This is a genomic window from Mesorhizobium sp. M0062 (assembly GCF_040323125.1).
GTDB lineage: Bacteria > Pseudomonadota > Alphaproteobacteria > Rhizobiales > Rhizobiaceae > Mesorhizobium.
In genome coordinates, this window is record NZ_JAMYUO010000002.1 from 56,834 (window position 1) to 111,290 (window position 54,457).

Consider the following 54,457-nt stretch of genomic DNA (forward strand, 5'->3'; position numbering starts at 1 on the left):
AAAGACGCTTCAGAAAAGACATGGGGCTTCCTCCAACGGCAATCATCCTGCACCACGTCTCGCGGTGCAGGATGATTTTCAGTACCGTTCCTCAGTCGAACGGGCAAGCGTTCTCGCCAGGGGTCAACCGCGCGATAGCGCTTCCAGGGCTTCAGCGGCGGCTTCCAGGACTGCAATCGCCTCGGCCTGCTTTTCAGCCGGCGCGTCGACGAGATCGCCGAGCGCGGCACGCAGCCGGTGGCGCACGGCGCGGAACTCCTCGCGGGCATCCGAGCGACCCCGTCCACCACGCCGTCCGCCTTCCTCGCCGTCGTCGTTCCAGCCGAACCAGTCCCGCGCTTTCGCCATCTTGCGGCCGAAGCGCTCGAGATGCTCCAGCACGCCGTCGATCATCTCGCGGTTCTCGGCGAGATGCGCCTGGCCCGCCTCGGTGATCGAAAACACCTTCTTGTTGCCGTCGGCGGCTGAAGCCGCATAGCCGGCCTCTTCCAGGAAGGTCAGCGTCGGATAGACGACGCCCGGGCTCGGGCTGTAGATGCCGCTGGTGCGCTCTTCCAGCGCCTTGATGATGTCGTAGCCGTGGCGAGGCGCCTCGGCCAGCAGCGACAGCGTGATCAGCTTGAGATCGCCGTCGGCCAGCATGCGCCCGGCGCGAAACATGTCGCCCGGGCCGCCGCGTCCACCGCCACGTCCGCCGTGGCCGAACGGACCAAAGCCGCTGCCCCCTCTTCCACCAAATTTGCCTGCCATGTGCAGGAATGCGCGCTCGGCGCGCTCGCCAAAGGGATGATGTCTGTGCATGAATTGCTCCTTGAGTTATATCTTACGATACATCTTAATTAGGCTTGCCCCGCCGACGAGTCAAGATATATCTTACGATGTATCTAAAGGCGGCGCCAGAAGGATGATTTCGCCGCCGCCGGCAGCTAGAAAGCGCGTGAGGGCCAAAACCTCTCCGTAAGCGTCTGACGTAAAGCAACGCATCCACCCCGGTCTTTCCGGGCAGTTCCGCCGGAAACCCGGCGCAATGGATGCCAAATGCGACGGACCGGATGTTTCAGGAAAATCCAAAAATGACCACGACCCGTAAGCGCGGCAAGCTGCCGGCGCGCTATGCCGCGATCGTCAGTCCGCTGGTGCTGTCGCTGCTGATGACCTTCATAGTCTCGTTCATATCGACGCTGAAAACCCTTGGACTGCAACCTGATTTGCCGGCTGTCTGGCTCACTGCCTGGGGCCTGTCCTGGCTGGTAGCGTTCCCAACGTTGCTCATGGTGCTGCCGGCGGTGCGCCGCATTGTCGGCTGGCTTTGCGAGCCGGCGTCCCGGTAACGCCCATGACGGTAAGGCCCGCAGATTCTTCGGGCCTTGCCTCGCTACCAGCGGCCCTTGCGCCGGTTCCAGACATAGAGAAGGTCGGCGAAACGATCATAGGCCAAGCGCGTCAGCGGCAGCGCGACCGGATTGCCGAAGAGCGTCGCCAGCCAGCCGTCGCCCGGCGTCGCCCGCCAGACGGCAACCGCGACATCGGCGCCGACCAGCAGCCTGCCTTCGGCATCGGTGGCATGCAGCCGGCGGCGTATGTCCTCCAGCGAGGCGCTGTAGCCAGAGAGCGCCGCCGGTTCGAGGTTGATGTCGCGGAATTCGATCCGCCCGGCCTTGATCGCCTCGATCAGCCGCCGTTTCTGCCGGGTGATGCCGCCATCGCAAACCGGGCAGCGTGTGTTGTACCAGACGGTCAGCGCAGGCTTGGACATGGCGCGACTATCACCCTGACGGCACGGCCCCGCAATATGACGCCGAGCCGCACGGACCCGCGCTCAGCGCTATCCAAGCGAAGTGACGATCTCGCGATAGGCAAATTCCGGGAAAGCCTTGAGCGTTCGCGTCTTGACGCTGCCACCCGTTGCCAGCATCAGGGCGAAACGAGCAAGCACAGCATCGTCGGGCGCCTCGATAATCGCCACCATGTCGTATTCGCCCATAGTCAGGTAAAACGCCTTGAACGAGCCGCCCATGTCGGCCAGTTGCTTCTTGGCGGCATCGAGCCGCTTCGGCGACTCTCGGATATTTCTGGCGCCCTGTTCCGTCCAGTTCATCAGCAGGATGTAGGTTGTCATCACACACCTCCCTCCGGCGCCACGGAGCACGGCTGAGGACATCAGCCGGGGCGGACATCCGGTTTTTCGCCCAGAACATGCATCCGACCAGGCAAGTATCCTCCCGACGGAGATGGGCGACAAGAGCCTTCACCCGGCAACAAAAAGGGCGCCATCGGCGCCCTTTTCGAATGCTGGTCTGTTGCCGGTATCAACTGTCGAGGAAGCTCCTCAGCTTGCGGCTCCGGCTCGGGTGCTTGAGCTTGCGCAGCGCCTTGGCTTCGATCTGGCGGATACGCTCGCGCGTGACCGAAAACTGCTGGCCGACTTCTTCCAGCGTGTGGTCGGTGTTCATGCCGATGCCGAAGCGCATACGCAGCACCCGCTCCTCGCGCGGCGTCAGCGAGGCGAGCACCCGCGTGGTGGTCTCGCGCAGATTGGCCTGGATCGCCGCATCGATCGGCAGGATCGCCATCTTGTCCTCGATGAAATCGCCCAGATGCGAATCCTCTTCGTCACCCACAGGGGTTTCGAGCGAGATCGGCTCCTTGGCGATCTTCAAGACCTTGCGCACTTTTTCGAGCGGCATTGCGAGCTTTTCTGCCAGTTCCTCCGGCGTCGGCTCGCGGCCGATTTCATGCAGCATCTGGCGCGACGTGCGCACGATCTTGTTGATCGTTTCGATCATGTGCACCGGGATGCGGATGGTGCGCGCCTGGTCGGCGATCGAACGCGTGATCGCCTGCCGGATCCACCATGTCGCGTAGGTCGAGAACTTGTAGCCGCGGCGGTATTCGAATTTGTCGACCGCCTTCATCAAGCCGATATTGCCCTCCTGGATCAGGTCGAGGAACTGCAGGCCGCGATTGGTATATTTCTTGGCGATGGAGATGACGAGGCGCAGATTGGCCTCGACCATTTCCTTCTTGGCGATCGCGGCTTCGCGCTCGCCCTTCTGCACCTGGTTGACGATCTTGCGGAATTCCAGGATTGAGATCGCCGTCTCGGTTGCGAGGTTCTGGATTTCCGAACGCAGATCCTTGATCGCGTCTTTCTCGTTCTTGGTGAATTCCTTCCAACCGCGCGAGGTCAGGTTGCCGATCGAGCGCGTCCAGTTCGGGTCGAGCTCGGAGCCCTGATATTCCTTGAGGAACTCCTCGCGGCGCACGCCATAGCTTTCGGCCAGGCGCAGCAGCTTGCCTTCGTTCTGCACCAGCCGCTTGTTGATGTCGTAGAGCTGCTCGACCAGCGCCTCGATGCGCGCCGTGTTGAGCGACAGCGACTTCACCGCCTTGATCAGCTGGTCCTTCAGCTCCTTCAGGCGGCGGTCCTGGCTTGGCGACAGCGTGCCGGTCGCGGCCAGACGGTTCTCGACCTGCTGGTCCTGCAGCTTGCGCAGCTTCTTGTAGGTGTCGGCGATGACGTCGAGCGTCTCCATCACCTGCGGGCGCAGCTCCGCTTCCATCGCCGCCAGCGACAGGCTCGCCTCGTCCTCGTCTTCCTCGTCGTCATCGACCAGGCCGCGCGTGTCGGCGCCGACATTGGTGATGTCGTCTTCCTCGTCGCGTCCACGCCTCGGCTTGTCCTCGGCCTTGGGCGCCTCCTCGATGCGCTCGACCACCGGCGCCTGCTTGGCTTCGGGGCCGGCATAGGTGGCTTCGAGGTCGATGATCTCGCGCAGCAGGATCTTGGATTCGTTGAGCTCGTCACGCCAGATGATGATGGCCTGGAAGGTCAGCGGGCTTTCGCAGAGGCCCGCAATCATCGTCTCGCGGCCGGCCTCGATGCGCTTGGCGATCGCGATTTCGCCCTCGCGCGACAGGAGCTCGACCGAGCCCATCTCGCGCAGATACATGCGCACCGGGTCATCGGTGCGGTCGGTCGGCTCTTTCTTGGTGGTCGTGGCGGCGACGGCGGTGCCGGTCTGCTCGGCCAGCTCGTTGGCGTCTTCCTCGGCGTCGGCATTGCTGTCGGCGGCCTCGGGCTCCTCGCTCTGATCGTCGTCCTCGACCACGTTGATGCCCATGTCGGACAGCATCGCATTGATGTCTTCGATGCGATCCGGATCGGTCTCTTCCGACGGCAGCACCGCGTTCAGTTCGTCGAGAGTCACATAGCCGCGCTTCTTGGCGGCCTTGATCATCTTCTTGACAGCATCATCGGAAAGGTCGAGCAGAGGCCCATCGGTGGCGCCTTCACGTTCGGTCTCGACCTCTTCCTTTTCCTTTGTCGGCATAGTCTTTATCTTCTCCTAGCGGCCGAGCATCGAAGCCGCGTAGCTGCCGCACCGGTCAAACTACATGCGCTGGTGGCGCTTAACCGGGCCGGTAACCGAATCAACTCTTTTGTTTGTTCATATCGTGCCCCCAAAACCGGTTTTCACTTTTGGGCGATATGCATTAAGTCCAGATTAACCCTGATATCTGTGGCAGGCTGACAGCCTGTCCAGTGATCAGCACCTCGCGTCAGTGCATTTCCATCGACGCCGGCGCGGGCTAAGGTTTCGAATCGTCCTGATTCCGTCATTCTGCCAGAAGGTCAAGCGCCTCTCGCATGATTCGCATCAAAAAAGCGAATCAATTACCCGACTTAGAGGCGTCGATTCGACGCGCAGCACGTACAACATTCATTCTTGCGCAGGTTTCGACCTAGACGCGCCCACCCCTGCCCGAGGATACACCGAACCCTTCGATCAGCGCTTCCGTTGCTTGTACATCACGGAATTGCGCCTGAATCTCGATGAGGTGCCGGTAGTTTTCGTCAGTGGGATCGCTGGCGAGCGCTGCTTCCGCCTGTTTCAGCTCCTTATGTAAGGTGCGCGCGCTGCGCTGCAAGTGCAGCGCCTGGTTGAAGGCGTCGCGGGCATCGTCAAGCGCTGCGGTTTCCAGCGCGGGCCATTGCCTGGCCCGTTGGATGAGCGCCACGGCGCGCCCCCAGATATCGCTGCAGCCGGCACGTTCGATGGTGGCGATCACCGCGCTACGGTCATTGGCCATGTCGTGCGCCATCGCATCGAGGATGGCGGCGTGCAGCCGCTGCAGATCGGTGTTGGCGAGATCGAGGAACTCGACATGGGCGAAGTTCTCGTCGATCAGCGCCGGATGGTTGACGAGGGCTACGATGATCGTCGCCTCGCGCACCGACATCATCTCGCCACCGCGTTTGACCATGGCGGAGCGGCCGAGGCTTTCGGTGATCGCGGCGCGCGCGCCTGCCCCGCTGCCTTTGGCGAACTGTCCGCCGGGTGCGGGCGTTTTGCCCTGCCCAGGTTTCCAGTCCTGGCGACCTTGCCGCACTTCGCGCTGGGCGCTGAAGAAGGTCAGCTCCCGCTCGCGCATCCACTGCTGGTAGTGGTAGCGCTGGCTCTCATCGCGGATGCGGCTGGTCAGTTCGCGCAGCGTCTTTGTCAGCCCCGCCCGCCGCTCCGGCGTGTCGAAGACGCCACCGGATGTCTCACGCATCCACAACAAATCAGCGAGAGGCCGCGCTTCCGCCAGCACGGCACGAAACGCGTCCGGCCCTTCTGCCTTGACCAGATCGTCGGGATCCTTGCCCTCCGGCAACAGTGCAAAGCGCACCGACCGCCCGGCCTGCACCGACGGCAGCGCGAGATCCGCGGCCCGCCACGCCGCCTTCAGCCCGGCCTGGTCGCCGTCGAAGCACAGCATCGGCTCAGGCGCCATGCGCCACAGAAGTTCGAGCTGGTTTTCGGTGAGCGCGGTGCCGAGCGGCGCCACGGCATTCTCGAAGCCGGCCTGCGCCAGCGCAATCACGTCCATATAGCCTTCGACGGCAATCACCGTGCCGCCTTTCGCCAGCGCTTTGCGGGCTCGGGCGAAATTGTAGAGCACGTTGCCCTTGTGGAAGAGCTCTGTGTCGGGCGAATTCATGTATTTGGCCAGCGCATCGGGCGCCAGTGCGCGGCCGCCAAAGGCGATGATCTTGCCGCGCGAATCCGGGATCGGGAACATGATGCGATCGCGGAACCAGTCATAGGAGACCGGGATGTCGTCGCCATGACGCACCAGCCCGCAGGCCTCGATGTCGGCCTTGGGCACACCCTTGGCGGCAAGATGTTCCTTCAGCGCATTGCGGCTGTCGGGCGCAAAGCCCAGCCGGAACGATTGCTGCGTCGCCGGCGTCAGCCCGCGATCCCTGAGATAGGCGCGGGCTTTTGCACCCTCCGGTCCTTGCAGCCGCTCCTGGAAGAAGGCAGTCGCCATCTCCATGACATCGGTCAGGCTGGCGCGTTCCTTCTCACGCTGTTCTTCCCGCTCGTCGCGCACCGGCATCGGCACGCCGGCCATGTCGGCGATCTTCTCGACCGCTTCGGGAAAGCTTAATCCGTCGAGCTCGGTCAGGAACTTGAAATGATCGCCCGACACCGAACAGCCGAAACAGTGATAGCGGCCCTTCTTGTCCTCGCAGTGGAAGGAGGGGCTCTTTTCGCCATGGAACGGACAACAGGCCCAATAGTCGCCGCGCGAGGCGTTGGTCTTCTTCCTGTCCCATGCGACGCGCTGGCCGATGACCGATGAAATCGGCACACGGTCGCGTATCTCATCGAGAAAGGCGGGCGGAAAGCGCATTGGGGAACTCGTTTGTCCCTCATATAATCATGCTCGCGGAATCCGACGACCCTTATTGCGGACCATACCCGGTTTCCACAGCCAAAAAGCCCGGTTTCTACAGCCAAAAGAAAGGCGGCCCTTTCGGGCCGCCTCCTTTCAAGTCTCTGCATTGCGCCGGCGAGGCCGGGCTTAATGCGCGGCAATGGCGCCGAAGATGATGCCGGACAGGACGCTGACCAGCACATAGTCGTTGCCGACGCGGATCCATTCCTGGCCGCGGCCGGGGCGATGCAGGCCATAGCGGCCATAATCGCGGATCGGCTGGTGCCGCTTCCAGCTGGAATATTTCTGGCCATTGCGCCAATGGCTGCGCTTGACGACCACCGTCTTCTTCACGACGCGCTTCCTGATATCGACATGCTTGCCGGGCCTCTGCCAGTCGACCTGCGTGTAATTCGACTGCGGTGCGACCGGTGCGTTCACCGGTGCGGCCTGGCCGGTAAGCGAAGTGGCGGCCAGCATCGAGAAAGCGAGGGCGGAAAGAACAATACGTTTCATAGCGGGGCTCCTTGGTTGTCGATGCCTAGGGAATAGCGCCCGAAGGATGAACCGAAACTGAACACTAGCATTACATTTACGTAATGAAATCCGGTGCTTATCCTGGATATTTGAACATCATCGCAAAGGCGATTGCCGGGAGTCCGGCAAACCGGGACGATCCGCTGCCATCACCAGGGATCCGCCATGCAACCATTTGCGCATCCGTCCATTTTCCGACACGCCCTGTCGCGCCGCGACGGCTCTTGAAATCGACAAGATTTTATTACCCGGCTAAAATATTCCGGATATTGTTCAAGACTGTCATGACCATGATTCGCAGCCCCGTTTTCCTCCCTGCACTGCGCGCCCTCCGCGTCGCGGTAGCTGTCTGCGTGCGGGTTTCGAAATGAGCGGCTCCGTCGTCCTGCTGCATCTGGCGGGCGCGGTGGCGCTGATGCTGTTTGCCACCCGCATGGTCAAGACAGGCGTCGAGCGCGCCTATGGCGACGTGCTGCGTCACCGGCTGCGCTCCACCATGCGCAATCCGATCATGGCGGTGCTGGCTGGCTGCGGCCTGTCGATCGCACTGCAGAGCTCGACCGCCGTCACGCTTCTCGTCGGCTCCTTCGCCGGCGCCGGCATCGTCTCGGGCATGTCGGGCCAATTGGCGGTGCGCGGCGCCGAGATCGGCTCGGCGCTGGTGGTCAAGCTCTTGACCTTCGATCTGACGCTGCTGGTGCCGATCTGCCTCGTCGCCGGCACGGTCATGTTCATGGCCACCGAGCGGCGCGACTGGCGCCAGTTCGGCCGCATCCTGGTCGGCATCGGCCTTTTGGTACTGTCGCTGGAGATGATCGGTCAGGCCTCGGAGCCTCTGCGGCAGAGCACGCTGATGCCGCTCATCATCGAATATTTCTCCAGCGACTACGTCACCGCCTATCTGCTCGCCGCGCTTGTCACCTGGTTGTTCCATTCCTCGATCGCCGCCGTTCTTTTGATGGTGACGCTGGCCGGCCGCGGCTTCATCCCGCCCGAACTCGGCATCGTGCTGGTGCTCGGCGTCAATCTCGGCTCGTCGATCATCGCGCCGCTGCTCACCCGAAGTGCCGAACCTGGCGTGCGCGTCGTGCCGATCGGCAATCTGTTGATGCGCGGCATGGGCTCGCTGGTGATGCTGATCCTGTTCATGACGCTGAAGCCGCCGGTCGCCTTCCTCGGCGCCACCGTGCCCGACCAGATCGTCAACGCCCACATACTGTTCAATGTGCTGATCCTGCTCGCCGGCCTGCCGCTTGCCAGCCTGATCTATCGTGCCTCTGAGAAGATCGTCGCAATGGGCACCAAGCCAGGGCCGGCTACAGAGCTCGATGTGGTCGAACTCTCCGCCCTCAACGACGGCGCGCTCGACGTTCCGAGCCAGGCGCTGGCCAACGCCACCCGCGAGGTGGTGCGCGTCTGCGAGACGGTCGAGATCATGCTCAAGCGCATCATCGAGCTGTATGAAAGCGCCGACGGCGACAAGATCAAGGCGCTGGCCGCCCTTGACGACCGCGTCGACAGGAAGCACGCGGCGATCAAGCTCTATCTGGCCAAATTGACCAGGAACTCGCTCACAGAGGACGAGGCGCTGCGCTGCCAGGAGCTGATAGGCGCCTGCGTCAAGCTTGAGCAGGTCGGCGACATCATCGTGCGCAACATGCTGGTGCATGTGAAGAAGAAGTTCGAGCGCGGGCTGGAGTTCACGCCCGAGGGCTGGAGCGAGCTGCTCGCCTTTCACACCTCGGTGCTGGCCAATGCCAGGCTTGCCTTCAACGTGCTGGTGTCGCGCGACCCTGAGACTGCCCGCCAGCTGGTGCTGGAAAAGGACCGGCTGCGCGACCGCGAAAAGGAAACCAGCGCCAGCCATTTCGTGCGCCTGCGCGACGGCACCGCCAAGAGCGTCGAGACCAGCTCCATCCACCTCGACACCATCCGCGACCTGAAGCAGATCAACTCGCTGCTGGCGTCGATGGCCTACCCGGTGCTGGAAGAGCGCGGCCTGCTCGGCGGCTCCAGGTTGAAGGCGAGCTGATCAAGAAAACCTAAACCGGCCGCAAAAATTTCTGCATTGCCGGCAAGCGCCATCCATGATTTGAGGCCAACTCGTTCAAGGATCGCTTCCGCGCCATGCTTCCGCTCATTGCCCTGTTCATCGCCGCCTTCGCTTTCGGCACCACCGAATTCGTCATTGCCGGCGTGCTGCCGCAAGTGGCCGACGGCCTTGGCGTTTCGATCCCGACCTCCGGCTACCTCGTCTCCGGCTATGCCGGCGGCATCGCGGTTGGCGGCCCATTGCTGGCGCTCGCCACCAAGGGCATTTCCCGCAAGACGCTGCTGCTTTGCCTGACCGTCGCCTTCACCATCGGCCAGGCCGCTTGCGCGCTGGCGCCCGATTTTACCTCGATGCTGCTCTTGCGCATTGCGGTCGCCGTCGCACACGGCGCCTATTTCGGCGTCGCCATGGTGGTGGCGGTCGGCCTCGTGCCCGAGGACAAGCGCGGCATGGCCGTGGCTGTGATCCTCTCCGGCCTCACAGTATCCAATGTCATCGGCGTGCCGGCCGGCACCGCAATCGGCAATCTCTGGGGCTGGCGCGCCACCTTCTGGGTGATGTGCGCGCTGGGCGTGGTGGCGTTTGCCGCCATGGCCGCCCTCCTGCCGCGCAAAACGGGCGCATCGAGCCCATCCACCAGCCTTGGCAGCGAGGTTCGCGTGCTGGCGCGCCAGCAAGTCTGGACCTCGCTGATCCTGATGCTGACGTTGATGATCGGCCAGTTCGGCCTGTTCACCTACATCACCCCGACACTGCTTGAGGTGACCCATCTCGACGAGAGCCTGATCCCCTGGGTGCTGCTGCTCAACGGCGTCGGCGCCACCGTCGGCGTCTTTCTCGGCGGCAAGCTTTCCGACTGGAAGCTGATGCCGTCGCTGATCACCATGCTTGCGCTGCACGCGGTGATGTTGGGCGTGATCTATGCCGTCAGCCCCTACCCCGTGCCGATGGTCATCGCCATCGTCGTCTGGGGTGGCCTCAACTTCGCCATCGGCACGCCGATCCAGACCCGCATCCTGGCCTGGACGGCGGACGCCTCCAACCTCGCCTCCTCGCTCATCCCCTCCGGCTTCAATGTCGGCATCGCGCTCGCCGCGTCGCTGGGCGCTGCCATGCTCAATGCCGGCTACGGCTATCGCAGCCTGCCGGTTGTGGGCGCTGCCGCCATGCTGGTGGCGGTGGTGGTGGCACTTGCCTCCTACATCTGGGAGGGGCGCAGCCGGGCAGCGCCGCCGCTGCCGGCACCGGCCGAATAGCGTCGGACTACAAATCGATCCGGAACAACAAACTCTCGGCGCCGCCATACGCGGCGTCCTTGATGAACGGACCGACCACACGGCCACCATTGGCCAGCACCACCTTCTGCGAGGCCGGATTGTCGAGGTCAGTGGTGAGCTCGACATATGGCAAACCAACAGCCCTCGCCTCGTCCAGCATCAGCCGCAGCGCCTCGGTCGCATAGCCTCGTCCGCGCTTCCACGGCGCCACGGCATAGCCGATATGGCCGAGCACATGCGACGGCAGTGCGGCCGTACCGGGCTGCCAGCGAAAGCCGATCGAGCCGGCGGCCTCGCCGTCCCAGATCCAGCGCCGGAAGCCGGGCAGCCGCGGCACTTTCGTGCCATTAGGCAAGGTAATCGGGCCTCCTTTGGCCTCGGGATCGTCGAGGCTGGCAAGGAACGCCGCAGGATCCTCGTCGATCGCCGCAAGTTGCTCGCGCGTCGCTTCCATCAGCCGGACATTGTCCGGCGACCAGCCACGCTCGAGCGCCGCCTTGTAGGAGGGCAGATGTTCGAGCGTGGGTTTGACGATCTCGATCATGGTGGGTCTCTCCGGCAGGTCAAGGCTTGGCTCGCTTAAGCCGGTGCGGACCGTTTCTTGCCCAGAGGTGATGTCCCGCCCCCTGCTCTCCTTCGCCACTGAAGCGGTGTCGGCTCTTACTGCAGCAGGCCTTTGACGATGCCGCTGGCCTTGCCGAAATCCATCTGGCCGGCATATTTCTGCTTCAGCGCGGCGATCACCTTGCCCATGTCCTTTTGGCTGGCGGCACCGGTCGCAGCGATCGCCTCGCGCGCCGCAACTGTTACGGCGGCGTCATCCAGCTGCGTCGGCAGGAAGCCGCGGATGATCTCCATCTCGCCACGCTCCTGTGCGGCCAGATCCGGGCGCTTGCCGTCCTCGAACGCCTTGGCCGATTCCTCGCGCTGCTTCACCATCTTGGCCAGGATCTGCAGGATCTCCTCGTCGCTGGCGGGGTCCTTGGTCGAGCCGCGATTGGCGATGTCGCGGTCGTGGATGGCGGCCTGGATCAGCCTGAGCGTCGGCAGCCGGTGCTTGTCCTGCGCCTTCATCGCGCTTTTCAGGGATTCGGCGATTTTTGCGCGCATGATGCTTTCTCCTTCGAACGGCGCGGACAATAACCGCGGCCCATCCGCAAAGCAAACGCGCCAAAGCCCTGATATCGTTCGGCGAAACAAATGCTCGCCGTTTTTGGCACGGGCATCATTGACCGCTCTGGCGCCTTCCCCTATGTACTCGGCCTTGCACAAGACAAAGAATTGATGCGCGCAGGCTCGAGAGATCGGCCGCGCCGTTTGCTGCGCAGATGGCCCGCCATCGAAGCGCGCAGCGTGACAGGAGCGTCGCCATGGCCGAGATGACCCCCGAACTGACCCCGCCTTGGGCAACCGAAAAGCCGACCGCCGTCCTGGTGCTGGCCGACGGCACCGTCATCGAGGGTCGCGGCCTCGGCGCCACCGGTTCCGCCGTTGCCGAAGTCTGCTTCAACACCGCGCTCACCGGCTACCAGGAAATTCTCACCGACCCATCCTATGCCGGCCAGATCGTCACCTTCACCTTCCCGCATATCGGCAACATCGGCACCAATGACGAGGACATCGAGGACTTGAACCCGGTCGCCCGTGCCGGCGCCGTTGGCGCGGTGTTCAAGGCCGATGTCACCAACCCGTCCAACTACCGCGCCGGCACCGGGCTGGACCAGTGGCTGAAGAAGCGCGGCATCGTCGCGCTGTCGGGCATCGACACCCGGGCGCTGACCGCGCTGATCCGCGAAAAGGGCATGCCCAATGCCGTCATTGCGCACGCGCCCGACGGCATCTTCGACCTCGACGATTTGAAGCGGCGGGCCGCCGCCTGGTCGGGCCTGATCGGGCTTGACCTCGCCAAGGAAGTCACCTCCGGCCAGTCCTCGGTCTGGCGTGAAACTCCCTGGGTGTGGAACGAAGGCTTTGGCGAACAGGCCGAGCCGTCGATGCACGTCGTCGCCATCGACTACGGCGTCAAGCGTAACATCCTTCGCCTGCTTTCCGGCCTCGGCGCCAAGGTCACCGTGGTTCCGGCCGGCACCGGCTCGGAAGAGATCCTGGCCATGCAGCCCGACGGCATCTTCCTCTCCAACGGCCCCGGCGACCCGGAAGCCACCGGCGACTACGCGGTGCCGGTCATCCAGGACCTGCTCAAGACCGATATTCCGGTGTTCGGCATCTGCCTCGGCCACCAGATGCTGGCCCTGGCGCTCGGCGGCAAGACCGCCAAGATGCACCAGGGTCATCACGGCGCCAACCACCCGGTCAAGGATCATACCACCGGCAAGGTCGAGATCGTCTCGATGAACCACGGCTTTGCCGTCGATGCCGACTCCTTGCCCGAGGGCGTCGAGGAAACCCATGTCTCGCTGTTCGACGGCTCCAACTGCGGCATCGCGCTGACCGGACGTCCGGTGTTCTCGGTCCAGCACCACCCCGAGGCTTCGCCCGGCCCGCAGGATTCGCACTATCTGTTCCGCCGCTTCGTCAACCTGATCCGCGAAAAGCGCGGCGAGGAACTGCTGGCCGAACGGGTTTGATTTTACAGGTCTTCGTCTAGCCGTTGCCCAGATCGTGATGCTCCGAATAGCCGGAGTTACAAACGCGGCGCGATTGCCCTTGTCTTGGGTCAATGGAATAAACCGGTCAACCGGTCTGTTTGTGACGGCGCGAAGCGACGAAGGCTTCGAGAGCGCCGACGGCATCCCCTGAGCCCAAGCCCCCCTCATCGCTTCGCTTGCGCGCCGCATTAACGGACGAAGCACACACCTATGGCGGGTTCGAAGTTCGCGCCTGGGTAACCTTATGCCACCGGCCGGCCTTCGCTGGCTTCCAAAATGGCGAACCATTGCTGGCGGTCGAGCGCGATATCGAGTGCCTTGACCATGGCGGCCAGCCGCTCGGGCTTCATCGTGCCCAGCACCGGCACCAGCCGGGCCGGATGGCGCAGCAACCAGGCGATGGCGACGGCGGCGAGATCGCCGGCGCCGATCTCGGCAGCCACCGCCGCGATTGCCGCCCTGACCCGCGCCTCGCGCCCTTCCTTGCCGGTGAACAGCAAGCCGCCGCCGAGCGGCGACCAGATCATCGGCGCATAGCCGAGGCGTTGCGCGTGATCGAGGCTGCCATCCATCAGCGCATTGGTCTTCAGCACCGACATCTCGATCTGGTTGGTGGCCAAGGCAAACGGCAGCCGCGAAGCCAGAAGGTCGAACTGCGACGGCGTGAAATTGGAGACCCCGACCGCTCTCACCTTGCCCGACTTGGCCAGCCCGGCAAGGGCCGCCGCCGTCTCGTCGGCATCCATCAGCGGATCCGGCCGGTGCAGCAGCAACAGGTCGAGATAGTCGGTGCCGAGATTGGCGAGCGAACGGTCGACTGAGGCGGCAATGTGGGCCGCACTGGTGTCGTAATGCTTCAGCCGGTTCTGAGGCCGGTTGGCCGATGCCAGCATGATGTCGCATTTCGAGATCAGCTCGATGCTGTCGCGTTTGCCCTTCCAGCGCGACAAGCCGGCGCCAAAGGCAGCTTCCACCTGGTAATGCCCGTAAATATCGGCATGGTCGAAGCTGGTCAGGCCGAGATCGACCGCAGTGCCGATCAGCCGCGCGATCTGGTCGGCGTCCGGGCGCGCGGCGTTGTCGAGCAGGCGCCAGGCGCCGAACACCAGCCGCGACAGCGACACTCCGTCCTTGGTCAGCTCTATGCGGCTGTCATGGCTCATATCTGGGCTCCGTCTTCCGCAGCGCCGGTGGCAACGCTTCTCACCGCCGTCGGCCTCGCAACTTTCGTCACAAAGACAATGACCGCAAGCGTCAGGAAGCACGCGCCAACCAGATAGGGCGCGCCGCCGAACACCACGGGCGCATTCGGTCCGGTGAACCAGGAAAAGATCGCGGTGTAGAGCAGCGGCGTGATGATCGAGGTGATCGAGAAGATCGACGTCATCGCGCCCTGCAATTCGCCTTGCGCCGACGGCGGCACCTTGGCGGCGGCAAGGCTTCTCAGCGGCGGATCGGCCAGTGCTTCCAGGCAGCCGACGACGATCACCGCATAAATCATCCAGCCTTGCGAGGCGAAGGCGTAGCCGAAGGCGCTGGCCGCCGTGAATGTCAGGCCGATGACCGCCGTCCTCCATTCGCCAAGTTTGGGGATCACGCGCGGCAGCACCGTCGCCATGACGATCGCCCCACACAGGCCGAAGGCGCCGAGCGAGAAGCCGATCTGCTGCTCGCTCCAGCCATAACGATAATTGGACACGAACGACCACACCGCCGGATACATCATGTGGCCGAGCGTCATTAGGAAGAAGGCGAGCCCGATCCAGCCGATGCCCTGATATTGGCGCATCTGCAGCAGCGTGCCGACCGGGTTGGCGCGTTTCCACTCGAAGCGGCGGCGGTGCTTTTCATCGAGCGTTTCAGGCAGGAAGAACATGGCGATGAGGAAGTTCACGAAGGCAAGCCCGGCGGCAAAGTAAAACGGCACTCGCGGCCCGAACGTGCCGAGCAGCCCGCCCAGCACCGGCCCAATGACGAAGCCGACGCCGAAGGCGATGCCGAGCAGACCGAAATTCTTCGCCCGGTTGTCATCGTTCGAGATGTCGGCAATGAAGGCCGACGTCGTCGAATAGCTGGCGCCCGAAATGCCGGCCAGCACGCGGCCGATGAACAGCATCGGATAGGACCAGGCGATGGCGCAGATCAGATTGTCGATCGAGAATGTAAGCACCGAGGCAAGCAGGATCGGCCGCCGCCCGAAGCGGTCGCTCAATCCACCCATGATTGGCGCGAAGAAGAACTGCATCGCCGCATAGACGAAGAACAGCCAGCCGCCTTCGATCGCCGCTTCGCTGATGCCGACGCCGGAAAGCTCCCTGAGAAAGGCCGGCAACACCGGCATGATCATGCCGAAGCCGATAATGTCGAGCAGCAGCGTGGTGAAGACGAGCGCAAGGCCCCGCCTGGCGGTTTTGGGGTTGATCATGATGGCGTCTGCTCCCTGAGACCGCCCTTGGGCGGGCGCCCGTTATAGGCGAGGCGCCACTTTGGAACAATAGGAGAACGCCTCAGGCGTTCTCCTCCTGACATCTGTTGCCGGTGGTGAATCGGCCCGCCGACGGATGCGCTTTGGACCGCGGTCGGCTGGAACTTGCGAGCGCCTCAAACCGGACCGGTCAGCGTGTTGCAATCCGACAGCTTGCCGCTCTTGTAGCCGCGCGCCAGCCAGCTCTGCCTTTGCTGCGACGTCCCGTGGTTGAAGCTTTCCGGAACGACATAGCCCTGCATCTTCTTCTGCAGCGTATCGTCGCCGATCTGCTTGGCGGCGTTGAGCGCCTCTTCGATGTCGCCCTGTTCCAGAATGCCCTTCTGCGCGGTGAAATGCGCCCAAACGCCGGCGAAGCAGTCGGCCTGCAGCTCGATGCGCACCGACATCTGGTTGGCTTCCGCCTCACCCATCGACTGCCGCATCTGGTTGAACTTGGGCAGGATGCCGGTGAGGTTCTGCACATGGTGACCGACTTCATGGGCGATCACATATGCCTGGGCGAAATCCCCCGAGGCGCCGAACTGCTGGTCGAGCTGCTGGAAGAAGGTGGTGTCGAGGTAGACCTTGTGGTCGCCGGGACAATAGAACGGTCCGGCTGCCGTCGAGGCGGAGCCGCAGGCCGAGCGGATCTGGCCGCTGAACAGCACAAGCTTCGGGTCCTCGTATTTCAGGCCCTGCGACTGGAAGATGCCGGTCCAGGTCTCTTCGGTCTCGGCCAGCACGGTCGCCACGAACTGCTTCATCTCGTCGGAAGCAGGCGTGCCGGCGCCGTCGTCCTGGCCGCCGCTGTTGTCGGTAATCTGGCCACCGCCACCCGGCAGCACGCCGCCGCCGTCGCCGCTGCCCAGGATCTGCGACGGGTCGAAGCCGAAATACCATCCGGCCAGCACCACGAGGACGACCAGCAATATGCTGCCGCCGCCGCCGGTGCGGCCGCCGATCGGGATGCGGAACTGGCCAGGGCTGCCGCCGCCCAAACCACCACCGCCGCCGCTGTCGCTGCGCTCGTCCTCGACATTGTCACTCTGACGGCGGCCCTTCCAGAGCATGGCAACTCCCCGTATGCAAATTTTCGGCTGGCCTGGCCGATGTCGTGGCCCAGTCCGACCCAACAGACAATTATCGCAATGGTTGCGCCAAGTCACAGTATTTTTCGTGGCAGCGGCATCGCGTTCGCACTCTGGTCGAGGCGGCATGCGCGCTGTAGCATCCGGTTCGAACGGGGGTGTCGGGACTTGCGGACGATCGGTCGATTTCTGCTGCTGGCGGTGGTGCTATGCCTCGGCCCGTTGCCGGCGCGCGCCGTGACGCTCGATTCCAGCGTCGCCGTGACCGATCCCGAGACATTGCAGGCGCTTGAGCGTGGCGGCCTCTCGATCAGCCGCCTGCTCGGCCCGGCGCTGGGTCTCACGCGCGAGGTCGACAATCGCGGCCTGTTTTCGGTGCGCGCGCTGACCCCGGTGCGCAACGCCGTCAAGCAGGAGATCGCCGATGAGCCTACCAATAGCCCCGATCCCTATGTCGCCGCGCTGGCGAAGACGAGGGACCCCAGCCAGAAATTCAACCCGAAATACATCGACGATGACGGTTCGACGCTCGACCTGACCGGCGTCGTCAACCGCATGGACCGCGGCTATCTCGGCCACACCGAATGCGGCGAGATCAGGCTGATCTACCGCTTCCACTATTCGGTCGCGGAAAAGCCGGCGAATGGAAAGACAGCGCAACGCATCTCGTCGCGGCTGCCGCTGACCATGAGTCTGGTCTTCAACGCCAGGCCCGGTGAGGCTCACGCCCGCGCTTCGAGAGACCGTCCAAGCGCCACCGCCGTTTCCTGTGCCGAAATCGCCAAGCGCTGGCTCGCCGCCGGCCAGAAGAACCTTGCGCCCGAGCAACTGGCAGCCTGGCTGCGCTCCGACGAAGGGCCGCTCTCCAACGCCATGCTGAATTCGTCGCAGATCATGCGACTTGAGCTGAACATGCAGGTTCTCCGGCTGTCGGCCTCGAGCCGCCGCGACTTCGGTGGCCACGCCGAATATCTCCTCAAGATTTTCAAATGGGACCCAACGACGTCCACCTTCCAGGAATCGAAGATGGAGAACCAGATCGACCGGAAAGTGGTTCTGGCCGACCGGCCGGCCTTCGCCAAATGGCTGCTCACCGACCGCAACCTCTACGACCTCGATCGCGGCCGGCTGGTCATCGACGACAAATTCCTGGCGACCAGCGCCGTCTCGGTCGCACCCGGCGGCATGGCCAGGTCGCAAAACAATATCGCCTATGGGCTGCTCGATGATGCCGACATCGACAAGGCACTGCAGGACTATGTCGCCAAGGGCAACGAGCTGCGCAGCGTGAAATCGGTGGCCGGCTTCAATCTGCGTCTCAACGAAATGACCTGCACCGGCTGCCACCAGACGCACGGCATTGCCGGCTTCCATTACACCGGCGCCGATCCGGCCAGCGAGCCGCGCCGCAACGCCGTCTTCGTCCCCGGCTCGGCGGTGTTCTTCGCCGACCTGCCGCGCCGCCGCGCCATCGTCGAGGACTTCGCCGCCGGCGGCCATCCGGATTTCTCACGCGGCTTCGCCGCCCGTCCGGACGCCAAACTCGCCGAAGCGCTGAAAGGCACCGATCTCTACAATGGCTGGGGCTCGATCTGCTACAGCGGCAAGGATGCCAGCTTCAAGGACTGGAACTGCGGCGAAAGCCTGCGCTGCGCCGGCGTCCATGAAAGCGACATCCATCCGGGCTTCGGCACCTGCGTCAGCGAGGCGGCCACCGCAGTCGGCGACCCCGTCGAGTTCGGCGAGATCAAGATGTCGAGCTGGGGCAGCGACAAATATTGCCGCCTGTCGCCGGCCACCGCAAAAGCCTGCGCCATCGATCCGGCGCGCGACAAGAAACCGGTAATCAAGCTCGCCGGCTATGGCGCGGCGCGCCAACGCTATGACAACCCCGAGCAGAAGACCGGTGGCTTTCCCGGGGGCATGCTGCGCAAGGCAAGCTGCGACAAGCTTCCCGACGAGGCGACTTGCGGCCGCCTGGCCAAGACCGGTTTCAACGACTGCATCGCGTCGGGCAAGGACCACAAATTCTGCACCAAGGAATTCACCAAGACCGCCGGCCTGCGCGCCTGCGACAAGGCGCATCCCTGCCGCGAGGACTATATCTGCACCGCCGGCTACGACGATCTGGCCGCAGCCAAGCCTGGCAAGGGCTCCTGCATTCCGCCCTATTTCATATTCCAGTTCCGCGTCGACGGCCATCCGCGCAGTTGGGTGCAGGACACCGAGGAATGAGCGGCAGGTTGCCGCTTGCGAACAGAATCAGATCTTCTGCTTGGTGCCGGCGCTTTTGCCGTCCGAGCTTTTGGAGCGTTCCTCGAAACGCGCGGCGCCCTTTTTCAGCGCATGGCCGGTTTCGACCTCGGTCTTGCGTTCGTCCTTTGCCGCTGCCTGCCTCAAACCCTCGGCCGCCTGCTTGCCCTTCGCGGTCGGTGCCTGTTCGACGCCCATGTTTTCCTCCTTGGCGCGCAACAATCACGCGCAACGTCAGGAGCAACGAGCCTGACGTGCGGAGGTTCCAGTGGTGCGGCCCCGGCACCCCTCAGCGCGGCGCGATCATCGCCTTGCGAAAGGCTTCCAGCGTCTCGGCGCTGACATGATGCTCGATGCCCTCGGCATCGATGCGCGCCGTCTCGGCGCTGACACCGAGCGAACGCAAAAACGCTTCTACCGTCTGGTGGCGGATGCGGCTCTCTTCCGCCACCTTGCGCCCGGCGTCGGTCAGGAACACACCGCGATAGGGTTTTCTGGAAACGAGCCCGTCGGCGCACAGCCTGGTCAGCATCTTGGCCACCGTCGGCTGGGCGACACCCAGCCGCGCAGCAATATCGACCTGACGCGCCTCATTGCCGTCCTCGATCAGGTCGGCGATCAGCTCGACATAATCCTCGACCAGCGCGCCGCGGCGCGCTTCGCGCTGCTGCCGGAACCCTTTCGAATGAATCTCGGCGTCCGGCAGCGGCTCCTCGCGTCCAACCGGTCTGTGCTTCAGCGCCAACACGCGCTCCTTCCTATCTTTTGACAAGAATCGGCTTTGGGCAAAGCAATCGCCCTTTGCCATTCATAGCACGGGCTTAACTGTTCCAGCCGTTTATTTCCATTCCATGGCAGGCGCAACCGGCGTTTGCGATCCCCTGCCGGCCTGCCGGTCGGCGCAACAGGAAGCACATACAATGAAATATAGCCTATTGCATAATGTTGAGCCCTGGCATAGATAGGATGACGTCAACCGATCCACCCAGTGGAAAGCCCTCCATGTCCGAAGCTGACGCTACCTTGGGATCATCCTGGCGATTTGACAGACCGGAGGACAATCCTCCCAGCCTGCGCGAGGTGAACTCCACGATCGCGGTGCCGCAGTCCGGCGTCTGGTTCCGTCGCCTGTTCGCCTTCATGGGACCGGGCTACATGGTCTCGGTCGGCTATATGGATCCGGGCAACTGGGCCACCGACCTCGCCGGCGGCGCCCAGTTCGGCTACACGCTATTGTTCATCATCATGCTGTCCAACCTGATGGCGATCCTGCTGCAGGCGCTTGCCGCCCGGCTTGGCATCGCCACCGGCCGCGACCTCGCCCAGGCCTGCCGCGCCTATTATCCGCGTCCCGTCAGTTTCGTGCTGTGGATCGCCTGCGAACTCGCCATCATCGCCTGCGACCTCGCCGAGGTGATCGGCACGGCGATCGCGCTGCAGCTTCTGTTCGGCATTCCGCTGATCGGCGGCGCGTTGCTGACGGCGCTCGACGCCTTCATCGTGCTGCTCTTGATGAACAAGGGTTTCCGCTATCTCGAAGCCTTCGTCATCGCGCTTCTGATCATCATCTTCGGCTGTTTCGCCATCCAGATCTTTGCCGCTGCCCCTCCGGTCGGCTCGATCCTGCATTCGATGTTCGTGCCGTCGACGGAGATCGTCACCAATCCGGCGATGCTCTACATCGCCATCGGCATCATCGGCGCCACGGTGATGCCGCACAATCTCTACCTGCACTCCTCGATCGTACAGACACGCGCCTATGAACGGACCGAAAAAGGCAAGCGCGACGCCATCAAATGGGCGACGACCGACTCGACCATCGCGCTCGTCCTGGCGCTGTTCGTCAACGCCTCGATCCTGATCGTCTCGGCGGTGGCCTTCCATGGCACCGGCCATCAGGATGTCGCCGAGATCGGCCAAGCCTTCGAGCTCTTGTCTCCGCTGCTTGGCCTCGGCATCGCCTCGATCCTGTTTGCGGTGGCGCTGCTGGCCTCCGGCCTCAACTCGACGGTTACGGCAACGCTTGCCGGCCAGATCGTCATGGAAGGCTTTTTGCGCCTGCGCATTCCGCAATGGGCGCGCCGGCTGCTGACGCGCGGCATCGCCATCGTCCCGGTGGTGGTCGTCACCGCGCTCTATGGCGAAAAGGGCACCGGCCAGTTGCTGGTCTTCAGCCAGGTGGTACTGTCGATGCAGCTGCCCTTCGCAGTCATCCCGCTGGTGCAGTTCGTCTCCGACAAGAAGAAGATGGGCAACCTTGCCATTCCCCGCGGCGTGGCGGTCCTCGCCTGGGTCGTCGCGGCGGTCATCCTGGTGCTCAACTTCAAGCTGCTCTACGACACCGTCTTCGGCGTCGGCTGAGTTTCTTCTTGAGCAGTTCGCCGTTTCGCCGAAACGGCGAACTGCTCTATCTCTTGTTTTGACGCAATTCCGGGCGGAAAGCCGCCTCACACTTTTCCTGGAATTGCTCAAGACGGCGACAAACCGGCGGCTTGCGCTATCTTACCGGCCATCATGACAAGTGTCGAAGACGCCAGGAAATTTTACGCGCAGCTGATGGCGGCCAATGCCGGCTCGGCCGATCCGCGCCTCGAAGAGGCGTTCGCCACCGTTCCGCGCGAGGCCTTTCTCGGTCCCGGACCCTGGGCGGTAGTCGCCGGCAGGGCGCTCACCACCGGCAACGGCAAGATCATGACGCCGAGCGCCGATCCTGTTCACATCTATCAGGACGTGCTGGTGGCGCTCGATGCCGACAAGGGCATCAACAATGGCGAACCCTCCCTGCACGCCATGTGGATCGGCAGGATCGCCCCCAGACCGGATGAGGCCGTCACCCATATCGGCGCCGGCACAGGCTACTACACCGCCTTGCTGGCGCGGCTGGTTGCGCCCGGCCCGGTGACCGCCTTCGAAATAGAGGCAGATCTTGCTGCCAGAGCAACAAAGAATCTCGAGACCTACGGCAATGTAAGCGTCGTCCACGGCGATGCCGTCACCGGCGATCTGCCGCCGTCCGACATCATCTATGTCAATGCCGGTGTCGTCGCACCGCCGTGTCCTTGGCTTCGGGCGCTGAAAGCGGGCGGCCGCATGATCTTTCCCTGGCGTCCGTCCCAGGGCGTCGGCCTGGCCGTGGTGGTAACCCGCAACGACAAGGGCTTTGCCTGCGACCCCTTCATGCGCTCGTGGTTCATCCCCTGCGTCGGCGCCTCGGCGGCCGGTTCGGCGGCCAAAATCCCCGACCTCCAGAAGGCGGCGCGCAGCCGTTCGATCTGGCTGACATCAGACAGGGCGCCGGACCGGACCGCCACCGCCATCATCGGCGATGTCTGGTTTTCGTCGCACGCGCTTGGCGGCGGGCGACGGCGGTAGGTACCCTTGTCGGCCGGCAGCGTTTTTTTGCCAACGCCTGTCGGGCGGCCGCCGGCCTGTCCGTCCTTAGATCGAAATCCGGCCCTGACGGCGCGGATCCTGGAAAAGGAAAATCCAATGCGAAAGATCATCGCTTCCACCTTCGTCAGCCTCGACGGCGTCATGCAGGCGCCAGGCGGCCCGGAAGAAGACCCGGTTGGCGGCTTCGAATTCGGCGGCTGGACGTTCCACTACTTCGACGAGGTGGCGGGGGTGGCCATGGAGGAATTGTTCTCCAAACCCTTCGCCCTGCTGCTCGGCCGCAGAACCTACGACATCTTCGCCGCTTACTGGCCGTATCAGAAAGATGCCATCGGAGATGCCTTCAACCCTGCGACTAAATATGTGGCGACGCATCGGCCGGATTCGCTCACCTGGGAAAATACGCAATGGCTTGGAGAAGATATCGTCGCGGCGTTGCGCCGCCTCAAGAAGGAAGATGGGCCTGACCTGCTCATCCAGGGTTCGAGCGAGCTGATCCAGACTTTGCTGGCCAACGGGCTGATCGACGAGATCCGGTTGATGATCTTCCCGCTGCTGCTGGGCAAGGGCAAGCGGCTGTTCGATGGTGGTGCGATGCCCGCCGCTTTCAAGCTGGTCAAGTCGCAGGCCACTACCACAGGCGTCATCATGGCGACCTACGAACGCGGGGGTGAGGTCAAGGTCGGGTCGTTCGCTACGCAGAAGCCGTCAGAGGCCGAGCTCGAGCGGCGTAAGAACTGGAAGTAACAGGGACAGGCTTGGCACCTTCCTCTCCCCCGATCGACGGGGGAGAGGAAATGCAAGTTCTGTCAAGCCGCCACAGCCCGCCGTTCCAGCCCATCCCGGATATACCGCGCGAACTCCTGCGCGGCAGGCGCCGCGCCAAACCTCGGCAAATGCAGATTGATGGAAAAATTCGGCAGCGGCGGCAGCCCGGCATCAAAAGCCAGGATGTCAAGATCGGCAGGCACGGTGGAGGCCAGCCAGGCGGTGACGGCAAGGTCGGAGCGCACTGTCGCGGTCGTCGCGTCGATGTTGCCGTTCTCGAACACGGTGCGCCATTCCAGCCCGTGCTCGTTCAGCGCCGACAGCACCACCGGGCGGAAGGCGCAGGTGTCGGCGACGATCGACACCGGCAGCGGCCGCTTGGCGCGGGCGACGCCGCCCTTGGCCCCGACCCAGACCAGCCGGTCAATGGCCAGGCACTCACCGGCGGACGGGCCGACCCGCTCCTCGATAACGGCAAGATCGATGGTGCCGGCCGCAAGGGCAGCAGCAAGGTCCGGCGAAGCTGCACAGAGCAGTGAAATCTCGACCTGCGGATAGGTCTCGGCATAGGCCTTCAGCACCGGCGCCAGCAAGGTGCCGACAAGGTCATAGGGAACACCGAGCCGCACCTGGCCGGCGACCTCGGTGCCCGCCATCTCGGCCCAGATCTCGTCATTGAGGCCAAGCAACCGCTTTGCCTTGCCGAACAGCCGCTCGCCGAGCCGCGTCAGCCGCAAGCCACGCCGGTCGCGCTCGAACAGGCTGCAGCCCAGCGCCTCCTCCAGCCTTTTGATCTGCTGGCTGACGGCGCCTTGCGTCAGATGCAGCGCGTTCGCCGCCGCCGTCATGCTGGCCTTGTCGGCGACAGTGACGAAGGTGCGGATCAGCGCTGTGTCGAGGTTACGGATCATGGCTGGCATTATATCTGCTAATGCCAACCATCGCAAACATTGCATTTACTGAAGTATGCAGAAGTCTACCGTAGGGCCTTCGATGGAGGACGCCTCATGTTGCAGCCCATCTTTCCGCTCATCCTGTTTGCCTTCGTGGCCACCGTCACGCCCGGCATCGCCACCACCCTGTCGACTGCCTCAGGTGCACAGTTCGGTTTTCGCCGTTCCGTTCCCCTATTGGTCGGCAGCGCCGCCGGTCTCGCCACCGTGACCGCTGCTGCCGCCGCCGGGCTCGCCGGTCTGCTGCTGGCCATGCCTTCGCTGCAACTGGCGATGAAAATCATCGGCTCGCTCTATCTCATCTGGCTGGCAATCAAGATCGGCCGCGCCGGGCCGCCCAATCTCGATGTGGCGATGGCAAAACCCAACAGCTTCTTCGGCGGCGCCGGCATTCAATGGATGAACCCGAAGGGCTGGGCGATGGGACTGGGGGCGGCGGCCTCGTTCGCAGCCCTTGCCGACGGGCCGGGACAACTCGCGCTGCTGCTCGGCTCGACGTTCGGCCTCACTGCAGCCGTCTCGCTGTCGATCTGGTGCGTCGCGGGCATGGTGCTGGCACGGCTGCTCAAGACCGAATGGCAATGGCGCGCGCTCAACATCGTGCTGGCGCTGGTGCTGGCTGCGTCGATCATTCCGATGTGGCGGGGAGCGTAAACGCAGAGGTCGGCGCCAGTACCCCCACCCGGACCTGCGGTCCGACCTCCCCACAAGGGGGAGGTAGGGGAGCGCGCACTTTACCCTCCCCCTGGTGGGGAGGGTCGCGAAGGTAGTGAGCGGGGTGGGGTCCTGGTCCGCGAAGCGAACCAGCTCTCTCCTCAGGCCGCGTAGCGGGCAGCCGGCTTGTCGGCGTGCAGGTTGCCGTAGAAGACTTGCCTTGCCCCGAGGAACGTGTCCAGCTTGGCTGTGTCGGCAAGTGCCGGCACGGTGACGGCTTCGCCCCTGGATAGGCCCACAAGCGCGGCATCGACCATATCGTCGGCGGACATGATGATCTCCTTCGGCAGATTGTCGATGTCGCCGCCGGCAAGCTCCCAGAAATCGGTGCGGGTCGCGCCCGGCAGCACCGCCTGCACCTTCACATTGGTGCCGGCGACTTCGCGGTGCAGCGCCTCGGTGAAGTTGACGACGTAGGCCTTGGTGCCGCTGTAGATGCCGCCGAACGAGGTATCATAGGCGAGCACGGAGGCGATGTTGACGATGGCGCCGCGGTTGCGCGCAAGAAGCCCCGGCAGAACGGCGCGGGTCAGGCGGGTCAAGGCGATGACGTTGACCTTGATCATGCGCTCGGCCTCGTCGGCGTCGGCCGTTGCCACCACGGCCTGGCCACCAATGCCGGCATTGTTGACCAGCAGCGTGACGCTGTCGTCGGCTGCGATCGCCTGCTCGACGCGGCGCACATCATTGTCGTCGGCAAGATCGGCTGATATCACGCTGACCTTGCGCTTGTAGGCATAACGCAGCTTTTCAGCCAGTTCCTCCAGCCGGTCGGCGCGCCGCGCCACCAGCACCAGATCGTAGCCCTGCCCGGCCAGCCGGTCGGCATAGACCGCGCCGATGCCGGCCGATGCGCCGGTGACGACTGCGGTACCCTTGTTGTCCTGTCCACTCATTGTCCTGTTCCTTTTTTGCCCGGCGAGACAGGTCGATGAACTCGCCTCGCCCTGATTTCCAATTAGTGGCATGTACCACTTTCCGGAAGTAGGCATATACCACCATCTTGTCAACGGAGGCGGCAGAAACTATTTCTGCGACAGGCCGGCAGCGGTTTTGCCGGCAAGGAGTCGTGATGAGCAAGACCGCGCTGCCGGGATTTAGCCTTTGCAACAACGCCACGCTGCGGCGCGCCGCGCGCAAGCTCGGCCGCTTCTATGACGATGTAATCTCGCTTTCGGGTCTGAAGGGCACGCAGTACGGTCTGCTCTATCAGATCCATGTCAGCAACGAGCCGGCGATGGGCACGATAGCCGAAGCGATGGTCATGGATCTCTCGGCGCTCGGCCATACGCTGAAGCCGCTGATCCGCGACGGCTATGTCGACACCTTCGCCGACAAGGACGACCGCCGCGTCAAGCGGGTGCGGCTGACGCCGCAAGGCCAGGCCAAGCTCGAGGAGACGACGAAATTGTGGACCATTGCCCAGCAGCGCTTCGAGGCGCTGGTCGGCCAGCAGCGAGCGGCAGATCTGCGCGCTATGCTGGATGAAGTCGCGGCGCTGGAGTACGACGTGCCGGCGGCCGCCCCTTCAAGCTGAAAGAGCGGCCGCCGGTCCTTTGCAAAGATCTATTCGGCCGGCATGGCGACCGGCCGGGCCGCCCAGCGGCCGGCCAGCACCACGCCAAGCCCGATCAGCGGGAAGATGGCGGCGACCAGGCCGAGATCGGCCGGCACGCCGTAGCGCAGCACGGCGCCGCCGACCACAGCACCCAGCGCCACGCCGAGATAGAGGGCCGAAGCGTTGAGCGACAGCACGATCGGGGCGGCGTCGGGCGCCAGCTTGATGATGCGGCTGGCCTGCGCCGGCGGAAATGCCCAGCCGACCATGCCCCACGGCACCATCATGGCCATCAATGCCGGCCCGGCGAGATGCTGCGGCAGGAAGGTCGGGATGACCGAGAGCATCACCAGCATGACGGCGCTCAGCGCCAGAGACCAGCCGACGGTGCGCGTCGCACCAAAACGGTCGGCCGCCTGGCCGCCGGCTATGTTGCCGATGACGGCGCCGACACCGAAGGCGAGCAGCATGCCGGGCAGCGCAATCGGGCTGAGGCCGCCGCTCTGGATGGCCAGCGGCGCGATATAGGAAAACACCGAGAAGGCGCCGATCAGGGCAAGAGCGGTGGTCAGCAGGATCGGCATGACGCCGGGGCGCAGCGCCGCAGCCAGCCGCCGCCTGAGCGGCAGCTTGGTGCCGACAATTCCGCGCGGCAGCCGGTACCACAGGATGGCGCCGACCAGCGCGCCGAGCCCGGCAATGGCAAAGAAGGTCCCGCGCCAGCCGGCTATCGTGGCAACCAGCGCGCCGAGCGGTGCACCCAGCGCAACCGCCACCGTGGTTCCGCCGACGACGACTGCAATGGCCCGCGCCCGGTGGTGGTCATCGACCAGCGCCACCGCCGTGCCTTGAGCGGTCGCGGCAAACAGGCCTGACGACAGCGCCATGATGATGCGGGCAATGAGCAGCAGCTCGAAGGACGAGCTCAGCGCCGCCACCACATTGCCGATGACGAAGAACGCCAGCGTCCACAAGATGACGCGGCGCCGGTCCCATTCGCCGGTCAGCGTTGCCAGGATCGGCGTGCCGATGGCGTAAGCCAGCGCGAAGGCGGTGATCAGCGTGCCGGCGAGCGGAATGGAAATGCGGGCGTCGGTGGCGATGTCAGGCAGCAGGCTGGAGATGACGAAGCCTTCGGTCGAGATCGTGAACGATCCGAGCGCAAGCCAGAAGAGGCGCTTGTCCATAGGGCGTGTCCTTAGTTCAAAACTTATTGAACAATTGGACATAACAGAGCGTGATGTCAATGAAGCCAGACGAAAATAGCTGAAGCCTGCTGACAGCCCTGTGTCAGGACAGCCATTGGGCCAATCGCGAAGCGGACTGTGCATGCCCGCGAAACATGGACGCGTTGAAATCGCCACCGACTGTGCTTAGTTTCGGGCCATGACTTTGCCGCACCCCAATACAGACCAGATCAGCCTGCCGGTTGTGCTCGGCGTGCTTGGCGACCCGACCCGGCTCGCCATCGTGCGCTATCTCGCCAGCAAGGAAGGCGTGCCGCTGAACTGCAGCCGGTTCCTCGACCTCGGCTCCAAGACCAATCTCAGCTATCACCTGGCCAAACTGCGCGAGGCCGGCGTCACCCGCGCCGAAGTGGCTGGCACCAACCGGATGATCACGCTGCGCCGCGCCGACCTCGACGCCCGCTTCCCCGGCCTGCTCGATAGCGTGATTGCGGCGGCCGGAGATGATCCGGCACTGCCCATCGTCGGTGGCCACGACATCGAAATGCCGGCCTAACCGGTTTAGAAGTCAAGGTCCTAGCGCTCCCAAAAACCGATATGCGGGGCGAGGAGCTCCTCGTCCATCTCGGGGAAAGGGCCGTGGACATCGACCGGCTTCTGCCCGGAGCCGAGGACTGTGCGCGACGAGAGGTTCATCGTCGGATTCTCGGCGTGGTTGCCAGTCAGCGCGAGAAGCTTGGTCTCCTCGAAGCCGTAGACCAGCCGGCCGATATTGGCCCAGTACAGCGTTCCCGTGCACATCGCACAGGGCTCGCCGGTTGTGACCAGCGTGCAGGACCAGAGGAATTCCGGCGGATAGGCGTCCGCGGCACGCCGGGAGAGCTCGGTTTCGGCGTGGCGCACGGTGTTGATGTTTCCTTGCCGCATCAGGATGCGATCGTCGGGGCCGACGAGCACGCAGCCGAAAGGATGGTGCCCATGCGCGGCAGTCTCGCGCGCGACGTCATTGGCGGCGCGGAGGTGGGCAACCATCTGGTCGCGGGTCATCGCCTGGTCCCTCCCCAGATGAACTCTGGAACGGCGTGGACGCTAGCAGATGGAGTGCTTCCGCGATAGCCAGCTCCCGGCTGTCTCGAACGATCTCAAAGGCTTGATAATGAAGGCAGCGCCTTGATAGGAAGACGGGCCGCAAGCCTCCAACGGGGCTGCACCAAGGAGCCCGCCGCATGCGCATTGCCGTTCTCGCCGACATCCATGGCAATGTGCTGGCGCTGGATGCCGTGCTCGCCGATCTGGCGCGGCGCGGCGGCGCCGATCTAACCGTCAACCTGGGCGACTGCGTCTCCGGTCCGCTCTGGCCGCGCGAGACGTTCGAGCGGCTCGAAGCGCTCGACCTGCCGACTGTGCGCGGCAACCATGACCGCCGCGTCGCCGTCGATCCGGCCGACGATACGATGTGGGCTTCTGACCGGTACGCCCAGGAGCGGCTGACGGAGACGCAGCGCGAGGCGCTGTTCGCCCTGCCTTTCACGCTGGAGATTGTTCCCGGCGTGGTCGCTTTCCATGCGCGGCCCGACCATGACGAGAAATACCTGCTCGACGCGATCGTCGATGGCCAACTGGTGCGCGCGCCGCTTGCCGCTATTCAGCGGCGGTTGCAGGCGCTGGACCCGGCCTGCCGCATCGTGCTGTGCGGCCACAGCCACCGCGCGGAACTGGTCCGTATCCCCGGCGGCCCCTTGCTCTTCAATCCCGGCAGCGTCGGCGCCCCCGCCTATGAAGATGACACGCCCCCGGCGCATGTTTCGGAGCAAGGCAGCCCGCATGCGCGCTACGGCATCCTCACCTTGGATGGCGATGGTCCAGACCGTTTCGAGACCATCGCCGTCGACTACGACCACGAAGCGGCGGCGAGACAGGCCGCACAGGCGGGCCGACCGGAATGGGCGCATGCGCTGAGGACCGGCTTCATGCCGAAACCCTCTTGGCAAGGCTCCGCTTGACCGCATGGCTGCGCCCTGCTTCCGCCTCGCGGCACCAAACATCGGACGCATTTTCAGACTTACATGGCCGCGTATCGTCCCTTATAAAACCGCCTTGGCATACGGCAGGACTGCTGCCGCAAGGGTAATCGGCGCACGGCCAAATGATGAGGCGCACAATCCGAACCATTTTGCATCGACTGACTGGCGCTCCGCTCCTGCGGGCAGCCCGGTTGTTGGCGGGTCCGTTGGTGGTGGGCCCGTTGTTGGTGAGCTTGCCGGCCAATGCCGAGGACGCGCCTGCTGACATCGTTTCCATCGTGACCGAGCTCGGCCCAGGCGATCTCCTCAACATCCGCGCCACGCCGTCGCCGGTCGGCAGAACCCAGGCGCGTCTGCCGATCGGCTCGAGCGTCAGGAATTTCGGCTGCAACGAAGTGGACGGCCACCGCTGGTGCAAGGTCGAGGAGATTGACAATCCACTGGTCAAAGGCTGGGCGCCCGCGCGCTATCTTATCCCCGACAATCCGACCGTGGTCGAAGTAGACGCCGCGCCGCCCCAGGTGACCGCCAGCGCTGAAGCCGGCGGCCCGACGCTCGCGCCCGACATGTCGACGCAGCCGGCCGACGTGGCCGCAGCGCCCCGGACGACTGCACCCGCCGCCTCTGCCGCTCCGGCTGCACCCACTCAGGCTCCACCCACCCCGGCTGCACCCGCGCCGGCTCCACTCGACCTGACGGAGCGCCTTGGCGGCACGAATCCAGGCGCGCCGAAGTCCGCCGCCGAGATCGGCAGGACCGCCATGCAGGATGCTTACGGCCTTGCCTTCGCAGCGAATGAAAGTCCGCCGACGGATGAAATCCCCGCCACAGAGGCTCCGGCAACGGAGGCCACAGGGACGCCGGAACTCGCCGCCGCCGCGTCTGCGGGAGCAGCGCCGGATACAGCGTCCGCGCCGGGGGTACCATCCCCGACGCCACGGCCAGACCAGGCCAAAGCTGCGACCGCTACGCAAACCGTTGCACGGCTGGAACCCCCGCCCGCCCTCGGCGCCACCGCCGACATCCCCTGCGCTCGTTATGTCGGCCAGCCGATGACCCGCTGCGCCGTCAACATCGTCCACAATGGCGCCGACAAGGCAGACATCACCGTGACCTGGCCCGACGGCGGCACCCGCGTCATCTCCTTCTCTGCCGGGATGCCGGCCAACTCGGATTCGCCCAGCGAGTTCCGCTTCACAAGGGAAGGCGCCCTCAACATGATCCGCGTCGGGGTATCAGAGCGGTTTGAGATTACGGATCAGCTCGCGCTGGGGGATTAGGTGTCAGGCAGTAGGGAATGGGCAATAGGCGCCTTAACCTCGCTCCTGCCTAATCCCCACTGCCTGATCCCTACTGCCTAATCCCTACTGCCTAGCCTCATTTTCGGGGTTACATCTCCCAAAACTCTTCCCTATAAGGCCCTCCTAGCCTGATACCAGAATCGCAAGCACAACCGGCCGGGTCTTCCCGTCCCGGTTTTTCGTGCAAGCCGCTCGCCGAACGGAACTCACAACGATGCCAAGACGCACCGACATCAAGTCGATCCTGATCATCGGGGCCGGCCCCATCGTCATCGGCCAGGCCTGCGAGTTCGATTATTCCGGCACACAGGCCTGCAAGGCGCTGAAGGAGGAGGGCTTTCGCGTCATCCTGGTCAATTCCAACCCGGCCACCATCATGACCGACCCGGAACTGGCCGACGCCACCTATATCGAGCCGATCACGCCTGAAGTCGTCGCCAAGATCATCGCCAAGGAGCGGCCCGACGCGCTGCTGCCGACCATGGGCGGCCAGACCGCGCTCAATACTGCTCTGTCGCTGCGCCGCATGGGCGTGCTCGAACGCTACAATGTCGAGATGATCGGCGCCGACGCCACGGCGATCGACAAGGCTGAGGACCGGGCGCTGTTTCGCGAGGCGATGAAGAAGATCGGCCTGGAAACGCCGAAGTCGATGCTTGCCAATGCCACCGATGTCAAGAACGCCGACCGCAAGACGCACGAGGCCGAGCGCGCCGCCGTCAAGGCCGAGGCGCCTGCCGACCTCGATGCCGCGCTCGACGCGCTGGAAACCCGCTGGAACCTCGGCGAAGGCGACCGCAAGCAGCGCTACATCAGCCATGGCATGGCGATTGCCGCCCAGGCGCTCGACCATGTCGGCCTGCCCGCCATCATCCGCCCGTCCTTCACCATGGGCGGCACAGGCGGCGGCATCGCCTACAACCGCGCCGAATTCTACGACATCGTCCAGTCCGGGCTCGACGCCTCGCCGACCACCGAAGTGCTGATCGAGGAAAGCGTGCTCGGCTGGAAGGAGTATGAGATGGAGGTCGTCCGCGACAAGGCGGACAATTGCATCATCGTCTGCTCGATCGAGAACATCGACCCGATGGGCGTACACACCGGTGACTCGATCACCGTCGCCCCCGCGCTGACCTTGACCGACAAGGAATACCAGATGATGCGCAACGCCTCGATCGCGGTGCTGCGCGAGATCGGCGTCGAGACCGGCGGCTCCAATGTGCAGTTCGCCGTCAACCCGGCCGATGGCCGCCTCGTCGTCATCGAGATGAACCCGCGAGTCTCGCGCTCGTCGGCGCTGGCGTCCAAGGCGACCGGGTTCCCCATCGCCAAGATCGCGGCCAAGCTCGCTGTCGGCTACACGCTGGACGAGCTGGAGAACGACATCACCGGCGGCGCCACGCCCGCCTCCTTCGAGCCAAGCATCGATTACGTCGTCACAAAAATCCCGCGCTTTGCCTTCGAGAAATTTCCCGGCGCAGAGCCGGTGCTGACCACCGCCATGAAGTCGGTCGGCGAAGTCATGGCCATCGGCCGCACCTTCCAGGAGTCCCTGCAGAAGGCTTTGCGTGGACTGGAAACCGGCCTGACCGGCCTCGACGAGATCGAAATCCCCGGCCTCGGCCACGGTGCCGTAGCTGCCAACCACGCCGACGACCGCAACGCCATCCGCGCCGCGCTCGGCACGCCGACGCCCGACCGGCTGCGCATGGTGGCGCAGGCGATCCGCATGGGCACCTCGCTGGAAGACGTGCACGCAATGTGCAAGATCGACCCGTGGTTCCTCGAACAGATCGCCGGCATCGTTTCCATGGAAGCCCGCATCCGCGAGCACGGCATCCCACAGGACGCCGTCAACCTGCGCATGCTGAAGGCGATGGGCTTCTCCGACGCCCGCCTCGCGTCGCTGACGAAGACCGACGCCGAAGTGATTCAAAGGATTCGCGAAAAGCTCGACGTTCATCCGGTTTATAAGCGCATCGACACTTGCGCGGCCGAGTTCGCCTCGCCCACCGCCTACATGTACTCGACCTATGAAGTGCCCTTCGCCGGCGCGCTCGCCAACGAGGCGCAGGTGTCATCGCGAAAAAAAGTCGTCATCCTCGGCGGCGGTCCGAACCGCATCGGCCAGGGCATCGAGTTCGACTATTGTTGCTGCCATGCCGCCTTCGCGCTGCGCGACGCCGGCTATGAAGCGATCATGATCAACTGCAATCCGGAAACGGTCTCGACCGACTACGACACTTCCGACCGGCTCTACTTCGAACCGCTGACGGCGGAGGACGTGTTGGAGATCCTGCGCGCCGAACAGGCCTCGGGCGAGCTGGTCGGCGTCATCGTCCAGTTCGGCGGCCAGACGCCGCTGAAGCTGGCCGATGCGCTGGAGAAGGCCGGCATCCCGATCCTGGGCACGTCACCCGACATGATCGATCTCGCCGAGGACCGCGACCGTTTCCAGAAGCTGCTGCACAAGCTCAACCTCAGCCAGCCGAAGAACGGCATCGCCTATTCTGTCGAGCAGGCCCGCCTCGTCGCGGGCGAACTCGGCTTCCCCTTGGTAGTGCGCCCTTCCTATGTGCTGGGCGGCCGCGCCATGCAGATCATCCATGACGAAAGCATGCTGCAATCCTATCTGCTCGACACCGTGCCCGGCCTGGTGCCGGAAGACATCAAGCAGAAATACCCCAACGACAAGACCGGCCAGATCAACACGCTCTTGGGCAAGAACCCGCTTTTGTTCGACACCTATCTCTCCGGCGCCATCGAGGTCGATGTCGACTGCCTCTGCGACGGCACGTCGACCTTTGTGTCGGGCATTCTCGAACACATCGAGGAGGCCGGCATCCACTCCGGCGACAGTGCCTGCTCGCTCCCCGTTCACTCGCTGCCTTCCGAACTGGTCGACGAGCTGGAGCGCCAGACGGCGGCGCTTGCCCGCGCGCTCAACGTCGGCGGCCTGATGAACGTGCAGTATGCGATCAAGGACGGCACGGTCTATGTGCTGGAGGTCAACCCGCGGGCATCGCGCACCGTGCCCTTCGTCGCCAAGACCATCGGCCGGCCCATTGCGAAAATCGCTGCCCGCATCATGGCCGGCGAGAAACTGGAAGACGCCTTCGCCCATTACGGCGCCATGCCCGATCCCCGCAACCCCGGCCACATCGCGGTCAAGGAAGCCGTCTTCCCCTTCGCCCGCTTCCCCGGCGTCGACATCCTGCTCGGCCCGGAAATGCGCTCGACCGGCGAGGTCATGGGCCTCGACCGCGACTTTGCGCTCGCCTTCGCCAAGAGCCAGCTCGGCGCGGGTGTTGATCTCCCCCGCTCCGGCACGCTGTTCGTCTCGGTGCGCGACGAAGACAAGAAAGGCATATTGCCGGCGGTGAAGCGCCTCGCCGGCCTCGGCTTCAAGGTGCTGGCGACCTCGGGCACGCAGCGCTTCCTCGCCGAAAACGGCGTCGACGCCCAGAAGATCAACAAGGTACTTGAGGGACGCCCCCACATCGAAGACGCCATCCGCAACCGCCAGGTCCAGATCGTCTTCAACACGACGGACGGGCAGAAGGCGGTGTCGGATTCGAAATCGCTGCGCAGGGCAACGCTGATGCAGAAGGTGCCGTATTACACGACGCTGTCGGGCGCTGCGGCTGTGGCGGAAGCGATTGCGGCGCTGAAGGCGGGGAGCCTGGAGGTCAGGCCGCTGCAGGAGTATTTTGCCTAGGCGATTAGCCAATCTCCCTCCTTGTGGGGGAGATGGCCGGCAGGCCAGAGGGGGGCGCTGTCCCGCCGACGCCAAACACAAACCCACCCTTATCAGCAGATGTACTAGGGGAGTGTGCCGCGCTGACCAACGTCAGTGCAGAGTACCGGAGCCTCGGCTCGGCTTGCAGCTACTTGAAGTATTCCTATTGTGCTCGACACGCCCAAGATCCGCCAGTAACAATGCCCTAAAATGGCGGCCTGCAATCTTAGCTCCCTGGAGTCTGAGACGCAGTGCTCGGGGGAAGAATTATGTCGTCGCAGATTGATCAAAACGCTTCAATGCAGAGCGAAAATTTTTCCAAATTCTTAGAGCAATTTTCTCCACTCGAAGCACCTCACATCCTGCTGATCACTGACCATAGGACTGGGGCTCATTATTGCGAGTGTCATGTCAAAGCCAACAAGATCATTGCGCTAAGTACGACCGATGTTCCTCTCGATCCAGAAGAACAGGCGGAGTATCGTGCGAACCGCGAAATTGTTGAAAACGCTCCTGCTTACGCCAGAATGATGGAAGATGCAAAGCAACGTCGTAGCTTTAGCAACATAGTTGGCGAGTTTACGCTTGAATTCGATAAACCTCATCCGCTCAAAATTATCGGCGGGCAGCATCGATTCGAAGCGATACGGGCAGCTTTGGCACATGGAATAGATGAATATCACGGCGTTAAAGTATATTTCGACCTAAAGATGGATCAAAGATTAGATGTTCAGCTAATATCTAACACTAACATAGCCATATCCGGAGATCTCTTTGATCGAATGCATGAGACAGCGATGGGACCGCAGTTGCGCGACTGGTTCCAATCGGTTGGAATGCTCAATTCTGGTCAGGATTTCGCAGATCGGCGCTCGCGCGGCGGCCCCATATCAGTTCAGTTGGCAAGAACATTTATCTTAAACTATTTTCAAGGCGCGGGAGTTGACGCCAAAAAATTCGATCTTACTGAAACCACTCCAGAACTCTGCGCTACAGGAGTGGCTGATCCGGAGTGGGAAGCTCTCAGAGATTCGAAGAAAGATAATCTTTGGAGCGATCCAGGGTTGATATTCGCCGGCAAAGAGTTCGCTGCGCTAACTAAAGCACAGCGAGCAGCGTTCGTTAAAGGCTCGAAGAAATTTCCACCTGACTATCCGGAAAAGGCGATCAACCCAGCGGTCGTTGCGGCCTGGGCCTTTATCGCTGGCATGCTTCGTAACAACGAGGTGCGACTGAAGCGGCACTACGACCTGGCGGGTTCTAGTGGACATGATCCGCTGAATGTCGCCGCTTTGGTAAAAGGAAGACACAAAACGGATACAGAGCAATATCGCGGACTCGGGTATCGAACTGACCCAAAAGAACGAGGTCGATTTGCTGAATTATTTTTCCTTCAGTCCGAAAACGGAGAAGGAATTTCAAAATCAAATATTGACGTCGCAATAGCAAAGTATCACGCAAAGGTAGCCACATTAGAAGTCGAAAAACTGAAAGCCAAAGCGGCCAATGGCTGAGATCGATATATTCGCTACTCTTCTTTTAGAAGAGGCAAAGAGGTTTCTCGAGAACGCGAACTCGACCGATGACGCAGTCCGACGAGACGCCTGCTTACACGCAGCCTTAATGCTCGGGTTTTCCTCTCTTGAGGCGCATGTGAACGCTATATGCGAGGAACTCGCAATCCGACCCGAATTTTCGGTACATGAACGCGCGTTTCTGCTTGAGCAAGAGGCTCGACTTGAAAACGGCCAATTCAAGCTTAACGGCTTGAAGATGACTCGGCTTGAAGATCGGATAACGTTTTTACATAGACACTTCTCTGGCCAGCCTCTCGACAAGCAGGCAAACTGGTGGAGTGCGTTGGGAACCTCGATCAAGCTCCGAAATAAGCTAACACATCCAAAGGGCATCCCGCAGATTACGACAGCCAGTGTAAAAAGCGCGATTAGTTCAATTGTCGACGCGATTGACTCGCTCTACCAGACTATTTACAAAAAACCATTTCCTGCAGCCAGTCGAGCACTGCATTCGAAACTTTCATTTTAGATAATACTCCAAAGCCAAGCGCTTGGCTTTTCGTCCGCAGCGCGGACCGCTTATCACCCTTCACGCCACCGCCACACACTCGATCTCGATATCGAACTCCATCGGCCACGACGCCACCGGCACGAAGCTGCGCGCCGGCGGGTTGACGCTGAAGTACCGGGCATAGACCCGGTTGATGGCGTTGTAGAAGCCGGAATTGACGGCGTAGATGCGCACCATCACCACATTGTCCAGCGAGGTGCCTGCCGCCTCCAGGCAGTGTCTCAGCGCCTTCAGCGACGCCTCGGTCTGTGTCTCGATGTCGCCGCGCACCATCTCGCCGGTCGCCATGTCCACCGGCGGCGTTGCCGAGATGAACACGAAGCCATTGGCCCTGACCGCGGTCGAGCAGGGCAGCCCGAGCGCCCGCACCTTGGCCGACATGACAGGCACTTCGATGACTTCTTTTTTCACTGGGTCCTCCCTGGGTTTGCCGGGAGCTTATCCTGCCGGTTGCCGGATGCCAGCGCCGAACCATAGTCCAGCCCTCACCCCTGGGCCGGATAGGGCATGCCGTCCTTGTGCAGGAACCTGCCATCCGAACTCGGGCTCATCATGTCGATGTCGGAGCAAGTGATGAGATCATCCGGATTGCGCGAGCCGACTTCGAGATAGCGCGCCGTTGTGGACGAGCGGTTGATCATGTGGTGGCCGTTGCCGCTGTTCTTGGCAAAGGTCGCGCAGTCGCCGGCCTTGAGCAGCGTCTCGCCGCCATCCTCGACCAGCACCAGTTCGCCTTCCAGCACATAGACGAGCTCGTCCTCATGGCTGTGCCAGTGGCGCTGGCTGGACCAGCCGCCTGATGGCAATGTCATCAGGTTGACGCCGAAATCGGTGAGGCCGCCGGCATCGCCGAGGCGGTGGCGTGTGCGCTCGGCGCAAGGGGCGTCGAAGGGCGCGGGGTAGCCGGAGCCCTTGCGGACAGGCACGGTGGACAGGTCGATCTTGGGCATGGGAGCTCCATTGAATTGGTGGCGGCAGTGTATGTCACTGCCGGCGCAGCCACAGAGCCACTTTGCCGCAATGCCTTGCCAACGGCAGGCATCGGCCGTCGCACTCTACGGCGCCCCCCTCTGTCCTGCCGGACATCTCCCCCACAAGAAGGGAGATTGGCTGTCGCCTCAGCCTTCGCCAATTTTCACCGTCGCAAGAAAAGCACGGCGCCGACGCTGCTGATCTCCCCACTCGTGGGGGAGATGTCCGGCAGGACAGAGGGGGGCGCCGTAGAATGCTATTGCTGGCCAGTCACCCGTCCTCAACCCTGATGCGCGGCCGCGAGTTCCTTCACGTGCTTCTCGTGCATCTGCAGCGTCGGCAGCGTCTTCTTGGCGAATTCCTTCATCGCCGGGTCGTCGCCCGAGTTGGCATAGCTGCTGAACAGGGCTACGGCCTCCTTGTGCGCGTCCGTCTGCATCTGGATGTACTTGGCGTCAAAATCCTTGCCGCTTGCGCTCTTCAACTCGTCGAGCATTGCCTGCTCCTTCGGCTGCAGGGCCGGCCCCGCGGCTTTGGTCGAACCGGTGGTCTGGCCCTGGCTCAGCGCCGCCTTGAACTCCTTGCCGGCTTTGGTGTGGTCCTTGACCATCTGCTTGGCGAATTTCCTGACGTCAGCCGCCTTGGATTTTTCCTCGGCGAGCTTGCTCGACTGGATTTCGAATTCGTTGGAGCTAGGCACCGTCTTGACGAAGGTTGGGGTATCGACCTTGCTGGCGGCCATGGCAGGCGCGACCGCAGTCGAGTTGGCCGCAAAGGCGGCAGGGGCACCGGCGAACAAGGCGACGGCGGCAATGGTGAGAAGCGTTTTCATCTGAGTTCTCCGATTTGAAAATTTCCCTCGGCTAATCAAACGCGGCATTGGCGGCAGGGTTGCGTCCGGAGAACTATTCGTCAGCGACCATCTGCCGAAGAGCCGTCCCGAGCCCCTGGCGGACAAACCTCAGGACAGCACGCCTCGCCATATTGCAGCTGTTCGGTCCAGTTCGGCCGACCTCAGGCGTGACATCCATAAGGTTCCACAGGATCTCGCACGCGCCGATGGCGCGCGGATCCTGGTCCTGATGGACGGCGCGGCATTGGGAACCGGTTGCTTTTCCCGCATTGGGTCCGCAGGCTAGGCTTCCGGAGCTGGGGAGACACATGCAAGAGGATGAAGAGATCGATCTGCGCTGCCCGCAAGTGGTGGCCGACAATGCCGCCAAGGGGTTGAGGCTGCGCAAGCAGTTCGGCCGTGGCGGCACCGAGATCGGCGTCGCGCGGGCGACGGAACTCAAGAACCGCGAAAAGCTGGCGCCATCCACCATCCGCCGCATGGTCAGCTACTTCGCCCGCCACGAGGTCGACAAGCGCGGCAAGAATTACGGCAATGAAGACAATCCTTCGGCCGGCCATATCGCCTGGCTGTTGTGGGGCGGCGACGAGGGCCGCGCCTGGGCGATTGAGCTCAAAAAGAAGATCGGCAATGCGCCCGATATCTGAGGGCGACCGTAAAACGACTGGCGGGCCCCAAACCCCCGCCTGGGACCCGCCAAGGAGCGGCTGAACACATGCCGGTGCAGCCCCTCCACATCTGCCAGTCGTCGATCCGCCATCGGTCGAAAGGCATGGATGGTGAGGTAGCATCCGGTTGCGGCGGCCAATGTGAAGCAGTTCACAATCCGGAGGTTTTCAACAGCGCTCGAGCAATTCCAGGAAAGGTGGGAACCGGTTTTCCCGGGAAAAGCGCGTAGCGTTTTCCCCAGGGAATTGCGGCAAGAAAAAAGCCCTTACCCTTCCCAGGCGACAGGCATCATTCCCAGCCGCTCGTAGAGCCGGAGCGCGGCGGCGTTCTCGACCGTGTTGGTCTTGAGGTCGACATGGGCCGCGCCTCGATCGCGAAAGGCGTTGAAGGCCTGCCACATCAGCGCTTCGCCAATTCCTTTGCCGCGCGCTCCGGGATGGACCGCGAGGTCCTTGACGAAGGCCCTCGTCCAGCACAGCGCTGCCGCCGCCAGCCGTCCCTTGGCGTCGATGACCAGGAAACACAGCGCCGGGTCGAATTCGGCATCGCTGGATATGCGCGGCCACCATTCGTCGAACGGGCCGTCGGTGCCGTCGTCGAACACCTCGGTCAAAAGCGCGTGCAGGGGCTGCGCGTCACCATGTTCGAAGCAGCGCATGGCAAAGCCGTCCGGCCAGTGCGGCGCAACGAGCGTCTCGTCGAGGATCTTGCGCAGCCGGATGTCGTTTGGAGCCGGCGGGCGCGGTTCAGGCATCGCGCTCAGGCGTCGGGCTGCAGCCGGCGGCGCTTGCGGTCGACACCGAGGCCGGTGGCCTCGAGCAGGCCTTTGCGCTTGGCGTCGAAATAATAGCCGGTCTGGTAGAGCCAATCGGCCTTCTTGGCGTTGCCACCCGCCACCAGCCAGGCGCCACGCAGATATTTGACCGCGTATTTCAGATTGGTTTCGGCGTCGAACAAGCCCTTGGCCGGCCCGTCATAGCCCATGCCGCGCGCCGTCGCGTGCTTGATCTGCATCAGGCCCCAATGGCCGTTATTGTAAGCCTTCGGATTGTAGGTGCTTTCGCGGTTGACGACGTGGCGCACCAGATCGACCGGCACCTCGTAGAGAGCGGCGTATTTCTGGATCAGCCGGTCGACGTCGCCGCGCATGCCGGTCGCATGCTCTTCTTCCGGGAGACCGAGCGGCGCGGCGGGGAACAGGCCCAGGGAAGCCGGGTTCTGCGGCACGACATAGGCTACCTGCTGCACGCCGGGCATGGCGTTCTGGCCGCCCTTGGCGGTCGCCGGCATGACAAGGCTGGCGGTCGTATATTGCGCCGCGACCGGCTGTCCGGCGTTGGCGGGCGCAGGCGCCTGCCAGGCATTGGCGGCCATCACCGCAGGCACGGCCGGGGCCGTGGGCGTCGCGCCGGCAAAGGCCGCGGTCGCGGCAACCGGCTGCGCAGCGGCATCGAGCGCTGGCGTGGCCGGCGCCGCTTCGGCCGCCTGGACGGGTGTTATGCCCGAGGATTGCGGCAGCACCGAAACCGTATCGGGCAGCGGCACGGTAAAGCCGGCATCGCTGCCGGCAGCGGTCGCGGTTTCGGTCAGCGCAGGCGTGGCCTTCATCTGCGAGGTCGATTGGCAGCCGCTGAGGGCAGCTGCGCCGACGATCACAGAGATCGCGAAAAGGTTGAATTTTGCTGGCAAGCCGCGCGGGTCCGATTTGTCGGTTGTTAAGAAGTCCTTACACCAGCGATTCCTGGTGGGCAATCGGGACCATCTGGTGGTTTTCGGGTGGCGAGAGCCGGGATCAGATGCCATATTGTTCTGCATATGTACCGGTTGGCATCCCGGTTTTCGCCGCTTTGCGGAAAGGAGCGCATCATGGAAACGGCATCTTCGATCACAGCCGGCCACGCAGTGTTAGAAACAGTGATCGGCTTCATGGGCATCGCCTGGAGCGAAAAGGGCCTGATCCGGCTCTGCCTGCCCGAAAGGAGCCGCGAAGCGGTGGAGCGCCGGCTGATGCGGCATGCCGGTGTTGCCGCCAATACCACTGCGAACATTGGGCAGCCGCAATGGGTGGTCGAGCTGATCGCCTCGATCAAGGCGTATGCGTCAGGCGAGGACGTCGATTTCTCCGGCGTGCCGGTCGATCTCGACGGCGTCGACGACTTCCGTCTCGCCATCTACGAGGCGGCGCGGAAACTGCATTATGGCGAAACCACCACCTATGGCGAACTGGCCAAGCGCGCTGGCCAAGCCGGCCTGCCGCGCGAAACCGGGGCAGCGCTGGGCGCCAACCCGGTGCCGCTGGTCATCCCCTGCCATCGGATTCTAGCCGCGGGCGGCAAGATCGGCGGCTTCTCGGCGCCCGGCGGCTCGGCCACCAAGGAAAAGATGCTGGCCATGGAAGGCGTGCGCGTCGGCCCGCCGCCGGCGGCGCAGGTCTCGTTCGGGTTCTAAGAGCTTGAATGGTATGCCGGCTGGGTATGTTGAGATTCAGGTCAGGCCGCACCGAGAACTATGGTCTTCGAGAACCGGAGCGGAGCGTACTTAATGTACGTGGGCGCCGGAAGCGCAGAAGACCATCGTTCGCAGGCCGGCCTCACCCGAATATCAATATGCCCTAATGACGGCGCAGGAAGCGGCGGTGAAAATGGTCGTTCTCGATCCGCTTGCAGAGATAGACCGGGCAGGATTCGGTATCGGCGCTCGGTACATAGGCGCGCTTCCTGACCTCGCCGACATTGCAGAATTGCTGGCTCTGCACATAGCGGTCGAAGAGCGGCAGCCCCGGCACGCGCCTGGACTGATAGCGCAGGATGACCGCGCCCTGGCGGGCGATCGTGCCTTGCACCGTGTCGCAGCTCATACGAGTGGGGTCGTAGCGCGAAATTGCCTGCGCCTCGGCGGACGCCAGCGTCAGGCAGGCGGCAAGCAGAATGGTTTTCACAACCGTTTTCATGACAGTCTCCCAAAACCGGACTAACGCCGTCGGGCGTCCCGGTCTTCCCGATTGCTCGACGCTTTCATGCGATTGGGGCGGCCTTTGGGCGGCGCCACCGCAACGCCATTTTTCGAGCCATCTTGTTTTTGGTGCGAAACCCGCCTATATCAGCTCCATTGATATTTCGGCCGATCGATCCGGGCCTCGCGATCTTCGCGTTTGCTGACGTCTATCTCCAAAATCTCGATACAAACCGGCTGAACCTCGGTTCGGTCAAACCAAAGCAAATGCGAGGACTATTCATATGGCAACTGGTACGGTCAAGTGGTTCAATGCCACCAAGGGCTTCGGCTTCATTCAGCCTGATTCGGGCGGTGCGGACGTTTTCGTTCACATCTCCGCTGTCGAGCGCGCTGGACTGTCGACCCTGGTCGAAGGCCAGAAAATCAACTTCGAGATCGAGCAGGACCGCCGCACAGGCAAGTCGTCCGCTGGTTCTCTGAGCAAGGCAGCCTGATTTTGCGATAGCGCGCGCCGGACGAGAGTTCGGGGCGCGCGGCAAGTCACGGATGTACTGACGGTCGCGCGAGAAGCGCGCTGGAGCGGAAAGACCCGACAAGCTGGATCAGCAGATAGCTGCCGGCCCGGACTTAAAGCTCCGATCAGGCTACCGAAAATGGGAAGGCGGGATTTATCCCGCCTTTTTGTTTGTCTGGAATTGGACGATGGCCATGCTATTAGTTTCGCCCCATGACCAAGCTCGAACAGATTGAAAGATCCATCGCAGCCCTGAACACCACAGAACTAAAGGCCTTTGCCAAATGGTTCGCAGCGTATCAGGCAGAGGTGTGGGATATGCAGATCGAGGCGGACGCCAAGGCTGGCCGGCTGGATAAGTTTGCCGAGCAGGCTTTGGCTGAACTTCACGCGGGCCGAGTTCGCCCTCTTTGAATGCGCGCTACGGCCGAAGGCCGCAAGCCCAACCGGGCATCGCGCCCGTTGGCGTCCCGTCCGGAACGAGCCGCGAAGCGGCGGCAAGCGTGAGGACAAAATCAGCGCCGCAGATGCAGCGGCACCACCTTGTTGTCGGCGCCAAGCAGCGCCTCGATCGACAGCGGCTCCCGGTTGAAGATCGTGCCGGCCAGCGCCGGGCGGCCGAGATGGAACCCCTGTAGCAGGTCGACGCCGCCATCCAGCGCGACGCGCAGATGCACGGATTGCTCGATGCCTTCCACCAGCACCTTGGCGCCGCGATCGTGCAGCGACGAGACGAGCGGCCGGAAGAAGCGCTCGGCGGCAGCGTGGCGGCAGAATTCGGCGAACCAGCCGCCGTCGATCTTCACAATATCCGGTTGAAGCAGGCTCATCCGCTCCGCGGTCGAGTGGCCGGTGCCGAAATCGTCGATGGCGATGCGGATGCCGTGGCGCCGCATCTCGCGCACCAGCGGGGCCAGCACATTATCGTCGGCCGCCTGTTCGGTGATCTCGCAGACCAGCATGGCGGCATGCAGGTCGAGATCGCCGAGATGCCGCGTCATCAGCCGGATCTCGGCCAGCGCCCGCCCGAGATGATCGTTGATCATCGGGTTGTAATTGAAGAACAGGCCGAGCCCGTCGACGCCGATGTTGCGGAAGTTTTTCAGATGCAGCATCCGGCACATCGTCTCGACAAACAGGCGGTCGCCCGGCGCAACACTGTCGAAGAACATGGCGGGTGCAACCGGCATGGAAGCGCGCTGCGGTTCGATCAGCGCCTCGACTGCAACCGCGGCCAACGCGCCGCCGCGTGGCGCAAAGATCGGCTGGTAGGCGCTCTTCAGCCGGAACGTGCCGTAGACGCCGTATTCGATGCCGACCTCGTCGGCAAAGATCGCTTCGCCGATATCGCGACGCCTCTCGCGCTGCCCGGTCATGGCCCGGTCCTGCGCCCGAACACCCTGCCCGGCCGCGCCGGAGGCGCTGCAGTCGGGCCGGCAGGCGTCTTGCCAGGCTCGGCCGCCGCGACAGACGGCTGCCCATCCTTGCCGAAAGCGCGAAAGCTGGTCGGCGCCAGTTCCGGCTTCGCCAGCACGAAGCCCTGCACCATCGATGCGCCGGATTTCTCGGCCAATTCAAGCTGCCAGCCTTCCTCGATGCCTTCGAACACGGTGCGGATGCCCTGTAGTTCGAAGTTCGTCACCATGGCAGTCAGCAGGGCAAAGCCGGCGCCGGATTCCATGAGCTGCGTGATCCAGTGCGCATCGAATTTGACGATGTCGGGCTTGAGCTCCTTGATGCGGTTGATGTCGGATTCATCGGCGCCGTAATCGTCGACGGCAATGCGAAAGCCATTGGCCCGCAGCGCCTCGACAAAGCTGTAGAGCGTTTCCTGCGACGCCGACTTCTGCTCGGTCACCTCGCACACGATGCGGCGCGGATCGATCCCGGCTTCGTGCAGCACCAGCCGCATGTCGCGCAGCGCGTTATCGGCGATGGAGCGCTCGGTAAACACCGACGGATCGAAATTGACGAAGATCGAAGCTTCTTGCGGCAGGCAGGCGCCGGCGTTGAGCAAATGCAGCGTGCGCGTCAGCGCCTCGATGTGCAGGCGGTCGCCGGCCGGACAGGTGCGGAAGAAGTTCATTGGCGATTGCGGCTCGCCGTCACGAAACGGCCGGATCAGCCCCTCGAACGCTGCGATCGAGAGCTTGCTCTCCTTGAAGGCGAAGATCGGCTGAAAGGCGCTCTGCAGCGTGTAGGGACCCCAGACACCTGAAGCGGTGCCGTCATCGTGACGGATGATGTGGGCAAGCCCGGTGCTGCGCGACAAGGGTCCCTCGCTCCGCGAGACAGGCGAAATGGCTGGCGATCCTGCCGTCAAAGGTTTTAGCGGCCGTTGATGAATTTAGTCTTGCCGGGGATAGGCGTCGATTGCAGAGCCCGCAACGCAGAGTGAAACCGTCATGCACGCGCTCCAAAAAGCCGATCTCCACGGGTCCTTGACCCTGGCTCATCCGACAATGCTTGCACTTGCCGGGTCGATGCGACATGAGAGGCGCCGCAGCTGTTTGCGGTTGCGCCGACCCCTCTGGAGATATCTGGTCATGGCCTTTCTTGCCGACGCCCTTGCCCGCGTAAAGCCTTCCGCCACCATCGCGGTGACGCAGAAAGCCCGCGAGCTGAAAAATGCCGGCCGCGACATTATCGGCCTCGGCGCCGGGGAACCGGATTTCGACACGCCCGACAACATCAAGAATGCGGCGATCGAGGCGATCCGCCGCGGCGAGACCAAATACCCGCCGGTTTCGGGCATCGCGCCGCTGCGCGAGGCGATCGCGAAAAAATTCAAGCGCGAGAACAATCTCGACTACAAGCCCGAGCAGACCATTGTCGGCACCGGCGGCAAGCAGATCCTGTTCAACGCCTTCATGGCGACGCTGAACCCAGGCGACGAGGTCATCATCCCCCGCCCTTATTGGGTCAGCTATCCCGAAATGGTGGCGATCTGCGGCGGCACCTCGGTGTTCGCCGATACTTCGATCGACAATGGTTTCAAGCTCACTCCCGCCGTGCTGGAAAATGCGATCACGCCGAAGACCAAATGGCTGTTGATGAACTCGCCGTCGAACCCGTCCGGCGCCGCATACACGGAAGCCGAGCTGCGCGCGCTGGCCGACGTGCTCTTGAAGCATCCGCATGTCTGGACACTGACCGACGACATGTACGAACACCTGACCTATGGCGACTTCGTCTTCAGGACGATCGCCGAGGTCGAGCCGAAACTCTACGAGCGCACGCTGACCATGAACGGCGTCTCGAAAGCCTACGCCATGACCGGCTGGCGCATCGGCTATGCCGCGGGTCCCGTCCAGTTGATCAAGGCGATGGACATGATCCAGGGCCAGCAGACCTCGGGCGCCTGCACCATCGCGCAATGGGCCTCGGTCGAGGCGCTCAACGGCCCGCAGGATTTCGTCGCCAGGAACAAGGCGATCTTTCAGGGCCGTCGCGACCTCGTCGTGTCGATGCTCAACCAGGCGCGGGGCATAACCTGCCCGTCGCCGGAAGGCGCCTTCTATGTCTACCCGTCCTGCGCCCAGCTGATTGGCAAGAAGACCAAAGCCGGCAAGATAATCGACACCGACGAGACTTTCTGCTCCGAATTGCTCGAAGGCGAGGGTGTCGCAGTGGTGTTCGGCTCGGCGTTCGGCCTCGGCCCCAACTTCCGCATCTCCTACGCGACGTCGGAGACGCTGCTGGAGGAAGCCTGCACGCGCATCCAGCGGTTCACTGCATCGCTGACCTGATCAGGCTCCGAGACATGAAACCGGCCTTTCGAGCCGGGTTTTTGTCAAGAGCAGACCTCAGCCGCCATACTGCTCGCTCGTGACCGCTTCCATCCAATCGGCATGGACGCCGTCCAGCGCTTCCTGCATGGCGACGTGGGTCATTGTCGTCTTTGGACCCGCGCCGTGCCAGTGCTTCTCGCCCGGCTCGAACGAGATGACGTCGCCCGCCTTGATCTCCTGGATCGGCCCGCCCCATGCCTGCGCAAGGCCGGCGCCCGCAGTGACATAAAGCGTCTGCCCCAGCGGATGCGTGTGCCAGTGGGTACGCGCACCGGGCTCGAAGCTGACCAGCGTGGCTCTGAGCCGGGCCGGCGCTTCCTTCTCGATGATGGGCGTCTGCAGCACGCGGCCGGTGAAATACTGGTCCGGCGCGATGATGGTCGGCACGCTGCCGCAGGCAATGATCTTCATCTCTGGTGATCCCTAAGTTTGGCAGAACCTACCCTGCCCCGGTGCCGGCTACCACCCCAGCCGGGGCCAGAACAGGCCGGCACGTACGCGATAGTCCGCGTAGGCTCCGGCCAGCGGCGTGCGCGAAAATTTCTTCTCTTCGTCCAGCGCCGCAAACACATAGAGGATAGCGATTCCGGCGACCGGCACCACCGCCCAGATCGACCAGATCGCGATCCCCCACCCGATCCAGAAGACGATGTAGGACGTATAGAAGGGGTGGCGGACATGGCCGTAGGGGCCGTCGGTCAGCAGGCTGTGTGGATCGTCGGGTGCGAAGGCGAAGCGCAATCGCGCCTTGCGCGACGTGACAATCGCCCACCAGAACAGGGCAGAGCTCGCCAGTTCGACGGCAAGTCCGGTGAGCTTTGCCGAACCCGGCTGCGATTGGATCCAAAGGATGGCGAGAAGGAACAGCGCCGTGGCGATGACCGCCGCCGAAATCACCATGGCGCCTGGAGACATCGCCTGCGATTGGAAATGCGCCCGCATCGACCAGACATATTGGCCAAGCGTCGCGATGCTGCAGATCGAGACAAGAAGATCAAGGACTGGTTCCATTGTCGGGATTCCGCGCGTGATTGCCATGGAGCCAGCAATCGTGCCGGCTATCTCTTTAGAAATCCTTTCTTAACCACATGTTTAAAGAACATATAGAGCCAGCGATGCGATGTTGGCGGTCAGGCAAATCTCAAGGTCTAATCCAGCATGAGCATCACTCACCGCACCATCCGCACGCCGCAGGCCGACTTGCGCCTCAGCCAGTCGTCTGGGTCCGGCATTCCCATCGTCATGATCCATGGTTCGGGCAGTTCGCGCGCCGTGTTTGCCCGTCAGTTCGATAGCCCGCTTGCCGACGCCCATCGGCTGATCGCCTTCGAACTTCCCGGCCACGGCGAGTCCTCCGATGCCCGCGACCCGGCGACCGCCTATACGATTACCGGCCTTGCCCAGACCACAGCCCGGCTTCTCGACGCTTTGGGCATCGGCCACGCCATCATCTTCGGCTGGTCGCTCGGCGGCCATGTGGCGGTCGAACTGGCCAGCTTTCACCATGCGGTCAGCGGCCTGGTGCTGACCGGAGCGCCGCCGGTGTCGCGGGGGCCGCTTGGCATGCTGCGCGGCTTTCACGCCAACTGGGACATGCTGCTCGCCTCCAAGAAGGTCTACTCCGAACGCGACATCGAGCGTTTTGAGGCTCTGTGCTACGGCGACACCGCCAGTCCGTCTTTCCGCGAAGCCATCAGGCGCACCGACGGTCGGCTTCGCGCCGGCGTGGCGCGCTCCATGTTTGCGGGCAAGGGCGCCGACCAGAAACAGGTGGTCGAGCACGCTCCGTTCCCCGTCGCGGTGATCAATGGCGAGCATGATCCGCTGGTGCGGCTGAGCTATTTCGAGACCGTCGCCTACAGCTCGCTGTGGGAACAGTGCCATGTCATACCAGGCGCCGGCCATGCGCCCTTCTGGGAACGTCCGGACCTGTTCAACCCGTTGCTGTCGCGCTACGCCGAGATGGTGGTGAAGCAGAGTGCAGCCGCCACGCCCACGCGCCGCACTCAGGCAAGCTGAAATCGCCCGACGGTTCTGATCCCCGGGTCTTGCCTCGGCCGCCTGACGGCGGCGCGATTTCTATTTTCCTTGCCCTCCCGGCTAACCCGTGGGACGATGGGTTGGGCAGGTGGCTAAATGAAAACAACCCCGCCCGCGACGGTCGAACAGGCCGGCCGCCGCTCACGACAGGGTGCGATCGGCGCAAAACCGTTTCCACTTTTGCTGATCGCACTCCAAGGGCAACGCCTGAGTGGAGGTCAGCCATGGGTACTCGCGCCGGAGGACGACGCACGGGACCGAAATGCATTGCCATAGTCGGTCCCTTTGCAAGCGGTAAGACGACACTTCTCGAAGCCATCCTCGCCCGTACGGGCGCCATCCCCCGTCAAAATCCCGTTTCATCGGGAAGCACCGTTTCCGATCATTCGCCCGAGGCGCGGGCGCACGCCATGAGCGTCGAGGCGACCTTTGCCACCACCGAATTCATGGGCGAGCAGATCACCTTCGTCGACTGTCCCGGATCGATCGAATTCTCCTTCGAGGCCGAGCCGGTGCTGGCAGCCTGCGATCTCGCGGTGGTCGTCGCCGAGGCCGACGAGAAGAAGATCCCAGCCTTGCAGCTCATCATGCGCAAGCTCGACGATCTCGGCGTGCCGCGCATCCTGTTCCTCAACAAGGTCGACAAGGCAATCGCCGGCGTACGCGATACGCTGAAGATGCTGCAGCCGACGAGCGCGGCGCCGCTGTTGCTGCGCCAGATTCCGCTGCGCAAGGACAATGTGGTGATCGGTTCCATCGACCTGGCGCTAGAGCGCGCCTACATCTACCGCGAATATGCTGAAAGCCAGGTTGCCGAAATTCCAACTGATGACAAGGCGCGCGAACTGGAGGCTCGCTTCTCCATGCTGGAGACGCTTGCCGACCATGACGACCAGTTGATGGAGCAGTTGCTGGAGGAGATCGAGCCGCCGAAAGACGCGGTCTTCGACGATCTGTCCGCCGACCTGCGCGCCGGCGCCATAACGCCGGTGCTGATCGGCACCGCCGAAAAAGGCAACGGCGTGCTGCGCCTTTTGAAGGCGATCCGCCATGACGCACCGGATGTCGAGGCGACGCGCAAACGGCTCGGCGTCCCCGACGGCAATCACACCGTGGTCCAGGTGATGAAGACCATCCACACCGCGCATGGCGGCAAGCTGTCCGTGTCGCGCGTACTCTCCGGCCAGATCGCCGATGCAGCCGAACTCTATTTGTCGAATGGCGAGACGGCGAAGGTCTCCGGCATCTACAAGATGCTCGGCAAGGACCAATCCAAGCTCACCGCTGCCAAGGCCGGCGACACGGTGGCGTTGGGCAAGCTGGACGAGGTCAAGACCGGCCAGACGTTGAGCTCCACGAAGGGCGGTATCAAGCCGCTGGTCACGCTGACGCCGCCGCAGCCGGTCTTTGCCTTTGCCCTGCGGCCGAAGGAGCGCAAGGACGAGGTCAAAATGTCGGCGGCCATCCAGCGCCTGGCCGAGGAAGATCCCTCGCTCACCTTGCGCCACAACCAGGACTCGGCCGAGACCGTGCTGTCCGGCCATGGCGAGATGCATCTGCGGGTCGTGCGCGAGCGGCTGGAAGGCAAGAATCAGATTCCGGTCGAAGGCCATGCGCCTGCCGTCCCCTATCGCGAGACGATCCGAAAGACGGTCCAGCAGCGCGGCCGCCACAAGAAGCAGTCCGGCGGCCATGGCCAGTTCGGCGATGTGGTGATCGAGATCAAGCCGCTGCCGCGCGGCTCCGGCTTTCAGTTCTCGGACACCATCACCGGCGGCGTCGTGCCCAAGACCTACATCCAGTCGGTCGAAACCGGCGTGCGCGATTATCTGAAATCCGGCCCGCTCGGCTTCCCTGTCGTCGATGTCGCCGTCAACCTCTCCGACGGCTCCTACCACGCCGTCGATTCCTCCGACATGGCTTTCCAGATGGCGGCCAAGCTGGCCATGAAGGAAGGCATGGCGGCCTGCTCGCCGGTGCTGCTCGAGCCGGTCATGAAGGTCGAGATCGTCACGCCGTCCGAAGCCACTTCGAAGATCATCGCGCTGATCCCGCAACGGCGGGGGCAGATCCTTGGCTACGACGCGCGGCCTGACTGGCCGGGATGGGATGTCGTGGAGGCGACCATGCCGCAGGCCGAGATCGGCGGCCTGATCATCGAACTGCGCTCGGCGACCTCCGGCGTCGCCAGCTATCGTTGCGCCTTCGATCACATGGCCGAGCTGACCGGACGGTTGGCCGACGAAGCGATGAACGCCAACGGCAAGGCTGCCTGACAGGCCAAAGGATGATCCGCACAAAAAACGGCGCCCGGATGATCCGGACGCCGCTCTTATTGCGGACCGTCTTCTTGGGAGGAAAACGGCAGGTCCGCCGCACGTACCCGCCGCGCCATACGGCACTGACAGACGAATAGGTTCGGACGCGGTAGCCGCCTGAGCCCGGATCTTCCGAGTGATGCCCCCATCTCCCGGTCGAACCACACCGCGTCCTATGATCTGCTTAAACGATGAATCGCGCCTGCGGCATGTTACCTGAGGTTACATGTCACTGTTACGCGGCGATTTTGCTCGATTTTTCGCTGGCTACGGCAGGCCCGGAAACAAAAAAGCCGGATCAATGAAGATCCGGCTGAGTTTGATTGGAAGTGCCTGTTAAGGCTAACCTCCAGAGGGGAACACTCGAGGGCGCTAATGGGAGGAGAACGCGCCCAGGAGATGATCTATATATGTGCTGTTCATGCCCAAGAAACAAGCATCTATTTTGCAACACACGCATGCAAAAAGGTACAGGCTGTGGTCTAACCCATGTCTAGGGGCCATAGGACCACGAAAAGTTGCCAAATGAATGGCGCGACCGTGCTGTTGCCTTCGCAGAACCGCAAGTCGGGCTGATTCTCGCGCTCGCGGGCAAAAAGCCGAATGACGTTGAATCGGGCAACAGGCGTTTATTTTTGCGGCAGCGGGATGGGAAGGGTCGGCCGGAAGAAGGGAGACCTGACATGCGGACACCCCAGGCGATCGCCGGCAGCGCGGTCTTCTTCATCGCCGCACCTTGTGTCGTCGCCGGGCTGGTGCCCTGGCTGCTCACGGACCGCTACCGTCTGCCGCTGTCGACGGTGCCCGGCTTCGTGCCGGCCGGCTCCATCCTGATTGTCGCGGCCATCGCCCTGCTCGTCCATTCCTTTGCCCGCTTCGCGCTCGAAGGCCTCGGCACGCCGGCGCCTGTCGCGCCCACCGAGAGACTGGTGATCGGCGGCGTGTACCGCCATGTCCGCAACCCGATGTATGTCACAGTACTGTCGATCATCCTGGGCCAGGCGTTGCTGTTTTCAAGCTGGAGCGTCGCTGCCTATGCCGCCATCGGCGCGATCGTCATGGGCTCTTTCGTCAGGTTCTATGAGGAGCCGACTCTCGCCCGCCGCTACGGTGGCGAATACGAGACCTACCGCCGCAATGTTCCCGGCTGGCTGCCACGGCTGACGCCTTGGCGGGGGTGACCAGCACCTCCCAAGGGCATGTTTAAAATGACCAGCTGCGCGCTTTGGCGATGATGAAGTCGCGGAAGACGTGCAGCTTGGCCTGGTTCTTCATTGCATCGGGATAGGCGAAATAGGTGTCGAAGGACGGCACCTCGGTCTCCGGCAAAAGCTGCACCAGATCCGATTCCTTGGAGATCACGTAGTCGGGCAGCATGGCGATGCCGGCGCCGCCCTGCACGGCGCGCTTGATCGACAAGATGTCGTTGATCTGCAGCGTCGGCACCCTTTGCCCACCGTCGAAATCGCCGATCGTTTCCAGCCAGTTCAGCTCCGACAGATGCGACGGCACCGGCACACCGAAAGTGACGATGCGATGGTTCTTCAGATCGGCGACCGAGGTCGGCTTGCCGTGCTTGCCGACATAGGACGGCGAGGCATAGAGGTGGAAATGCACAGTGAACAGGCGGCGCTGGATCAGGTCCGGCTGCTGCGGCTGGCGCAGACGGATCGCGCAATCCGCCTGGCGCATGGTGAGGTCGAGTTCCTCATTGGCGAGGATCAACTGCAGGCTGATTTCGGGATAGAGCTCGATGAACTCCTGCACCCGTTCGGTCAGCCAACCGGCGCCAAGCCCGACTGTCGTCGTCACCCTGAGCACGCCTGAGGGACGGTCCTTTGCCTCGGTCAGCTTCGACTTGATGGTCTCCAGCTTCATCAGCACGTCATGCGCCGTGCGGAACAGCATTTCGCCCTGCTCGGTCAGCACCAGGCCGCGGGCATGGCGATTGAACAGCGGCACCCCGACATCATGTTCGAGCGCGCTGACCTGGCGTGAAATCGCCGATTGCGACAGGTGCAAAGTCTCGGCGGCATGGGTAAACGACCCAGCCTCCGCCGCTGCGTGAAACACGCGAAGCTTGTCCCAGTCCAACGCCATTGAATTCCCCTCGTTCTGTTCTTGGCGTCTGAATGAAAAATCAGGCTTTTGAACGGCTTGCGACGCCGTCTTGATAGATTTTATTCCGCCGCTTCGCGGTGCACCTCGATGCCGGCCAGGTATTTTTCCGCCTCGAGCGCGGCCATGCAGCCGAGCCCGGCGGCGGTCACCGCCTGACGGTAGATGTCGTCGGTTACGTCACCGGCGGCGAACACGCCGGGCACATCGGTGCGGGTCGAATTCGGCGCCGTCCACAGATAGCCGTTCGGCTTCTGCTTCAGCTTGCCGACAAACAATTCCACCGCCGGCGCATGGCCGATCGCCACGAACACGCCGTCCACCTGGAGATGGGTGACCTCGCCGGTCACCGCATTTCTGAGCTTCAGCCCTTCGACCGAAGGCGGCAGCGGCGTCTTGCCGGGCCGGCCGGTGATCTCGTCGACGATCGTGTCCCAGATGACTCGGACATTGTCCTTTTTCAACAGCCGCTCACGCAGGATGCGCTCGGCGCGGAAATCGTTGCGCCGGTGGATGACGGTCACGCTCTTCGCCAGATTGGAGAGATAGAGCGCCTCCTCCACCGCCGAATTGCCGCCGCCGATGACAGCGACATCCTTGCCGCGATAGAAAAAACCATCGCAGGTGGCGCAGGCCGACACGCCGAAGCCCATGAAGGTCTGTTCGGTGGGGATGCCCAGCCATTTCGCCTGTGCGCCGGTGGCAATGATCAGCGCGTCGGCCGTGTAGGTGGTGCCGGAATCGCCCGTGGCGCGGAACGGCCGCACATTGAGGTCAACCTCGGTGATGATGTCGTTGATGATATCGGTGCCGACATGCTCGGCCTGCTTCAGCATCTGCTCCATCAGCCACGGGCCCTGGATCGGATCGGCGAAGCCTGGATAGTTTTCGACATCGGTGGTGATCATCAGCTGCCCGCCCTGCTGCAAGCCTGCTACGAGCATCGGCTTGAGCATGGCGCGCGCGGCGTAGACTGCGGCGGTATAGCCGGCCGGGCCGGAACCGATGATAAGGACAGACGCGTGCTTGGTGGTCATCTAAAGCCTCTGCGGGGCAGACAATCGAGTGTGCCTTGGAAAACGACGTGAAATGTTGCTGGTAATGTAAGGGTTGCCAACCACACCAGCAAGACGATCAGGCCGTCGTCCCCGGAAAGCTTCGGCCTACAGGCTTATTCGCGCAATGGCCGCTTTCGTTACGGTTGCGAAATCGCCCGACCAAAGGGCTGGCATCGACACAAAAGTCGTTTAAGGACGAGAGCGCGAAAGATTCTTGCGCTAAGCCGAGACCGCCATGCCCCTGAAAGCCGACCTCGATGCCATCGACTGGAAGATTCTGCGCGAGCTTCAGGCCGACGGGCGCATGACCAATGTCGAACTGTCGAGCCGTGTCGGCATTTCCGCCCCGCCCTGCCTGCGCCGTGTCCGGCGGCTGGAGGAAACCGGCATCATCAGAGGCTATCGCGCCTTGCTCAACGCGCCGGCGCTCGGCATGGATGTCGTCGCCT

Annotated in this window: 55 protein-coding genes (2 of these 55 cut by a window edge); 25 read left to right on the forward strand and 30 right to left on the reverse strand. The window is 63.2% G+C overall.

Annotated features, from left to right (window positions below; genetic code table 11):
- Together NKJ64_RS02435 and NKJ64_RS02440 are read right to left on the reverse strand one after the other, a co-directional pair.
- Positions 1-22, reverse strand: partial view of an HlyU family transcriptional regulator gene (locus NKJ64_RS02435; RefSeq protein WP_023701148.1) — the 5' portion only. The gene continues 272 nt to the left of window position 1, outside the view; only the first 22 of its 294 coding nucleotides appear in the window; the start codon lies at positions 20-22; its stop codon lies off the left edge, out of view.
- Positions 23-123: 101 nt separating this feature from the next.
- Complete coding sequence (locus NKJ64_RS02440; RefSeq protein WP_023689755.1) at positions 124-801, reverse strand: PadR family transcriptional regulator; 678 nt, start codon at positions 799-801, stop codon at positions 124-126.
- 272 nt (positions 802-1,073) lie between these two features.
- Between NKJ64_RS02440 and NKJ64_RS02445 the strand changes: the two genes are divergently transcribed.
- Entirely contained in the window at positions 1,074-1,331 is a 258-nt protein-coding gene (locus tag NKJ64_RS02445) for a DUF2798 domain-containing protein (protein WP_023754525.1), read from the forward strand.
- A 44-nt stretch (positions 1,332-1,375) separates the two neighbouring features.
- Here NKJ64_RS02445 and NKJ64_RS02450 read toward each other — a convergent pair whose 3' ends face one another.
- From NKJ64_RS02450 to NKJ64_RS02470, 5 genes are all read right to left on the reverse strand, one after another.
- Positions 1,376-1,756, reverse strand: a complete 381-nt coding sequence (locus NKJ64_RS02450) for a thiol-disulfide oxidoreductase DCC family protein (protein ID WP_023672448.1) — start codon at positions 1,754-1,756, stop codon at positions 1,376-1,378.
- Between the two features lie 69 nt (positions 1,757-1,825).
- Entirely contained in the window at positions 1,826-2,119 is a 294-nt protein-coding gene (locus tag NKJ64_RS02455) for a GYD domain-containing protein (RefSeq protein WP_023672447.1), read from the reverse strand.
- Positions 2,120-2,309: 190 nt separating this feature from the next.
- Positions 2,310-4,334: an RNA polymerase sigma factor RpoD gene (rpoD, locus tag NKJ64_RS02460; protein WP_023754526.1), complete on the reverse strand. Its 2,025-nt coding sequence runs from the start codon at positions 4,332-4,334 to the stop codon at positions 2,310-2,312.
- A 412-nt stretch (positions 4,335-4,746) separates the two neighbouring features.
- Entirely contained in the window at positions 4,747-6,687 is a 1,941-nt protein-coding gene (gene dnaG / locus NKJ64_RS02465; RefSeq protein WP_023683795.1) for a DNA primase, read from the reverse strand.
- 171 nt (positions 6,688-6,858) lie between these two features.
- Complete coding sequence (locus tag NKJ64_RS02470) at positions 6,859-7,227, reverse strand: RcnB family protein (RefSeq protein ID WP_023754527.1); 369 nt, start codon at positions 7,225-7,227, stop codon at positions 6,859-6,861.
- A 388-nt stretch (positions 7,228-7,615) separates the two neighbouring features.
- Here NKJ64_RS02470 and NKJ64_RS02475 point away from each other — a divergent pair, with 388 nt between their 5' ends.
- Both NKJ64_RS02475 and NKJ64_RS02480 read left to right on the forward strand, forming a co-directional pair.
- Complete coding sequence (locus NKJ64_RS02475) at positions 7,616-9,280, forward strand: Na/Pi cotransporter family protein (RefSeq protein WP_023754528.1); 1,665 nt, start codon at positions 7,616-7,618, stop codon at positions 9,278-9,280.
- Positions 9,281-9,375: 95 nt separating this feature from the next.
- Positions 9,376-10,557 carry an MFS transporter gene (locus NKJ64_RS02480; protein WP_023754529.1) on the forward strand — a complete coding sequence of 394 codons (1,182 nt, stop codon included), beginning with the start codon at positions 9,376-9,378 and terminating at the stop codon, positions 10,555-10,557.
- Between the two features lie 7 nt (positions 10,558-10,564).
- Here the strand turns inward: NKJ64_RS02480 and NKJ64_RS02485 are convergent, their stop codons facing one another.
- Positions 10,565-11,122: a GNAT family N-acetyltransferase gene (locus NKJ64_RS02485; RefSeq protein WP_023825316.1), complete on the reverse strand. Its 558-nt coding sequence runs from the start codon at positions 11,120-11,122 to the stop codon at positions 10,565-10,567.
- Between the two features lie 116 nt (positions 11,123-11,238).
- The gene (locus NKJ64_RS02490; RefSeq protein WP_352461913.1) at positions 11,239-11,688 is read right to left on the reverse strand and encodes a GatB/YqeY domain-containing protein; all 450 of its coding nucleotides are present in this window, start codon (positions 11,686-11,688) and stop codon (positions 11,239-11,241) included.
- Between the two features lie 260 nt (positions 11,689-11,948).
- Between NKJ64_RS02490 and carA the strand changes: the two genes are divergently transcribed.
- Positions 11,949-13,166 (forward strand): glutamine-hydrolyzing carbamoyl-phosphate synthase small subunit, encoded by a 1,218-nt coding sequence (carA, locus tag NKJ64_RS02495; protein WP_081731488.1) that lies wholly within the window; start codon positions 11,949-11,951, stop codon positions 13,164-13,166.
- Positions 13,167-13,429: 263 nt separating this feature from the next.
- Here the strand turns inward: carA and NKJ64_RS02500 are convergent, their stop codons facing one another.
- From NKJ64_RS02500 to ypfJ, 3 genes are all read right to left on the reverse strand, one after another.
- A complete protein-coding gene (locus NKJ64_RS02500) occupies positions 13,430-14,350 on the reverse strand; it encodes an aldo/keto reductase (protein ID WP_023754533.1) in 921 nt (306 codons plus the stop codon).
- The gene (locus tag NKJ64_RS02505) at positions 14,347-15,612 is read right to left on the reverse strand and encodes a TCR/Tet family MFS transporter (protein ID WP_023754534.1); all 1,266 of its coding nucleotides are present in this window, start codon (positions 15,610-15,612) and stop codon (positions 14,347-14,349) included. The genes NKJ64_RS02500 and NKJ64_RS02505 overlap by 4 nt, the downstream gene beginning before the upstream one ends.
- Positions 15,613-15,788: 176 nt before the next feature.
- Positions 15,789-16,724, reverse strand: a complete 936-nt coding sequence (gene ypfJ / locus NKJ64_RS02510) for a KPN_02809 family neutral zinc metallopeptidase (RefSeq protein ID WP_023828078.1) — start codon at positions 16,722-16,724, stop codon at positions 15,789-15,791.
- Between the two features lie 186 nt (positions 16,725-16,910).
- Here ypfJ and NKJ64_RS02515 point away from each other — a divergent pair, with 186 nt between their 5' ends.
- Positions 16,911-18,977: a hypothetical protein gene (locus tag NKJ64_RS02515; RefSeq protein ID WP_031202601.1), complete on the forward strand. Its 2,067-nt coding sequence runs from the start codon at positions 16,911-16,913 to the stop codon at positions 18,975-18,977.
- A gap of 27 nt (positions 18,978-19,004) precedes the next feature.
- On the opposite strand, the gene NKJ64_RS02520 is transcribed toward NKJ64_RS02515, so the two are convergent.
- Positions 19,005-19,193 (reverse strand): hypothetical protein, encoded by a 189-nt coding sequence (locus NKJ64_RS02520; RefSeq protein ID WP_023672434.1) that lies wholly within the window; start codon positions 19,191-19,193, stop codon positions 19,005-19,007.
- A gap of 91 nt (positions 19,194-19,284) precedes the next feature.
- Positions 19,285-19,740 carry a manganese-binding transcriptional regulator MntR gene (gene mntR, locus NKJ64_RS02525; RefSeq protein ID WP_023672433.1) on the reverse strand — a complete coding sequence of 152 codons (456 nt, stop codon included), beginning with the start codon at positions 19,738-19,740 and terminating at the stop codon, positions 19,285-19,287.
- A gap of 257 nt (positions 19,741-19,997) precedes the next feature.
- On the opposite strand from mntR, the gene NKJ64_RS02530 reads away from it, so the two are divergent.
- The 3 genes from NKJ64_RS02530 to NKJ64_RS02540 all read left to right on the forward strand — a co-directional run bounded on the left by NKJ64_RS02530 (position 19,998) and on the right by NKJ64_RS02540 (position 23,135).
- A complete protein-coding gene (locus NKJ64_RS02530) occupies positions 19,998-21,356 on the forward strand; it encodes an Nramp family divalent metal transporter (RefSeq protein ID WP_023672432.1) in 1,359 nt (452 codons plus the stop codon).
- A 153-nt stretch (positions 21,357-21,509) separates the two neighbouring features.
- Positions 21,510-22,367 carry a protein-L-isoaspartate O-methyltransferase family protein gene (locus NKJ64_RS02535; RefSeq protein WP_352461914.1) on the forward strand — a complete coding sequence of 286 codons (858 nt, stop codon included), beginning with the start codon at positions 21,510-21,512 and terminating at the stop codon, positions 22,365-22,367.
- A gap of 117 nt (positions 22,368-22,484) precedes the next feature.
- The gene (locus NKJ64_RS02540) at positions 22,485-23,135 is read left to right on the forward strand and encodes a dihydrofolate reductase family protein (protein ID WP_023727458.1); all 651 of its coding nucleotides are present in this window, start codon (positions 22,485-22,487) and stop codon (positions 23,133-23,135) included.
- 62 nt (positions 23,136-23,197) lie between these two features.
- On the opposite strand, the gene NKJ64_RS02545 is transcribed toward NKJ64_RS02540, so the two are convergent.
- Positions 23,198-24,076 (reverse strand): LysR family transcriptional regulator, encoded by an 879-nt coding sequence (locus NKJ64_RS02545; protein ID WP_502902854.1) that lies wholly within the window; start codon positions 24,074-24,076, stop codon positions 23,198-23,200.
- An 87-nt stretch (positions 24,077-24,163) separates the two neighbouring features.
- On the opposite strand from NKJ64_RS02545, the gene NKJ64_RS02550 reads away from it, so the two are divergent.
- The gene (locus tag NKJ64_RS02550) at positions 24,164-24,763 is read left to right on the forward strand and encodes a LysE family translocator (protein ID WP_352461915.1); all 600 of its coding nucleotides are present in this window, start codon (positions 24,164-24,166) and stop codon (positions 24,761-24,763) included.
- A 161-nt stretch (positions 24,764-24,924) separates the two neighbouring features.
- Here NKJ64_RS02550 and NKJ64_RS02555 read toward each other — a convergent pair whose 3' ends face one another.
- Positions 24,925-25,719, reverse strand: coding sequence for an SDR family NAD(P)-dependent oxidoreductase (locus NKJ64_RS02555; protein ID WP_023751208.1), 795 nt, complete (start codon positions 25,717-25,719; stop codon positions 24,925-24,927).
- Between the two features lie 176 nt (positions 25,720-25,895).
- Here NKJ64_RS02555 and NKJ64_RS02560 point away from each other — a divergent pair, with 176 nt between their 5' ends.
- Positions 25,896-26,360: a MarR family winged helix-turn-helix transcriptional regulator gene (locus tag NKJ64_RS02560; RefSeq protein ID WP_352461916.1), complete on the forward strand. Its 465-nt coding sequence runs from the start codon at positions 25,896-25,898 to the stop codon at positions 26,358-26,360.
- A 29-nt stretch (positions 26,361-26,389) separates the two neighbouring features.
- Here the strand turns inward: NKJ64_RS02560 and NKJ64_RS02565 are convergent, their stop codons facing one another.
- A complete protein-coding gene (locus tag NKJ64_RS02565; RefSeq protein ID WP_023683782.1) occupies positions 26,390-27,568 on the reverse strand; it encodes an MFS transporter in 1,179 nt (392 codons plus the stop codon).
- Between the two features lie 199 nt (positions 27,569-27,767).
- Here NKJ64_RS02565 and NKJ64_RS02570 point away from each other — a divergent pair, with 199 nt between their 5' ends.
- Complete coding sequence (locus NKJ64_RS02570) at positions 27,768-28,124, forward strand: ArsR/SmtB family transcription factor (protein WP_023683780.1); 357 nt, start codon at positions 27,768-27,770, stop codon at positions 28,122-28,124.
- A gap of 20 nt (positions 28,125-28,144) precedes the next feature.
- On the opposite strand, the gene NKJ64_RS02575 is transcribed toward NKJ64_RS02570, so the two are convergent.
- Positions 28,145-28,615 (reverse strand): nucleoside deaminase, encoded by a 471-nt coding sequence (locus tag NKJ64_RS02575; protein ID WP_352461917.1) that lies wholly within the window; start codon positions 28,613-28,615, stop codon positions 28,145-28,147.
- 179 nt (positions 28,616-28,794) lie between these two features.
- Between NKJ64_RS02575 and NKJ64_RS02580 the strand changes: the two genes are divergently transcribed.
- The 5 genes from NKJ64_RS02580 to NKJ64_RS02600 all read left to right on the forward strand — a co-directional run bounded on the left by NKJ64_RS02580 (position 28,795) and on the right by NKJ64_RS02600 (position 36,678).
- The gene (locus NKJ64_RS02580) at positions 28,795-29,571 is read left to right on the forward strand and encodes a metallophosphoesterase family protein (RefSeq protein WP_023705854.1); all 777 of its coding nucleotides are present in this window, start codon (positions 28,795-28,797) and stop codon (positions 29,569-29,571) included.
- Between the two features lie 248 nt (positions 29,572-29,819).
- Positions 29,820-30,872, forward strand: coding sequence for an SH3 domain-containing protein (locus NKJ64_RS02585; protein WP_352461919.1), 1,053 nt, complete (start codon positions 29,820-29,822; stop codon positions 30,870-30,872).
- Between the two features lie 235 nt (positions 30,873-31,107).
- Entirely contained in the window at positions 31,108-34,611 is a 3,504-nt protein-coding gene (gene carB, locus NKJ64_RS02590) for a carbamoyl-phosphate synthase large subunit (RefSeq protein ID WP_352461921.1), read from the forward strand.
- Positions 34,612-34,901: 290 nt separating this feature from the next.
- Positions 34,902-36,146 carry a hypothetical protein gene (locus NKJ64_RS02595; RefSeq protein WP_352461923.1) on the forward strand — a complete coding sequence of 415 codons (1,245 nt, stop codon included), beginning with the start codon at positions 34,902-34,904 and terminating at the stop codon, positions 36,144-36,146.
- Positions 36,139-36,678: a hypothetical protein gene (locus NKJ64_RS02600; RefSeq protein ID WP_023815013.1), complete on the forward strand. Its 540-nt coding sequence runs from the start codon at positions 36,139-36,141 to the stop codon at positions 36,676-36,678. The genes NKJ64_RS02595 and NKJ64_RS02600 overlap by 8 nt, the downstream gene beginning before the upstream one ends.
- Before the next feature lie 60 nt (positions 36,679-36,738).
- On the opposite strand, the gene NKJ64_RS02605 is transcribed toward NKJ64_RS02600, so the two are convergent.
- The 3 genes from NKJ64_RS02605 to NKJ64_RS02615 form a co-directional block, all read right to left on the reverse strand.
- Complete coding sequence (locus NKJ64_RS02605; protein WP_023828090.1) at positions 36,739-37,131, reverse strand: Rid family hydrolase; 393 nt, start codon at positions 37,129-37,131, stop codon at positions 36,739-36,741.
- A 74-nt stretch (positions 37,132-37,205) separates the two neighbouring features.
- A complete protein-coding gene (locus tag NKJ64_RS02610; RefSeq protein WP_023815012.1) occupies positions 37,206-37,670 on the reverse strand; it encodes a cupin domain-containing protein in 465 nt (154 codons plus the stop codon).
- A gap of 302 nt (positions 37,671-37,972) precedes the next feature.
- On the reverse strand, positions 37,973-38,524 hold the full coding sequence (locus NKJ64_RS02615) for a DUF4142 domain-containing protein (RefSeq protein ID WP_023672417.1): 552 nt from the start codon (positions 38,522-38,524) through the stop codon (positions 37,973-37,975).
- 329 nt (positions 38,525-38,853) lie between these two features.
- Here NKJ64_RS02615 and NKJ64_RS02620 point away from each other — a divergent pair, with 329 nt between their 5' ends.
- A complete protein-coding gene (locus NKJ64_RS02620; RefSeq protein ID WP_023672415.1) occupies positions 38,854-39,192 on the forward strand; it encodes a hypothetical protein in 339 nt (112 codons plus the stop codon).
- Between the two features lie 287 nt (positions 39,193-39,479).
- Here the strand turns inward: NKJ64_RS02620 and NKJ64_RS02625 are convergent, their stop codons facing one another.
- Positions 39,480-39,968, reverse strand: a complete 489-nt coding sequence (locus NKJ64_RS02625; protein ID WP_023705860.1) for a GNAT family N-acetyltransferase — start codon at positions 39,966-39,968, stop codon at positions 39,480-39,482.
- 5 nt (positions 39,969-39,973) lie between these two features.
- Entirely contained in the window at positions 39,974-40,903 is a 930-nt protein-coding gene (locus NKJ64_RS02630) for a lytic transglycosylase domain-containing protein (protein WP_023748191.1), read from the reverse strand.
- Positions 40,904-41,080: 177 nt separating this feature from the next.
- Here NKJ64_RS02630 and NKJ64_RS02635 point away from each other — a divergent pair, with 177 nt between their 5' ends.
- Positions 41,081-41,662 (forward strand): methylated-DNA--[protein]-cysteine S-methyltransferase, encoded by a 582-nt coding sequence (locus tag NKJ64_RS02635; RefSeq protein WP_023828092.1) that lies wholly within the window; start codon positions 41,081-41,083, stop codon positions 41,660-41,662.
- 163 nt (positions 41,663-41,825) lie between these two features.
- Here the strand turns inward: NKJ64_RS02635 and NKJ64_RS02640 are convergent, their stop codons facing one another.
- The gene (locus NKJ64_RS02640) at positions 41,826-42,152 is read right to left on the reverse strand and encodes a hypothetical protein (protein WP_023828093.1); all 327 of its coding nucleotides are present in this window, start codon (positions 42,150-42,152) and stop codon (positions 41,826-41,828) included.
- 298 nt (positions 42,153-42,450) lie between these two features.
- Between NKJ64_RS02640 and NKJ64_RS02645 the strand changes: the two genes are divergently transcribed.
- Together NKJ64_RS02645 and NKJ64_RS02650 are read left to right on the forward strand one after the other, a co-directional pair.
- Complete coding sequence (locus NKJ64_RS02645) at positions 42,451-42,663, forward strand: cold-shock protein (RefSeq protein WP_015316174.1); 213 nt, start codon at positions 42,451-42,453, stop codon at positions 42,661-42,663.
- Positions 42,664-42,896: 233 nt separating this feature from the next.
- Positions 42,897-43,097 (forward strand): hypothetical protein, encoded by a 201-nt coding sequence (locus NKJ64_RS02650; protein WP_023748189.1) that lies wholly within the window; start codon positions 42,897-42,899, stop codon positions 43,095-43,097.
- Between the two features lie 101 nt (positions 43,098-43,198).
- Here NKJ64_RS02650 and NKJ64_RS02655 read toward each other — a convergent pair whose 3' ends face one another.
- Together NKJ64_RS02655 and NKJ64_RS02660 are read right to left on the reverse strand one after the other, a co-directional pair.
- A complete protein-coding gene (locus NKJ64_RS02655) occupies positions 43,199-44,059 on the reverse strand; it encodes an EAL domain-containing protein (RefSeq protein ID WP_023671962.1) in 861 nt (286 codons plus the stop codon).
- Complete coding sequence (locus NKJ64_RS02660) at positions 44,056-44,955, reverse strand: EAL domain-containing protein (protein ID WP_023828094.1); 900 nt, start codon at positions 44,953-44,955, stop codon at positions 44,056-44,058. The genes NKJ64_RS02655 and NKJ64_RS02660 overlap by 4 nt, the downstream gene beginning before the upstream one ends.
- A 274-nt stretch (positions 44,956-45,229) precedes the next feature.
- On the opposite strand from NKJ64_RS02660, the gene NKJ64_RS02665 reads away from it, so the two are divergent.
- A complete protein-coding gene (locus NKJ64_RS02665; RefSeq protein WP_023691539.1) occupies positions 45,230-46,432 on the forward strand; it encodes a pyridoxal phosphate-dependent aminotransferase in 1,203 nt (400 codons plus the stop codon).
- Positions 46,433-46,489: 57 nt separating this feature from the next.
- Here NKJ64_RS02665 and NKJ64_RS02670 read toward each other — a convergent pair whose 3' ends face one another.
- A complete protein-coding gene (locus tag NKJ64_RS02670; protein ID WP_023691540.1) occupies positions 46,490-46,885 on the reverse strand; it encodes a (R)-mandelonitrile lyase in 396 nt (131 codons plus the stop codon).
- Between the two features lie 48 nt (positions 46,886-46,933).
- Positions 46,934-47,485 carry a methyltransferase family protein gene (locus NKJ64_RS02675; protein WP_352461924.1) on the reverse strand — a complete coding sequence of 184 codons (552 nt, stop codon included), beginning with the start codon at positions 47,483-47,485 and terminating at the stop codon, positions 46,934-46,936.
- Between the two features lie 147 nt (positions 47,486-47,632).
- On the opposite strand from NKJ64_RS02675, the gene NKJ64_RS02680 reads away from it, so the two are divergent.
- The 3 genes from NKJ64_RS02680 (at position 47,633) to NKJ64_RS02690 (ending at position 52,013) form a co-directional block, all read left to right on the forward strand.
- The gene (locus NKJ64_RS02680; protein WP_352461925.1) at positions 47,633-48,493 is read left to right on the forward strand and encodes an alpha/beta fold hydrolase; all 861 of its coding nucleotides are present in this window, start codon (positions 47,633-47,635) and stop codon (positions 48,491-48,493) included.
- Positions 48,494-48,738: 245 nt separating this feature from the next.
- Positions 48,739-50,790 carry an elongation factor G gene (locus tag NKJ64_RS02685; protein WP_023805975.1) on the forward strand — a complete coding sequence of 684 codons (2,052 nt, stop codon included), beginning with the start codon at positions 48,739-48,741 and terminating at the stop codon, positions 50,788-50,790.
- 725 nt (positions 50,791-51,515) lie between these two features.
- Positions 51,516-52,013, forward strand: a complete 498-nt coding sequence (locus NKJ64_RS02690; RefSeq protein WP_352461926.1) for a methyltransferase family protein — start codon at positions 51,516-51,518, stop codon at positions 52,011-52,013.
- 22 nt (positions 52,014-52,035) lie between these two features.
- On the opposite strand, the gene NKJ64_RS02695 is transcribed toward NKJ64_RS02690, so the two are convergent.
- The gene (locus NKJ64_RS02695; protein ID WP_023671970.1) at positions 52,036-52,932 is read right to left on the reverse strand and encodes a LysR family transcriptional regulator; all 897 of its coding nucleotides are present in this window, start codon (positions 52,930-52,932) and stop codon (positions 52,036-52,038) included.
- Between the two features lie 80 nt (positions 52,933-53,012).
- On the reverse strand, positions 53,013-53,987 hold the full coding sequence (trxB, locus tag NKJ64_RS02700; protein ID WP_352461927.1) for a thioredoxin-disulfide reductase: 975 nt from the start codon (positions 53,985-53,987) through the stop codon (positions 53,013-53,015).
- A gap of 256 nt (positions 53,988-54,243) precedes the next feature.
- Here trxB and NKJ64_RS02705 point away from each other — a divergent pair, with 256 nt between their 5' ends.
- Positions 54,244-54,457 carry the 5' end (the start) of an Lrp/AsnC family transcriptional regulator gene (locus tag NKJ64_RS02705; protein ID WP_023689719.1) on the forward strand. 263 nt of this gene lie beyond the right edge of the window, so 214 of the gene's 477 nt are visible here — the first part of the coding sequence; it begins with the start codon at positions 54,244-54,246; the stop codon falls past the right edge of the window.

What these genes read in the sequence shown, in the direction of transcription:
- NKJ64_RS02440 (WP_023689755.1), bottom strand. Translation starts at nt 801, where the DNA reads ATGCACAGACATCATCCCTTTGGCGAGCGCGCCGAGCGCGCATTCCTG.
- NKJ64_RS02445 (WP_023754525.1), top strand. Translation starts at nt 1,074, where the DNA reads ATGACCACGACCCGTAAGCGCGGCAAGCTGCCGGCGCGCTATGCCGCG.
- NKJ64_RS02450 (WP_023672448.1), bottom strand. Translation starts at nt 1,756, where the DNA reads ATGTCCAAGCCTGCGCTGACCGTCTGGTACAACACACGCTGCCCGGTT.
- NKJ64_RS02455 (WP_023672447.1), bottom strand. Translation starts at nt 2,119, where the DNA reads ATGACAACCTACATCCTGCTGATGAACTGGACGGAACAGGGCGCCAGA.
- rpoD (WP_023754526.1), bottom strand. Translation starts at nt 4,334, where the DNA reads ATGCCGACAAAGGAAAAGGAAGAGGTCGAGACCGAACGTGAAGGCGCC.
- dnaG (WP_023683795.1), bottom strand. Translation starts at nt 6,687, where the DNA reads ATGCGCTTTCCGCCCGCCTTTCTCGATGAGATACGCGACCGTGTGCCG.
- NKJ64_RS02470 (WP_023754527.1), bottom strand. Translation starts at nt 7,227, where the DNA reads ATGAAACGTATTGTTCTTTCCGCCCTCGCTTTCTCGATGCTGGCCGCC.
- NKJ64_RS02475 (WP_023754528.1), top strand. Translation starts at nt 7,616, where the DNA reads ATGAGCGGCTCCGTCGTCCTGCTGCATCTGGCGGGCGCGGTGGCGCTG.
- NKJ64_RS02480 (WP_023754529.1), top strand. Translation starts at nt 9,376, where the DNA reads ATGCTTCCGCTCATTGCCCTGTTCATCGCCGCCTTCGCTTTCGGCACC.
- NKJ64_RS02485 (WP_023825316.1), bottom strand. Translation starts at nt 11,122, where the DNA reads ATGATCGAGATCGTCAAACCCACGCTCGAACATCTGCCCTCCTACAAG.
- NKJ64_RS02490 (WP_352461913.1), bottom strand. Translation starts at nt 11,688, where the DNA reads ATGCGCGCAAAAATCGCCGAATCCCTGAAAAGCGCGATGAAGGCGCAG.
- carA (WP_081731488.1), top strand. Translation starts at nt 11,949, where the DNA reads ATGGCCGAGATGACCCCCGAACTGACCCCGCCTTGGGCAACCGAAAAG.
- NKJ64_RS02500 (WP_023754533.1), bottom strand. Translation starts at nt 14,350, where the DNA reads ATGAGCCATGACAGCCGCATAGAGCTGACCAAGGACGGAGTGTCGCTG.
- NKJ64_RS02505 (WP_023754534.1), bottom strand. Translation starts at nt 15,612, where the DNA reads ATGATCAACCCCAAAACCGCCAGGCGGGGCCTTGCGCTCGTCTTCACC.
- ypfJ (WP_023828078.1), bottom strand. Translation starts at nt 16,724, where the DNA reads ATGCTCTGGAAGGGCCGCCGTCAGAGTGACAATGTCGAGGACGAGCGC.
- NKJ64_RS02520 (WP_023672434.1), bottom strand. Translation starts at nt 19,193, where the DNA reads ATGGGCGTCGAACAGGCACCGACCGCGAAGGGCAAGCAGGCGGCCGAG.
- NKJ64_RS02530 (WP_023672432.1), top strand. Translation starts at nt 19,998, where the DNA reads ATGTCCGAAGCTGACGCTACCTTGGGATCATCCTGGCGATTTGACAGA.
- NKJ64_RS02535 (WP_352461914.1), top strand. Translation starts at nt 21,510, where the DNA reads ATGACAAGTGTCGAAGACGCCAGGAAATTTTACGCGCAGCTGATGGCG.
- NKJ64_RS02540 (WP_023727458.1), top strand. Translation starts at nt 22,485, where the DNA reads ATGCGAAAGATCATCGCTTCCACCTTCGTCAGCCTCGACGGCGTCATG.
- NKJ64_RS02545 (WP_502902854.1), bottom strand. Translation starts at nt 24,076, where the DNA reads ATGCCAGCCATGATCCGTAACCTCGACACAGCGCTGATCCGCACCTTC.
- NKJ64_RS02550 (WP_352461915.1), top strand. Translation starts at nt 24,164, where the DNA reads ATGTTGCAGCCCATCTTTCCGCTCATCCTGTTTGCCTTCGTGGCCACC.
- NKJ64_RS02555 (WP_023751208.1), bottom strand. Translation starts at nt 25,719, where the DNA reads ATGAGTGGACAGGACAACAAGGGTACCGCAGTCGTCACCGGCGCATCG.
- NKJ64_RS02560 (WP_352461916.1), top strand. Translation starts at nt 25,896, where the DNA reads ATGAGCAAGACCGCGCTGCCGGGATTTAGCCTTTGCAACAACGCCACG.
- NKJ64_RS02565 (WP_023683782.1), bottom strand. Translation starts at nt 27,568, where the DNA reads ATGGACAAGCGCCTCTTCTGGCTTGCGCTCGGATCGTTCACGATCTCG.
- NKJ64_RS02570 (WP_023683780.1), top strand. Translation starts at nt 27,768, where the DNA reads ATGACTTTGCCGCACCCCAATACAGACCAGATCAGCCTGCCGGTTGTG.
- NKJ64_RS02575 (WP_352461917.1), bottom strand. Translation starts at nt 28,615, where the DNA reads ATGACCCGCGACCAGATGGTTGCCCACCTCCGCGCCGCCAATGACGTC.
- NKJ64_RS02580 (WP_023705854.1), top strand. Translation starts at nt 28,795, where the DNA reads ATGCGCATTGCCGTTCTCGCCGACATCCATGGCAATGTGCTGGCGCTG.
- carB (WP_352461921.1), top strand. Translation starts at nt 31,108, where the DNA reads ATGCCAAGACGCACCGACATCAAGTCGATCCTGATCATCGGGGCCGGC.
- NKJ64_RS02595 (WP_352461923.1), top strand. Translation starts at nt 34,902, where the DNA reads ATGTCGTCGCAGATTGATCAAAACGCTTCAATGCAGAGCGAAAATTTT.
- NKJ64_RS02600 (WP_023815013.1), top strand. Translation starts at nt 36,139, where the DNA reads ATGGCTGAGATCGATATATTCGCTACTCTTCTTTTAGAAGAGGCAAAG.
- NKJ64_RS02610 (WP_023815012.1), bottom strand. Translation starts at nt 37,670, where the DNA reads ATGCCCAAGATCGACCTGTCCACCGTGCCTGTCCGCAAGGGCTCCGGC.
- NKJ64_RS02615 (WP_023672417.1), bottom strand. Translation starts at nt 38,524, where the DNA reads ATGAAAACGCTTCTCACCATTGCCGCCGTCGCCTTGTTCGCCGGTGCC.
- NKJ64_RS02620 (WP_023672415.1), top strand. Translation starts at nt 38,854, where the DNA reads ATGCAAGAGGATGAAGAGATCGATCTGCGCTGCCCGCAAGTGGTGGCC.
- NKJ64_RS02625 (WP_023705860.1), bottom strand. Translation starts at nt 39,968, where the DNA reads ATGCCTGAACCGCGCCCGCCGGCTCCAAACGACATCCGGCTGCGCAAG.
- NKJ64_RS02635 (WP_023828092.1), top strand. Translation starts at nt 41,081, where the DNA reads ATGGAAACGGCATCTTCGATCACAGCCGGCCACGCAGTGTTAGAAACA.
- NKJ64_RS02645 (WP_015316174.1), top strand. Translation starts at nt 42,451, where the DNA reads ATGGCAACTGGTACGGTCAAGTGGTTCAATGCCACCAAGGGCTTCGGC.
- NKJ64_RS02650 (WP_023748189.1), top strand. Translation starts at nt 42,897, where the DNA reads ATGACCAAGCTCGAACAGATTGAAAGATCCATCGCAGCCCTGAACACC.
- NKJ64_RS02655 (WP_023671962.1), bottom strand. Translation starts at nt 44,059, where the DNA reads ATGACCGGGCAGCGCGAGAGGCGTCGCGATATCGGCGAAGCGATCTTT.
- NKJ64_RS02665 (WP_023691539.1), top strand. Translation starts at nt 45,230, where the DNA reads ATGGCCTTTCTTGCCGACGCCCTTGCCCGCGTAAAGCCTTCCGCCACC.
- NKJ64_RS02670 (WP_023691540.1), bottom strand. Translation starts at nt 46,885, where the DNA reads ATGAAGATCATTGCCTGCGGCAGCGTGCCGACCATCATCGCGCCGGAC.
- NKJ64_RS02675 (WP_352461924.1), bottom strand. Translation starts at nt 47,485, where the DNA reads ATGGAACCAGTCCTTGATCTTCTTGTCTCGATCTGCAGCATCGCGACG.
- NKJ64_RS02680 (WP_352461925.1), top strand. Translation starts at nt 47,633, where the DNA reads ATGAGCATCACTCACCGCACCATCCGCACGCCGCAGGCCGACTTGCGC.
- NKJ64_RS02685 (WP_023805975.1), top strand. Translation starts at nt 48,739, where the DNA reads ATGGGTACTCGCGCCGGAGGACGACGCACGGGACCGAAATGCATTGCC.
- NKJ64_RS02690 (WP_352461926.1), top strand. Translation starts at nt 51,516, where the DNA reads ATGCGGACACCCCAGGCGATCGCCGGCAGCGCGGTCTTCTTCATCGCC.
- NKJ64_RS02695 (WP_023671970.1), bottom strand. Translation starts at nt 52,932, where the DNA reads ATGGCGTTGGACTGGGACAAGCTTCGCGTGTTTCACGCAGCGGCGGAG.
- trxB (WP_352461927.1), bottom strand. Translation starts at nt 53,987, where the DNA reads ATGACCACCAAGCACGCGTCTGTCCTTATCATCGGTTCCGGCCCGGCC.